The sequence below is a fragment of the Flavobacterium sp. GNP011 genome (assembly GCF_056428925.1).
Genome location: NZ_JBWJVJ010000025.1, coordinates 1 through 40,386, shown reverse-complemented (window position 1 = coordinate 40,386; position 40,386 = coordinate 1). Strand labels below are relative to the sequence as shown.

General features: G+C 33.0%; 40 protein-coding genes. 19 read left to right on the top strand and 21 right to left on the bottom strand.

Features of this window, described 5'->3' with window-relative positions; all coding sequences use genetic code 11:
* Positions 1-156 precede the first annotated feature (156 nt).
* Genes AC061E_RS15680 through AC061E_RS15670 form a run of 3 tightly spaced genes read right to left on the bottom strand, consistent with a single transcriptional unit; the run spans position 157 to position 1,379 of the window.
* Positions 157-627: a hypothetical protein gene (locus tag AC061E_RS15680; RefSeq protein WP_478287088.1), complete on the bottom strand. Its 471-nt coding sequence runs from the start codon at positions 625-627 to the stop codon at positions 157-159.
* Between the two features lie 34 nt (positions 628-661).
* On the bottom strand, positions 662-958 hold the full coding sequence (locus AC061E_RS15675; protein WP_158728109.1) for a DciA family protein: 297 nt from the start codon (positions 956-958) through the stop codon (positions 662-664).
* A complete protein-coding gene (locus tag AC061E_RS15670; protein WP_478287087.1) occupies positions 939-1,379 on the bottom strand; it encodes a lipocalin family protein in 441 nt (146 codons plus the stop codon). The genes AC061E_RS15675 and AC061E_RS15670 overlap by 20 nt, the downstream gene beginning before the upstream one ends.
* Before the next feature lie 228 nt (positions 1,380-1,607).
* On the opposite strand from AC061E_RS15670, the gene AC061E_RS15665 reads away from it, so the two are divergent.
* Positions 1,608-2,687, top strand: coding sequence for a serine hydrolase domain-containing protein (locus AC061E_RS15665; RefSeq protein WP_478287086.1), 1,080 nt, complete (start codon positions 1,608-1,610; stop codon positions 2,685-2,687).
* Between the two features lie 190 nt (positions 2,688-2,877).
* Here AC061E_RS15665 and ftsY read toward each other — a convergent pair whose 3' ends face one another.
* The 10 genes from ftsY to AC061E_RS15615 form a co-directional block, all read right to left on the bottom strand.
* A complete protein-coding gene (gene ftsY / locus AC061E_RS15660) occupies positions 2,878-3,831 on the bottom strand; it encodes a signal recognition particle-docking protein FtsY (RefSeq protein ID WP_478287085.1) in 954 nt (317 codons plus the stop codon).
* Between the two features lie 125 nt (positions 3,832-3,956).
* Positions 3,957-4,109 carry a DUF4295 domain-containing protein gene (locus tag AC061E_RS15655; RefSeq protein WP_082014152.1) on the bottom strand — a complete coding sequence of 51 codons (153 nt, stop codon included), beginning with the start codon at positions 4,107-4,109 and terminating at the stop codon, positions 3,957-3,959.
* A 71-nt stretch (positions 4,110-4,180) separates the two neighbouring features.
* A complete protein-coding gene (gene rpmG / locus AC061E_RS15650; RefSeq protein WP_007805817.1) occupies positions 4,181-4,363 on the bottom strand; it encodes a 50S ribosomal protein L33 in 183 nt (60 codons plus the stop codon).
* A 27-nt stretch (positions 4,364-4,390) separates the two neighbouring features.
* Positions 4,391-4,627 carry a 50S ribosomal protein L28 gene (rpmB, locus tag AC061E_RS15645; protein WP_024980263.1) on the bottom strand — a complete coding sequence of 79 codons (237 nt, stop codon included), beginning with the start codon at positions 4,625-4,627 and terminating at the stop codon, positions 4,391-4,393.
* Positions 4,628-4,702: 75 nt separating this feature from the next.
* Positions 4,703-5,953, bottom strand: a complete 1,251-nt coding sequence (locus AC061E_RS15640; protein WP_478287084.1) for a CinA family nicotinamide mononucleotide deamidase-related protein — start codon at positions 5,951-5,953, stop codon at positions 4,703-4,705.
* A gap of 145 nt (positions 5,954-6,098) precedes the next feature.
* On the bottom strand, positions 6,099-6,443 hold the full coding sequence (locus tag AC061E_RS15635; RefSeq protein ID WP_144892818.1) for an Hpt domain-containing protein: 345 nt from the start codon (positions 6,441-6,443) through the stop codon (positions 6,099-6,101).
* Entirely contained in the window at positions 6,443-7,054 is a 612-nt protein-coding gene (locus AC061E_RS15630; protein WP_478287083.1) for a fumarylacetoacetate hydrolase family protein, read from the bottom strand. Before AC061E_RS15630 ends, AC061E_RS15635 begins: the two co-directional genes overlap by 1 nt.
* 39 nt (positions 7,055-7,093) lie before the next feature.
* Positions 7,094-7,870 carry an exonuclease domain-containing protein gene (locus AC061E_RS15625; RefSeq protein ID WP_478287082.1) on the bottom strand — a complete coding sequence of 259 codons (777 nt, stop codon included), beginning with the start codon at positions 7,868-7,870 and terminating at the stop codon, positions 7,094-7,096.
* Positions 7,871-8,010: 140 nt separating this feature from the next.
* Positions 8,011-9,321, bottom strand: coding sequence for a dihydrolipoamide acetyltransferase family protein (locus AC061E_RS15620; RefSeq protein ID WP_478287081.1), 1,311 nt, complete (start codon positions 9,319-9,321; stop codon positions 8,011-8,013).
* Between the two features lie 84 nt (positions 9,322-9,405).
* Positions 9,406-10,617: a glycosyltransferase family 2 protein gene (locus AC061E_RS15615; protein ID WP_478287080.1), complete on the bottom strand. Its 1,212-nt coding sequence runs from the start codon at positions 10,615-10,617 to the stop codon at positions 9,406-9,408.
* 130 nt (positions 10,618-10,747) lie between these two features.
* Between AC061E_RS15615 and AC061E_RS15610 the strand changes: the two genes are divergently transcribed.
* The 6 genes from AC061E_RS15610 to rplT all read left to right on the top strand — a co-directional run bounded on the left by AC061E_RS15610 (position 10,748) and on the right by rplT (position 15,382).
* Positions 10,748-11,251: an RNA polymerase sigma factor gene (locus tag AC061E_RS15610; protein WP_144892825.1), complete on the top strand. Its 504-nt coding sequence runs from the start codon at positions 10,748-10,750 to the stop codon at positions 11,249-11,251.
* Positions 11,248-11,856: a DUF8845 family protein gene (locus AC061E_RS15605; RefSeq protein ID WP_478287079.1), complete on the top strand. Its 609-nt coding sequence runs from the start codon at positions 11,248-11,250 to the stop codon at positions 11,854-11,856. The genes AC061E_RS15610 and AC061E_RS15605 overlap by 4 nt, the downstream gene beginning before the upstream one ends.
* Positions 11,857-12,028: 172 nt before the next feature.
* Positions 12,029-13,975 carry a threonine--tRNA ligase gene (thrS, locus tag AC061E_RS15600; protein WP_478287078.1) on the top strand — a complete coding sequence of 649 codons (1,947 nt, stop codon included), beginning with the start codon at positions 12,029-12,031 and terminating at the stop codon, positions 13,973-13,975.
* Between the two features lie 16 nt (positions 13,976-13,991).
* The gene (gene infC, locus AC061E_RS15595; protein WP_370514380.1) at positions 13,992-14,549 is read left to right on the top strand and encodes a translation initiation factor IF-3; all 558 of its coding nucleotides are present in this window, start codon (positions 13,992-13,994) and stop codon (positions 14,547-14,549) included.
* A gap of 116 nt (positions 14,550-14,665) precedes the next feature.
* Complete coding sequence (rpmI, locus tag AC061E_RS15590) at positions 14,666-14,863, top strand: 50S ribosomal protein L35 (protein WP_022827375.1); 198 nt, start codon at positions 14,666-14,668, stop codon at positions 14,861-14,863.
* A 174-nt stretch (positions 14,864-15,037) separates the two neighbouring features.
* Entirely contained in the window at positions 15,038-15,382 is a 345-nt protein-coding gene (rplT, locus tag AC061E_RS15585) for a 50S ribosomal protein L20 (protein WP_086453231.1), read from the top strand.
* Positions 15,383-15,467: 85 nt separating this feature from the next.
* Here the strand turns inward: rplT and AC061E_RS15580 are convergent, their stop codons facing one another.
* Entirely contained in the window at positions 15,468-16,136 is a 669-nt protein-coding gene (locus AC061E_RS15580; protein ID WP_478287077.1) for a hypothetical protein, read from the bottom strand.
* A gap of 369 nt (positions 16,137-16,505) precedes the next feature.
* On the opposite strand from AC061E_RS15580, the gene AC061E_RS15575 reads away from it, so the two are divergent.
* Genes AC061E_RS15575 through AC061E_RS15555 form a run of 5 tightly spaced genes read left to right on the top strand, consistent with a single transcriptional unit; the run spans position 16,506 to position 21,778 of the window.
* Positions 16,506-17,783, top strand: coding sequence for a chloride channel protein (locus AC061E_RS15575; RefSeq protein WP_478287076.1), 1,278 nt, complete (start codon positions 16,506-16,508; stop codon positions 17,781-17,783).
* A 44-nt stretch (positions 17,784-17,827) separates the two neighbouring features.
* Positions 17,828-18,832, top strand: coding sequence for a DHH family phosphoesterase (locus AC061E_RS15570; protein ID WP_478287075.1), 1,005 nt, complete (start codon positions 17,828-17,830; stop codon positions 18,830-18,832).
* Positions 18,833-18,836: 4 nt separating this feature from the next.
* Positions 18,837-19,490 (top strand): gliding motility-associated peptidyl-prolyl isomerase GldI, encoded by a 654-nt coding sequence (gldI, locus tag AC061E_RS15565; RefSeq protein ID WP_478287074.1) that lies wholly within the window; start codon positions 18,837-18,839, stop codon positions 19,488-19,490.
* A 15-nt stretch (positions 19,491-19,505) separates the two neighbouring features.
* Positions 19,506-20,624 (top strand): peptidylprolyl isomerase, encoded by a 1,119-nt coding sequence (locus AC061E_RS15560; protein WP_478287073.1) that lies wholly within the window; start codon positions 19,506-19,508, stop codon positions 20,622-20,624.
* Positions 20,625-20,644: 20 nt separating this feature from the next.
* The gene (locus AC061E_RS15555; protein WP_478287072.1) at positions 20,645-21,778 is read left to right on the top strand and encodes a peptidylprolyl isomerase; all 1,134 of its coding nucleotides are present in this window, start codon (positions 20,645-20,647) and stop codon (positions 21,776-21,778) included.
* Between the two features lie 60 nt (positions 21,779-21,838).
* Here the strand turns inward: AC061E_RS15555 and AC061E_RS15550 are convergent, their stop codons facing one another.
* Positions 21,839-22,279, bottom strand: a complete 441-nt coding sequence (locus tag AC061E_RS15550) for a hypothetical protein (protein ID WP_478287071.1) — start codon at positions 22,277-22,279, stop codon at positions 21,839-21,841.
* Positions 22,280-22,551: 272 nt separating this feature from the next.
* On the opposite strand from AC061E_RS15550, the gene AC061E_RS15545 reads away from it, so the two are divergent.
* Entirely contained in the window at positions 22,552-25,377 is a 2,826-nt protein-coding gene (locus tag AC061E_RS15545; protein WP_478287070.1) for a M16 family metallopeptidase, read from the top strand.
* A 114-nt stretch (positions 25,378-25,491) separates the two neighbouring features.
* Here AC061E_RS15545 and AC061E_RS15540 read toward each other — a convergent pair whose 3' ends face one another.
* The 4 genes from AC061E_RS15540 to AC061E_RS15525 form a co-directional block, all read right to left on the bottom strand.
* Positions 25,492-25,848, bottom strand: coding sequence for a hypothetical protein (locus AC061E_RS15540; RefSeq protein WP_478287069.1), 357 nt, complete (start codon positions 25,846-25,848; stop codon positions 25,492-25,494).
* A gap of 9 nt (positions 25,849-25,857) precedes the next feature.
* On the bottom strand, positions 25,858-27,036 hold the full coding sequence (locus tag AC061E_RS15535; protein WP_478287068.1) for an AIR synthase related protein: 1,179 nt from the start codon (positions 27,034-27,036) through the stop codon (positions 25,858-25,860).
* A 98-nt stretch (positions 27,037-27,134) separates the two neighbouring features.
* Positions 27,135-27,986 carry an OmpA family protein gene (locus AC061E_RS15530; RefSeq protein ID WP_478287067.1) on the bottom strand — a complete coding sequence of 284 codons (852 nt, stop codon included), beginning with the start codon at positions 27,984-27,986 and terminating at the stop codon, positions 27,135-27,137.
* A gap of 100 nt (positions 27,987-28,086) precedes the next feature.
* On the bottom strand, positions 28,087-30,276 hold the full coding sequence (locus AC061E_RS15525; RefSeq protein ID WP_478287066.1) for a glutamine synthetase III family protein: 2,190 nt from the start codon (positions 30,274-30,276) through the stop codon (positions 28,087-28,089).
* Between the two features lie 259 nt (positions 30,277-30,535).
* Between AC061E_RS15525 and AC061E_RS15520 the strand changes: the two genes are divergently transcribed.
* Positions 30,536-31,549, top strand: a complete 1,014-nt coding sequence (locus tag AC061E_RS15520; protein ID WP_478287065.1) for a glutamine synthetase beta-grasp domain-containing protein — start codon at positions 30,536-30,538, stop codon at positions 31,547-31,549.
* Between the two features lie 157 nt (positions 31,550-31,706).
* Complete coding sequence (locus tag AC061E_RS15515) at positions 31,707-32,654, top strand: TerC family protein (protein WP_478287064.1); 948 nt, start codon at positions 31,707-31,709, stop codon at positions 32,652-32,654.
* A 66-nt stretch (positions 32,655-32,720) separates the two neighbouring features.
* Here AC061E_RS15515 and AC061E_RS15510 read toward each other — a convergent pair whose 3' ends face one another.
* On the bottom strand, positions 32,721-33,212 hold the full coding sequence (locus tag AC061E_RS15510; protein WP_478287063.1) for a hypothetical protein: 492 nt from the start codon (positions 33,210-33,212) through the stop codon (positions 32,721-32,723).
* A gap of 204 nt (positions 33,213-33,416) precedes the next feature.
* Between AC061E_RS15510 and AC061E_RS15505 the strand changes: the two genes are divergently transcribed.
* A complete protein-coding gene (locus tag AC061E_RS15505) occupies positions 33,417-33,866 on the top strand; it encodes a DUF1543 domain-containing protein (protein WP_478287062.1) in 450 nt (149 codons plus the stop codon).
* Between the two features lie 99 nt (positions 33,867-33,965).
* Here AC061E_RS15505 and AC061E_RS15500 read toward each other — a convergent pair whose 3' ends face one another.
* A complete protein-coding gene (locus tag AC061E_RS15500) occupies positions 33,966-34,832 on the bottom strand; it encodes an alpha/beta hydrolase (RefSeq protein ID WP_478287061.1) in 867 nt (288 codons plus the stop codon).
* An 818-nt stretch (positions 34,833-35,650) separates the two neighbouring features.
* Between AC061E_RS15500 and AC061E_RS15495 the strand changes: the two genes are divergently transcribed.
* From AC061E_RS15495 to AC061E_RS15485, 3 genes are all read left to right on the top strand, one after another.
* The gene (locus AC061E_RS15495; protein WP_478287060.1) at positions 35,651-37,810 is read left to right on the top strand and encodes a type I restriction-modification system subunit M; all 2,160 of its coding nucleotides are present in this window, start codon (positions 35,651-35,653) and stop codon (positions 37,808-37,810) included.
* Entirely contained in the window at positions 37,807-39,372 is a 1,566-nt protein-coding gene (locus AC061E_RS15490) for a hypothetical protein (protein WP_478287059.1), read from the top strand. The genes AC061E_RS15495 and AC061E_RS15490 overlap by 4 nt, the downstream gene beginning before the upstream one ends.
* Positions 39,359-40,386 (top strand): restriction endonuclease subunit S (locus AC061E_RS15485; protein ID WP_478287058.1); only part of this gene is annotated, 1,028 nt, incomplete at its 3' end. The genes AC061E_RS15490 and AC061E_RS15485, both read left to right, overlap by 14 nt.

Below are 40,386 nucleotides of genomic sequence, written 5' to 3'. Positions count from 1 at the left end.
CTCTCTTCCAGCAAAATGGAAAGCACCTTCAATAGCTGCATTTTGCTGGAAGAGAGCAATTCTAGTATTCTGTTTTTATATGTCACAGTTAACAGTGACATATAAAAACAGAAAATCCCGTTTCAATTATGAAACGGGATTTTTTTTATTCCATATTTATCTAAATAGTTCAGAGCTTTCTACCTTAAAATTAGGATTTCTTTCTCCAAGATCAATTAGTTTTTCTTTCAAAATCAACTTTAATTGCTCAAAATTACTGTGATAAAAACTAGAAATACTACCTACTCTTTTTCCATCTTTAAGAATAAAAATAGATTCGTAAACACCTCCCTTTGCTGATTCTACTATGGTTATAAAACCATCTAATGTTTTTAAATCATAGCCTATGGATTTCCCTAATCCAAAATAACGTTTTATAATTACAGTATTACCATCAATTTCCACTTTAAAAGCTCTAGTTCTTAAAACTGTCAACCAAAAAAAGAAAACAAATAATAAAAATAAAACAGGTAAAACCATATCCGCTACCGGAGATGTAGCCGAAAGATAAATAACCAAAGGTGGTAATATTGTAATATTAAAAACTAAAAAAATTACTAAAAATTTAAATTTAGATTGTATACGCATCAGAACAAAAATTTAATTATTAGCTTAAAAAAGTCTATCTCAAAACTACATCTTTCACCACATCGCGTCTTAATTCCTCATTGATCATTTTAACAATTTTAGACTTTCCGTGACTTAATTCCTCTCGTAATACAGATGAAGTCAACTCTACATATAACGTACTTCCTTTCAAAACTACATTATTCGTGTAGCTATTTACACCATTCCCCATAAGATTTTTCCAAGCATCTTTCACATCAATTTGATCCATGCCAGGTTGCAACTTATTCACTTGGATTATTTGTTTCAAAACATCCCCTATTGTACTTTGGTTATTTAGTCGTTTTGCCATCACCAATCAAGTTTATTTCTGTCGCTCTTTTATAGTGGTATTCCGTATTGTCTTTATTCAACAATACTAACTCTGTATCAGTAAGTGTAATAATTTCCTCACTCCATTTCATGTAAGCCGTTGTGTAATCCAAGAAAACACCGTCTGCTGTATAACGTACCGATACTTTTTCAAACACATCATTAACCAAAAAAGTACCATTAAGCTGCGGCATCACTTTTTTACGAATCCCCTTATTATTCACAATTTTGAAATAATCATAAACCTCATTCATGCGGTATTCCTTATCATCAATGGAGTCAAAAACTACATTCTCCACCTCCCAATACCCGTTTATTTTAGCTAAATCAGCCGGCACAACTTTTTGCGAACAAGAAACTAATGCTAAAAAAGCTACAATAATACAAACCGTTTTTTTCATAAAATATTTTTTTTTGGAGCTATTTCCTGCTTTTCGTTGCAATCTTTTTTCCCGCAAAAAAAGCGGTAAAAAAGGATTTCACTGCAATCAGGGCTAGTAGCGTAACAAATTATAAAGCACTAATCTCTTTACAAAGTTACTCTTAAAAAATGCAAACAAAAAAAATAGTTATCCTTCCATTAAACTAATTACTATCTTTAACATCCTATTAGTAAAAACCACCCCAAAATGACAAAGACAACAACTTTTATTGCATTTGTTCTCCTACTAATGAGTTGCAGTTCAGAACCTAGAGAAGCCACTACTCCAGTCACAACTCAGGATAAAATTTACTTTCCACCCATGAACAGCACAACTTGGGAAACAAAAACAGTAGCAAGCTTAGGATGGAAAACAGCTGCAGTGCAACCTTTACTAGATTATTTAGAACTTAAAAACACCAAATCATTTATAATTTTAGTAGACGGAAAAATAGTTTTAGAAAACTATTTTAATGGTCATACCGCAAATTCCTTATGGTATTGGGCTAGTGCTGGTAAAACACTCACAACAACAGTAACTGGAATCGCTCAAGATGAAGGCTTAATTAACATCAATAATAAAGTTTCAGATTATTTAGGAACAGGATGGACAAGCGCACCATTAGCCAAAGAAAACCTTATCACCTGCAAAAACTTACTTTGTATGGACTCCGGATTAAACGAAACCTTAGGATCTGATGTATCACCCGCAAATTTACAATATGTTGCTGATGCAGGCTCTAGATGGGCATACCACAACGTTTATGTAAAACTTCAAGATGTAATTGCTAGAACAAGCGGACAAACGTGGAGCAATTATTTCAATATAAAACTTAGAGACCGAATAGGAATGACTGGTGGCAGCTGGATTAATTCTGATGGACTCAGCGTTTACTGGAGTACAACAAGAAACATGGCCCGATTTGGACTCCTAGCATTGAACAAAGGAAAATGGGACGAAACAAGAATTGTCAGTGAAACTTTTATGAATCAAGCTGCAAACACATCACAAAACACAAATCTTTCTTATGGCTACATGTGGTGGCTAAACGGGAAAACTTCATACAAATTACCACAAGTATCGCTCACATTTCCAGGAAGTCTTATCCCTTCAGCTCCTGCAGACATGTATAGCGCACTAGGCAAAAACGATCAAAAAATATATATCGTGCCTAGTAAAAAAATGGTTGTGATACGTATGGGCGAAGTTGTAAATCCTGACAATCCGACTTTTGGACTATCCGACTTTGATGCAGTTTTATGGCAAAAAATCAGTGCTTTATTCTAATTATTTAGATTGCATCCTCCTTAAAAGACCCAATACAAAAAACACTAAACCCAATAAAAGTAATGCATAATATAATGTCACATTTATTTCTCTGGTAACATTTGCTAAAACAAAAGAAATAATACTAACTAAATAAAGATACATGGGAGAAATATTTTTCAAGAAAGAAAAATTCATAACAAACTAGCTATTATTTGAAAAAACTATCTACAAACTCCAATTTGTTAAAAACTTGAAGATCCTCAATACCTTCACCTACTCCTATATATTTTACTGGAATTTGAAACTGATCAGAAATTCCGATAACAACTCCGCCTTTTGCAGTTCCATCAAGTTTAGTAACAGCTAAACAACTCACCTCGGTAGCTGCTGTAAATTGTTTTGCTTGTTCAAAAGCATTTTGTCCAGTAGATCCATCAAGAACTAATAGAACATCATGTGGCGAATCGGCAACCACTTTTTGCATCACACGCTTCACCTTAGACAATTCATTCATCAAATTGATTTTATTGTGTAAACGTCCTGCTGTATCAATAATTACAATATCTGCTTTTTGAGCCACCGCCGATTGCAAAGTATCAAAAGCCACCGAAGCCGGATCACTTCCCATTTCTTGCCTCACAATAGGAACTCCTACACGATCAGCCCAAATTTGCAATTGATCTATCGCAGCGGCACGAAACGTATCTGCAGCACCCAAAACTACATTATATCCTTGCTTTTTGAATTGATATGCTAATTTACCAATAGTCGTAGTTTTCCCTACTCCATTTACACCTACCACCATAATTACGTATGGTTTTTTGTCTGCTGGAATAACAAACTCAGATGACTCACCGGTATTAGTTTCAGAAAGTAAGCCAGCAATTTCTTCTCTCAAAATTTGGTTCAACTCTGAGATACCTAAATACTTATCTGATGCTACTCGCTTTTCAATTCTACTAATGATTTTCAACGTAGTACTTACTCCCACATCAGAGGCAACAAGAATTTCTTCTAGATTATCCAGAACTTCATCATCAACTTTAGACTTTCCTGCGACAGCCTTCGTAAGCTTTGAAAAGAAATTTGTTTTTGACTTTTCTAAACCTTTGTCTAGTATCTCTTTTTTCTCTGATGAAAATATTTTTTTAAAAAAACTCATTGTAAGTAGGGTATAAAATGAACTATAAGTCTTAAAAAACACTTGGTTTTTTTTCGGGGTAAATATAGAAAATAAAAAAGCTACTTCCGAATGAAAGTAGCTTTTCTATAAATTATCTCTGTTAATTATTTCTTTTTCAAGAACTCATCAACAGCTTCAGGAGTCATAATAGATTCTACGAATGTATACGCACCTGTTTTAGGAGATTTTACCATTTTGATGGCTTTTGATAATCTCTTAGAAGATGTTTGTAACGATGCTACGGTTTTCTTTGCCATGATTCAAATGTTATTTAAATTTTAATTAGGTTTGAAACGTAAACATTTTAACCTTTTAAAATTTGTAATTATTACTTAATTTCTTTGTGAACAGTTACACGCTTCAAGATTGGATTAAATTTTTTAATCTCTAATCTATCCGGAGTATTTTTTTTGTTCTTAGTAGTGATGTATCTCGAAGTACCTGCAACACCAGTTGTTTTGTGTTCTGTACATTCTAAAATTACTTGGATTCTATTACCTTTCTTTGCCATCTTGCTATATATTTATTGTGGAACGGATTATTTAATAAATCCTTCTGACTGAGCTTTTTTCAAAACAGCAGCAATTCCATTTTTATTAATTGTTTTTATCGTAGATGCAGCTACTCTTAGAGTAATCCATCTATCTTCTTCTGGAAGATAAAAACGCTTTTTAACTAAGTTCACAGAAAATTTTCTCTTAGTTTTGTTCATAGCGTGAGAAACGTTATTTCCTACCATCGCTCTTTTACCTGTAAGGTCACAAACTCTTGACATTATACTTATCTTTTATCGTTAATCAAAATCAGGGTGCAAAGAAAAGAAAAATAAACCTATTAACCAACAATAATTTTACACAATTTTCAAAATTTCTTTATACACTAGCTCTAAACTTTTTATTACAGCCCTATCTATCACTTTTTCACGGGGTTGGCCAAAATTAAATTCCTCAACAATTATTTCACTTGGCGTAGCAATTGCTATAAAAACAGTTCCAATTTCGGCATTCGAATCTCCTTTTAGAGGCCCAGCGTTTCCAGTTGTAGCAATTGCATAATCTGTTTTCATTATAGCTTTTACACTTGCTGCCATAGCAGAGACTACTTCTTTACTCACCACCGAATGAGCTTCGATGTCCTGCTTAGAGACTCCAAGTACATCTATTTTAGCTTGTGTATCATAAGTAACCACGCCACCTTTAAAATATTTTGACGCTCCAGCAGCAGCAGTTAATACCTGTGCAATTTTACCACCAGTGCAACTTTCGGCTGTTGCAATTGTTTTATTATGCTTTGTAAATAGTGATCCCAGGACAACTTCCAGCGTTTCATCATCATCAAAACCCACAATAATATCCTTGATAATCTCAGTTACTGAATTTACATTTTCCTGAATAGCAGCTTCTAGAATTTCTTTATCAGTCCCGCGTGCCGTCAATCGTAAACGCACTCTTCCTGGCGCTGGCAAGTAGGCTAATTTTATAAAAGCAGGCAATCCATTTTCCCATGCTTCAATACGCTCAGCCACTACACTTTCACCTTGACCATAAGTCAAAATGGTTTTGTGGATAATGTAAGGACGTTTGTATTCTTGTACAATCTTTGGAATTATTTCATGTTCCACCAAATATTTCATTTCATAAGGAACTCCTGGAAGTGAAATGTAAACTGTGTTTTCTTTTTTAATCCACATCCCAGGTGCCGTACCTACTTGATTATGCAACACAATACATTTTGATGGAACTAGAGCTTGATCTTTGTTTACTTGTGAAGCTGACCTATTCATAACCCGCTCAATAAGCGCTACAACATGCTTTTCAACATCTTGATTGACTATTAATTCATCTTCAAAGTAATCACAAAACGTTTTCTTTGTAATGTCATCTTTTGTAGGCCCTAACCCTCCCGTAAGCAAGACAAAATCAACAGTGTTTTGCAATCTTGACAAGGTTTGTAAAATATGGTTTTTATCATCACTTATAGATAACATTTCTATTGTTTCGATTCCAATTCTATCTAGAGCCTTAGCTATAAATCCCGAATTAGTATCTGTAATTTGACCAATTAATATTTCGTCACCTATTGTAACTATGGTTGCTTTCATTAGTAAATTTTAATTATTTAATTATCGTCTTGGATTTTAAGAACTAATACCAATTTATCATCTTATTGTTCCAAAATAAAAATACAACTTTACAGATATTGTTTATAAAAAAAGTGACCCGAAAAGGTCACTTTTTTTATAATATTTACACATCAAAATCTTTTTTGATTTCTTTCACCGCATCATTGACTTGGTTTTTAACACTTTTAAAAGTCTCTTTTATATCTTTCTTTTTCCCTTCAGCTTTTGTCCAGGCTTCAATTTGTAAAATTTCTTCAAAAGCAACATTCATTCCCATTAAATCCAGAGTTGGCTTTATCTTGTGTGCATACGCGTAAGCATGCTTGTGGTCTTTCTTCTTTATTCCTTCTTTAATTTGTAGTAAATCCTCAGGAACCTCTGTAACAAACAAAGTCAATATCTCATTGACAAATTCTGGGTCATTATCTGAAAGTGCGTACACTTTTGATAGGTTGTAATGTATAGCCATTATTTTACTTGTATTCTAAATAGTTGTTGTCCTTCTAAAAACCCCTCTAAAACGTCATCTTGATTTACAGCTGCTACTCCTTCTGGAGTTCCTGTAAAAATTACATCGCCAATTTTAAGCGTAAAAAATTGTGAAACGTAAGACACCAATTCATCAATTTTCCAAAGCATCAAGCTTGAATCTCCATTTTGAACTGATTTTCCATTTTTAAGAAGTTCAAATGTAATATTTTCTAATGAAGAAAATTTACTTTTAGGTAAAAAATCTCCTAAAACAGCTGAACCATCAAACGCCTTTGCTTTTTCCCATGGCAATCCTTTCGACTTTAATTTCTCTTGTAAATCACGTGCTGTAAAATCAATCCCAACACTTATTTCATCATAGTATTTATGAGCAAACTTAGGTTCAATGTATTTACCAACCTTACTAATTTTAACAATCAACTCGATTTCATGATGCACATCATTTGAAAATTCAGGAATAACAAAAGGATGTTGTTTTAATAAAATAGCCGAATCTGGTTTTAAAAAAACAACAGGCTCCGATGGCTTTTCATTATGCAACTCTGCGATATGATTGGTATAATTTCTACCGATACAGATTATTTTCATTTCTTAATTAAAAAATTTAATGATTGAAAGATTCAAAAATTAGCTTAATTTATTGTTCAGTTTTCGAAGTTTAATCGCCGTTAAAACCTTCTTTGTATACAAAGGGAAATCAGCATTTTGAATCCAACTAAAATAGCCTGGTTCTGTTTCTAACACCTTTTCTACTTTGACACCTTTATGTTTTCCAAAGGTAAAAATCTCTTCATTATCCTTGTCAAATGCTATCATTCCTGCAAAATCGGCAATTTTCTTGCGAGTTGTAAATTCAGACAACGATTTCATGTCATTTTCCAATTCTGGATAACGATCTAATTGCGCTTTCAAAATCTCGTAAGTAGCCATGGTATCAGCTTCTGCTGAATGCGCATTTTCTAGAGCTTTACCGCAATAAAATTTTAATGCAGCACTAAGTGTGCGCTCTTCCATTTTATGAAAAACAGTTTGCACATCAACTGAAACTCTATTTTTCATGTCAAAATCTAATCCTGCACGAAGTAATTCTTCGGCTAATAAAGGAATATCAAAACGATCCGAATTAAATCCAGCCAAATCGCTGTCTTTTATCATATTATACACCTGCGTTGCCAGCTCTTTAAAAGTTGGTTCATTAGCTACTTTTTCATCAGTAATTCCGTGAACCGCTGTAGTTTGTGCCGGAATAGGAATAGTAGGATTTACGAGCCACGTTTTACTTTCCTTATTTCCGTTTGGAAAAACTTTGAATATTGAAATTTCTACAATTCGGTCTTTTCCAATATCAATACCTGTGGTTTCAAGATCGAAAAAGCAAATTGGCTTATTGAGTTTTAGTTCCATTTTTTGTTTTTGAATGTGGCAAATATAAAAATTTGGAGTTAATTCCAAAGCTAAACAAAGACTAATAAAAGCAGAATAAAAAATAAAACCCCTGATAGACTTTTATATCAATCAGGGGTTTCAATTATGATTTAAGTAATTTAAACAGCTCTATCAGCATCAAAAGCCTCTAAATATTCAGCTACACGTTTCACAAAACTACCTCCCAATGCACCATCAACTACTCTATGATCATAGCTGTGTGATAAAAACATTTTTTGACGAATACCTATAAAGTCTCCTTCCGGGGTTTCAATAACAGCCGGTACTTTACGAATAGCTCCAAGGGCAAGAATACCTACTTGTGGCTGGTTTATAATTGGCGTACCAAAAACACTTCCAAAAGTCCCAACATTAGTAACAGTATAGGTTCCTCCTTGAGTATCATCTGGTTTTAATTTACCCATTTTTGCACGGTTCCCTAAATCGTTTACCGCTTTTGCCATTCCTACTAAATTCAACTGGTCAGCATTTTTAATAACCGGAACAATCAAGTTACCATTTGGTAAGGCAGCAGCCATTCCTAAGTTTATATTCTTTTTCTTGATGATGTAATCGCCATCAACAGAAATATTCATACCTGGAAAATCTTTTAAAGCTTTGGCTACAGCCTCCATAAATATAGGAGTATAAGTAAGCTTTTCACCTTCACGCTTTTCAAATACGTTTTTATTTTTCTCTCTCCATTTTACAATATTCGTAACATCAACCTCTATAAAAGATTGTACATGCGCTGATGTTTGAACTGAAGCTACCATATAACCCGAAATTAACTTTCGCATACGATCCATTTCAATAACTTCATCACCACCGTTTACAGAAACTGGTACCGCTTTTTGAGCTACAGGCACCGCAGCAGCAAGAATAACTTTCTCTACAACTGGAGCAGGTGAAGCAACTACTGGCTGGTTGCCTCTATTTTTTACATAATCTAGAATGTCATTTTTAGTAACTCTACCCTCTTTCCCTGTACCAGCAATAGATTCAAGTTCTGCAAGAGAAACACCTTCTTCTTTTGCAATATTCTTAACAAGCGGCGACAAGAATTTTTCTGAATTAGAAAAATCTACTGGCGCAGCAATGGTATTTTTTACAGTCTCAACTTCTTTTTCAATTGAAGTAGCTGCCACAGGTATAGCAACTGCCGCTTCAGTACTTACACCATCAGGACCTTCTGTTTCAATGATTGCGATGGTTTGACCTACTTGTACCAAATCATCTTTACCAAAAAGTTGTTCTACAAGAACTCCCGAAACCTCACTTGGCACCTCACTATCTACTTTATCAGTAGCAATCTCTAGTACCGCTTCATCAGCTTCAATCTTGTCTCCAACTTCTTTTAACCAGTTGGTAATAGTTGCTTCTGCAACGCTTTCTCCCATTTTTGGAAGTTTTAATTCATATCTTGCCATATTATTAACCTAAAAGGTGATATTGATTTTCAGTTTGCGAAATTACTAAATATTTCAAATATAAATTACATTAAATATAATTTTTTACGTCATTTTAACCACTTCGCCACGTGATGTACTATTATTACTTCCTATTAAAAAATCGGTAGCTTTTGGCTTAATTTTAAAAGTTATTCGTTGGTTAAATCCCTCTTTCTTTGAAGATTCCTGAATCGCGATACAATCCTTAAAAGATATAAATTCATTATCAAGGATGATTTCAACATTAGTTTCCTCTTTCACTATTGACGAAAGTAGCATTTTTTCTGTTTTTAAATCATGAAATTTTACTTTTTTTTGTAACGAGCGTTCCATTTTTTGAAGCAAACTTTGATCATTGGAAAACAAAATATATTTAGGAGAAATTGTTTCTTTTGTTTTCTGAAATAAGGAATTACCTTGTAAAGTCTTGTATGCGGTAAAAACAGAGACGCCTATTTTCATAAAAACAGCAAGCAACCACTCTTTTATCCTAAAAATAGATTTTGCATTACTAAAATGTTTGTTGTAAAAAAAATACATCGCCTCTGAAAATCGCCTCATATACAAGCCATCTTTATGAGTACTTTCTCCTTTATAATGAATAACAGTAGTTGCACCAAAGTAATAATTATTATATCCCGCTTTTAGCGACATGTATGACAAATCAATATCATCTGAATACATGAAACAAACTTCGTCAAATCCTCCTAATTCTAAATACAACTTTCGTTTTAAAAGCATAAAAGCACCCACTAAAACATCAACTTTCCCAGTTTGCTCTTCCTGCAAATGGTTTGCATAGTACTTGCCTAAGATTTTAGATTTAGGGAAAAGTTTATACAGACCCGCAATCTTTGTAAAAGCTACAAACGGAGTTGGAACACCTCGTTTACTCTCTGGAAGAAAACCACCAGAACCATCAATTAGCTTACAACCTACAATCCCTAAATGATCTTTTTGACTAGCAAATTCTAGAATTTTTAAAAAAGTATCTTCAGCCACAACCGTGTCTGGATTTAGAATACAAACATACTCTCCTGAAGCATGATCGACACCTATATTATTCCCTTTTGGAAAACCTACATTCAATTTGTTTTGAATTAACTTCACCGATGGAAATCGTTGCAACACCATTGCACAACTATCATCGACAGAATTATTATCAATCACAATTATCTCTGCGTCAACACCTTCAATTGCTTTTTGAACACTGATTAAACAAAGCTCTAGAAAGTACCGAACATTGTAATTAAGAATAATAACAGATAGTAACATGTGACAAATGTACAGAGAAAAACAAATAATAGAAACTTGAATATTATTTATCAATATTGCTCGAATAAAATTTGACAACAAAAAACATATTTTGTGTAACAAAAAACATTAACTCTCCACTAACGTAATTATGAGTGAAAAACTAGAACAGACTTTTGTGCAACTTTTGCAAGAAAACCAGAATATAATCCACAAGATTTGTAGGTTGTATACTAATGGTGAAGATGCGCATAAAGATTTGTTCCAAGAAATTACGATTCAGTTATGGAAAGCTTTCCCTAAGTTCCGAGGAGACAGTAAATTTTCTACTTGGGCTTATCGCGTAGCCTTAAATACAGCCATCACCCTATATCGTAAAACAAAACGTTCCATAAGTACTGTGGAGTTTGAAGGCAGGCAACATTTTCTTAATGATGTAGAATATGACTATGAAGAGGAAGAACAATTAAAATTAATGTACAAAGCGGTTTATCAATTGAATGATATTGAAAAAGCATTAATCTTCATGTATCTTGAAGACAAAGACTACCAAGAAATATCCGAAACATTGGGAATTAGCGAAGTAAACGCAAGAGTAAAAATGAATAGAATAAAAGGGAAATTAAAAAAAATATTAAATCCATTAGAAGCATGAAAGAACTGGATTTACTCAAAAAAGACTGGCAAAAAGAAGGAAATACTTTTGAACAAGTCTCTACAAACGACATTTATGTGATGATTCACAAAAAATCATCTTCATTAGTGAAGTGGATACTAATTGTTAGCATTTTAGAATTTTTAATTTTAAATGGCATATCTATTTTTATCAGTAGCAAAGAATATGATGCTTTTGTAATTGCTCACCCCATAATAAAAACCCTTGAACTCATTAATTACGTTGTGATTTTTGGTTTTATAATCCTGTTCTACAAAAATTACAAATCCATTTCAACCTTAAATTCGGCAAAAGATTTAATTAAAAAGATATTAAAAACAAGAAAAGTAGTTACGTACTACATTTTTTGGAATATCATTTTTGGTGGACTAACAGGTACTTACGTTGGCTTGCAAGGTTTCAATGAAGGTATGAAAGATGCTAATACAAATGCGGATGTTTTAGACACCTCAAATATTATGGTGGTACTGGTTTTTGGATTATTTTTAATGGGCTTTATTTGGTGCTTTTATAAGTTAGTTTATGGCACTTTCTTATCCAGATTAAGCAAAAATTACAGCGAATTAAAAAAAATTGACTTGTAAAAAAAATCAAATTATAATCTAAGATTATCACCTTTAAAATAAATTAGAAATAATCCAAGCAAATTTCACTTGCTTCAACTTCAACAAAACAATTATTTATAAAACAATACATACACAACTATTGTTTGTATTTTTGTAATGGACTATATTTGCATTCTTAAAATAACAAACAATGATTAAGATTACTTTACCCGATGGGTCAGTTAGAGAGTTTGCTCCAGGAGTAACTCCAATGGATGTTGCAAAAAGCATCAGTGAAGGATTTGCTAGAAATGTAATTTCAGCCTCTTTTAATGGTACTACATTTGAAACAACAACCCCACTAACCACGGATGGTAGCCTTACATTATTTACTTGGAATGATGCCGATGGTAAAAAAGCATTCTGGCATTCTACTTCACACGTTATGGCTCAGGTTCTTGAGGAAATGTACCCAGGAATTAAGCTTACACTTGGACCCGCAATTGCAAATGGATTTTATTACGATGTAGATTTTGAGGATCATAAAATCACAGATGCTGATTTCAAAAAAATTGAAGACCGTGTTCTTGAAATTTCAAGAGGAAAACACGAATTTAAATTGCGTCCCGTTTCAAAGGCAGATGCTTTAGAATTATACAAAGACAACGTTTACAAAACCGAACTGATTACTAATCTTGAAGACGGAACGATTACGTTTTGTGATCACGATACCTTTACTGATTTGTGTCGTGGTGGTCACATACCAAATACTGGTATCATCAAAGCAATGAAAGTAATGAGTGTTGCTGGTGCCTACTGGCGTGGTGACGAGAAAAACAAACAGTTAACCCGAGTTTACGGAACATCGTTCCCAAAACAAAAAGAATTAACTGAATATCTAGAATTACTAGAAGAAGCAAAGCGTCGTGATCATAGAAAACTAGGAAAAGAACTTGAGTTATTTGCCTTTTCACAGAAAGTGGGTGCTGGATTGCCATTGTGGCTACCTAAAGGCGCGGCTTTGAGAGATCGATTGGAGCAGTTTTTGAAAAAAGCCCAGAAAAAAGCAGGTTACGAGCAAGTTGTGACTCCACATATTGGTCAAAAAGAACTCTATGTAACTTCAGGACATTATGCAAAATACGGAGCAGACAGCTTTCAACCAATTAATACACCTGCAGAAGGAGAAGAGTTTTTATTAAAACCGATGAACTGTCCTCATCACTGCGAAATATACAATGTACGTCCATGGTCTTACAAAGACTTGCCAAAACGTTATGCTGAATTTGGAACGGTTTATCGTTACGAACAAAGTGGAGAATTACACGGTTTAACTCGCGTGCGAGGATTTACACAAGATGATGCTCACATTTTTTGTACTCCAGAACAATTAGACGAAGAGTTCAAAAAAGTAATTGACTTAGTACTTTATGTATTTGGTTCATTAGGATTTGAAAACTTTACAGCCCAAATTTCGTTAAGAGATAAGGAAAACAGAGATAAATACATTGGTATTGATGAAAATTGGGAAAAAGCAGAAAACGCAATCATCAATGCTGCTGCAGACAAAGGTTTAAATACTGTAGTAGAATACGGTGAGGCTGCTTTTTATGGTCCAAAGTTAGATTTCATGGTTAAGGATGCCCTTGGAAGACAATGGCAATTAGGAACCATTCAAGTAGACTACAACCTACCAGAACGATTTGATCTGACATACAAAGGATCAGATAATGAATTACACCGTCCGGTAATGATTCACAGAGCACCTTTTGGCTCTATGGAACGTTTTATAGCAATATTACTAGAACACACAGCAGGAAATTTCCCGCTTTGGCTAATGCCAGAACAAGCTATAATATTGTCTTTGAGCGAGAAATATGAAATATATGCGAAAAAAGTTTTAGATTTGCTAGAAAATCACGAAATTCGCGCCCTCATTGATAATAGAAACGAGACCATCGGTAAGAAAATTAGAGATGCCGAAATGCAAAAAACGCCGTTTATGTTGATTGTAGGTGAGGAAGAAGAGAAAAACGGGACCATTTCTATACGCCGTCACGGCCAAGAAGGAAAAGGTAATATCACAGTTACAATAGAAGAATTTGTAGCTATTGTAAACGAAGAAATTAGCAAAACATTGAAAGTATTTACAGTTTAACTTAAATTATAAAGTCATAGCAATAAGAAGCAACAGAGGTTACCAACCTCGCGTAGAAAAAAAAGATGCCCACAGAATAAACAACCTTATTCGTGGTGTACAAGAAGTAAGGCTTGTAGGTGAAAACATCGAACCAGGTGTTTTTAAACTTGCAGAAGCCCTAAGGTTAGCAGATCAGTTTGAATTGGATTTAGTTGAAATTTCTCCAAACGCTGAACCACCGGTTTGTAAAATCATGGATTACAAGAAATTTGTTTACGAACAAAAGAAACGTGATAAGGTTTTAAAAGCGAAATCTACACAAGTTGTTGTGAAAGAAATTCGTTTTGGTCCTCAAACAGATGAGCATGATTATGAATTTAAAAGAAAAAACGCTGAAAAATTCTTGAAAGAAGGCGCAAAGCTGAAAGCTTTTGTATTCTTTAAAGGGCGTTCTATCATTTATAAAGATCAAGGTCAAATTTTATTATTGAGATTAGCAACAGATCTTGAAGAATTTGGAAAAGTAGAGGCTATGCCTGTTCTCGAAGGAAAAAGAATGATCATGTTTATTGCTCCCAAGAAGAAAAAATAAGTCTGAAAGTCAAAAGTCTTAAAGTTAAAAGTATTCAGCTTTCGACTTTAAGACTTTAAAAACTTTACGACTAAATAAAATAAGTAAGTAAGAATAAATTAAAACACTAGGAAAAAATGCCTAAAATGAAAACCAAATCTAGCGCCAAGAAACGTTTCAAAGTTACTGGTTCTGGAAAGATTAAAAGAAAGCATGCTTTTAAAAGTCACATCTTGACTAAAAAATCTAAAAAACGTAAATTAGCTTTGACTCACTCAGCGTTAGTTCACAAAACAGATATGAAAAGCATCAAACAACAATTAAGAATTATCTAATAAGTCCAAAGTTAGAAAGTCTTAAAGTCAAAAGTTCACACTTTCGACATTCGACTTTTGACATTTGACTAAAGATTTCTTTAGGTTAAAACAATTTAAAATAACCTTGGAGTATGGCTTTTAAGTTCCTTTGATTCAATTCAGGACGCCTGCTACAAAAAAACAATAAAAATTATGCCAAGATCGGTAAATTCAGTTGCTAAAAGAGCAAGAAGAAAAAAAATAATGAAGCAAGCCAAAGGTTTCTTTGGTAGACGTAAAAACGTTTGGACAGTTGCTAAGAATGCGGTAGAGAAAGCAATGTGCTACGCTTACCGTGATAGAAAAGTGAACAAAAGAAATTTCCGTTCTTTATGGATTCAACGTATCAACGCTGGAGCTAGATTAGAAGGAATGTCTTATTCACAATTCATGGGTAAAGTTAAAGCTAACGGAATCGAATTGAACCGTAAAGTTCTTGCAGATTTAGCTATGAACCACCCAGAAGCTTTCAAAGCAGTACTTAATAAAGTAAAATAAACGTTTTATAAACTCAATTTAGATTACTTACTTATAAAAAAACCTCAATCAATCGATTGAGGTTTTTTTGTGTCTTGTGATACTTTTATTCTTTAATGAGGATTATTGTAGCTTTAAAACCAGTCCCTAAATTCCATTGACTTGCTGATATCAATGCTCCTTTATCGTCATAAACCTTAAATTCTGCTGTGTTTGGCCCGGAGCTTCCTTGATTTAAAGCTACAAAGTCAATTTTATTGAACCCTTTTTCTAAAACAATTTCAAAGCCTTTAAAATTACTGTCTAAATAAACTTGGTTTTGAATTACTTTATCATTTAACATTACTCGTATTAAATCACCATCTACATAAGCAGCATCCCGATACATAACTTTTGCAGAAACAGATCCCGTAGTGTAATTTCCCAAATTTTGGTTTCTTCGGTATACAACTCCTTCTGAATTATCTTCTTTCTTGTTCAATTTATCTCTGTAAACATCACCTGGATTGATAAACTCACTAGATGGTATCATCGAAATAGGTTTTACCGGCTTCGTTTCGGGAATACTTGTAAGATTTGGGTTTGTTACAGGTTGTTTATTGATGGGCTTGGGTGAGCTAATGGGAGGAATATCAATTTTAGGTGGAATTGTTTTATTTATCTTTGGAGCATTATTTTTAGGAGGAATTGCTTTGAACTTTGAATTGAATTCAGTTTGAGCAAAACCACTGTAAAATGAACCAAGTAGTATCATTGTGAATAAAATCCTTTTCATAATTTGCGGTACATTCATTTTATAGGTTCTAACAAGTTTTAAAAATATAAAACCTAACATTCACTTTCAAAAATCAAGCCATTTTTTAACTTTCATTTATAACTACAAATGAGTTGAAATAGTATATAAACAGGGTGGAACTTTTAACTATTGAATAAAATTTGACAAATGATCATTTTTTGGTTCGCTCTTAAATATCTATTTTTAGACACGAAGGCAAAGCTGCAGTTAAAATGAATTACTAGATGCTGTTTATGTTAGTCTTTTCAATGATTTGAAAAGCATCTAATTAAAAATAAAACATATTGGTAACAAAAAATAAAAATATAGCTTTAAATGATACTTTTGTAGGCTGTAACTTTTAAATGAATGGATTTTTCTAAATATCAACAAAAAATAGCATCCCTAATATTGTGGTTCCTCATTTGTATCCTTATTGGGATATTCACAGGATCTGCCTCTGCCTTGCTTTTGTTGAGTCTTGATTGGGTTACACGAGTATTTACGGTGCACAAAATGTTGTTTTGGTTGCTTCCTGTAGGCGGACTGTTAATAGGACTATTTTACCACTACCTAGGCAACGAAAGCAACAAGGGAAACAACCTACTATTGATTGCTTATGAAAATCCTGAAACAAGAGTTCCTTTAAGAATGGGGTTTTTGGTTTTTTTGGGCACATTAATAACTCATCTTTTGGGAGGATCTGCAGGTAGAGAAGGTACCGCAGTTCAAATTGGAGGTGCCATTGCTTACCAATTCAATAAAGTAAAAAAAATCTCAAAAAAGGAATCTCAAATATTAATACTTCTAGGAATTAGTGCGGGATTTGCATCGGTTTTTGGGACACCTCTAGCAGGCGCATTTTTTGCATTAGAAATTGTTTGTTTTAAAAGAATAACTTTAAAAAGCATCTTATCTTTATTTTTAGTAGCCCTTATAGCGGATTACACGGTAGACCTTTGGGAAATAGAACATGGCACTTACTATATTTTTGAAATCCCAAATATCACATTTAAAACAGTTTTATGGGTTTTAGTTGCCGGACTTCTTTTTGGCTTGACCGCAATGCTTTATTCAAAAAGTGCCCATTACTGGAATCGATTGTTTAGCGTTACTTTTCCATTTGCTCCTTGGAGACCACTTGTGGGAGGCTCGTTTCTTGTTATCCTTTTTTATTGTTTTGATATGACACGCTATACAGGACTAGGACTACCCGTAATTGCAGAATCCTTTACAACACCTAGTTTGCCAAAAGATTTTTTATTAAAAATAATTATAACAGGAATCACATTAGGAAGTGGTTTTAAGGGCGGAGAAGTTACTCCGTTATTTTTTGTAGGTGCCACATTAGGTAGCGCGTTATCCCTTTTTATACCCTTACCCATAAGCTTGCTTGCTGGAATGGGATTTGTTGCCTTATTATCTGGTGCTACGCATACACCTATAGCTTGTACCTTAATGGGGATAGAACTTTTTGGGATTGAGGCTGGTTTATTATTATGTATTGCTTGTAGTATGGCCTATTTTTGTTCAGGTTCTACGGGGATTTACACATCTCAATTAAGAATAGGACTAAAATATACGTTATATGCGTTTTGCTTGAAAAAAATACGGTTATTAAGAGGTGTAAAATTTGGTAATTTGTAGAAATGATTTCAACATTAGATTAAAAAAATGTAATTTCGCATTCTATGAAAATACAAGACATTCAAGCCGTACAAGAGTTGTTATCAACGCCTAAAAAAATTGCAATAATCCCGCACCGAGGTCCAGATGGTGATGCGATGGGTTCTACATTAGGACTTTATCATTTTTTACTAAAAAACCACCACTACCCTACTGTAATTTCTCCTAATGAGTTCCCTGATTTTCTAGCTTGGATGCCGGGAGCTGACAAAATTAAAATTTACGAGAAGGATAGAGAAAACTGCACAGCACTATTACAAGAAGCTGAACTAATTTTTACATTAGATTTTAATGCTTTGCACAGAACTGGAGAAATGGAAAATGTGTTAGCACAGCTTCAATCTCCATTTATCATGATTGATCATCATCAAAATCCAGATGACTACGCTGCTGTTACCTACTCTGACACCGCATTTGGATCTACTTGTGAAATGCTTTATAATTTTATTACCGCATTAGGCAAAAAAGATGACATCGATTTCACAATAGGCACTTGTATTTATACGGGAATACTTACTGATTCAGGTTCATTTAAATTTCCTAAAACCACTGGAACAACACATAGAATTGTTGCAGAACTAATTGATTTAGGCGTTCAAAACACAGAAATCCCGAGTTTACTATTTGACAATAGTTCTTATGGAAGACTCCAAATATTAGGTAGAGCGCTTCAGAACATGATTATCTATCCAGAATTTAAGACTGCTTATACAACACTTACTCAAGAAGAGCTGAACTCCTTTAATTATGTAAAAGGAGACACTGAGGGAATTGTAAATTATGGTCTAAGCATACAAGGAATACATTTTGCAGCTATCTTTATAGAAAATAAAGAAGAAAAAATTATTAAAATTTCGTTTCGTTCACAAGGTGATTTTGATGTTAATCAATTTGCAAGAGAACACTTTAACGGCGGTGGACATCGCAATGCAGCTGGAGGAAAATCAGAACTTACGATGGAAGAAACCCAAAAGAAATTTGAAGATTTACTAACAAAAATAAGCATCTAAACCCATGAAAAACAGCAACCTACTTGTAGTTGTATTCTTTTTATTCCTTGTGCTTTCGGGGTGCAAACAGCATCAGGATGCTAGAAGACCTATCTCCCAATCGTCTGGGAGTTTTATGAAAAAATCGATTCTGCGCAATAAAAAATTGGTTGCAACAGAGGAAAGTCAGATACAAAACGTTATCAAAAACAATCCAAGTTCAGTATACTTGGCATCAAAAAAAGGTTACTGGTACTCGTATGAAGCAAGAAATACAATTGACACCCTAACTCCTAAAAAAGGAGACGTTGCTTTGTTTGACTATGAAATTAAGGATTTAAAAGGCACCTTGATTTACTCTCAAGAAGAACTAAAACCACAAGTGTATTATGTTGATAAACAAAATATAATGATGGGATTACGTGATGGTATCAAATTGATGCATCGTAATGAGAAAGTAAATTTTTTATTCCCTTCAAATATGGCTTACGGCTATCATGGTGACGATAAAAAAATAGATACAAACCAACCGATTATATGTACCGTTACATTACGAGATTTTAAATCCGAAGTGGCGTATAAAAAAGAAGTTCTACAAACTGTTGGACCTACAACTGACGTTATTGCAAAAAAAGCCCCTACCCCTGTAACAAAAGAAAAAGATACTATAACTCCATAAACAATTAATTTAGAAATGAAAAAAAAAATCGTAATTGCGCTCCTAGCGATAGCCTCATTGTATTCCTGTAAAAATGATCATTCCAATTTACCTGATGGATTGTATGCTCAAATTGAAACTAACAAAGGGGAGATTATTGTACAACTGGATTTTGACAAAGCGCCAATAACCGTTGCAAACTATGTGGCACTTGCCGAAGGAAAAAATGAGTTTGTAACGAATGAAAATTTAAAAAAGAAGCCTTTTTTTGATGGTTTAAAATTTCATAGAGTCATTGCTGATTTTATGATACAAACTGGCGACCCACTAGGAACTGGATCAGGAGATACAGGATATAAATTTAAGGATGAATTCAATGACTTACGATTTGATAAAGGTGGAGTTCTAGCTATGGCCAATAATGGACCTATGACCAATAGCAGCCAATTCTTTATCACACATCTTGCAACCCCTTGGTTAGACGGGAAGCATACCATTTTTGGTCATGTGGTAGAAAAAGGCATGGAAGTTGTCAATAAAATTCAACAAGATGATTACATAAAATCTGTAACGATCATTAGAAATGGTGAAGCAGCTAAGAAATTTAATGCCGTAAAAGTTTTTACCGACTATTTTACAGTAGAGTCTGAAAATCAAAAGAAAAAAGCCGCTATTGAAGCTGAAAACAAGCGCGTTTATAATGAAAAATACAAAGTGGTAAGAGAGCAAAAAGTAGCAAGTTTTGCTGCATTGAAAGCAAAAGCTACAACAACCCCTTCCGGTTTACAATATGTAATTACTAAAAAAAGCGGAGGTAAAAAACCATCTAATGGCACTCCTGTTTTTATACATTATGCTGGATTTCTTGAAGATGGAGAGCTTTTTGATGCAAGTATAGAGAGTGTTTCAAAAGCTTTTGGAAAATACGATGAAAACAGAGCAGCTCAAAATGGGTATCAACCTATTCCTTTTCAAGCAGGAAGAAAAGATGGCATGATTCCAGGTTTCATTGAAGGAATAGAACAATTATCTTTTGGAGACAAGGCTGTAATTTTTATTCCGTCTCGTTTGGGATATGGTCCTGCTGGTGCAGGAGGAGTTATACCGCCAAACGCCAATATCATTTTTGAAATTGAACTTTTAGAAAAAAATTAATATCCATAAAATTATAGAAGATGAAATTTAAATATCTGTTTTTACTACTTCTGGGATGTATTACTATCCAAGCTCAAACTGGAAAAAAAATAACACCAGTAAAAAAACCAAGTACTACAGCAAAGGCAGTTGTAAAAAAACCAACTGAAGCAGAAGGTATCTTTGTAACTATTGCAACTAATAAAGGAAACATAGAATTAGAACTTGCGTACCAAAAAACACCAGTGACAGTTGCAAATTTTATTGCACTTGCCGAAGGAAAAAACACATTTGTAAAACCCGAAAACCTAAAAGGCAAACCTTTTTTTGATGGGTTAAAATTTCACCGCGTTATCAAAGATTTCATGATTCAAGGTGGTGATCCCTCTGGAAATGGATCAGGTGGTCCTGGCTACGCTTTTAAAGATGAAATTACTGATTTAAAGCATAATAAACCTGGAATCTTATCCATGGCAAATGCTGGACCTGCAACAAATGGAAGCCAATTTTTTATCACACATAAAGAAACGCCTTGGTTAGATGGCAAGCATACTGTTTTTGGTCATGTAATCTCTGGTATGGCTATTGTCAACGCTATCGAGCAAGATGATGTAATCACAAAAGTAACCGTGGTTAGAAAAGGGGCTTTGGCAAAGAAATTTGATGCTGTAAAAGTAATTTCAGACTACTTTAATTTTAAAACTGAAGATCAAAAAAAGATTGAGGCTGTTAAAGAAGCAAAGAAAACTTACCTATCTACAATAAAAGCTACAGCTACTACTACTCCATCTGGATTAGCTTACAAGATAGTTGAAAATGGAACAGGTGTAAAACCAGCTAATGGAGCTACATTTTATTTTAATTACGCAGGCTATTTTGAAGATGGTTCTTTATTTGACAGCAGTTATGAGAATGTGAATAAAGCCTACGGTAAGTATGATGAAAGAAGAGCGGCTCAAAACGGATACAAAGCATTTCCTTTCGTAGCAGGAAAAAAAGACGGTATGATTCCGGGCTTTATTGAAGGTCTTGAAAATATGTCATTTGGTGATAAAGCAGTAGTTTTTATACCTTCAAATCTGGCTTATGGTGAGCGAGGCGCTAATGGTGTGATACCGCCAAATACCATGCTTATTTTTGAATTAGAAATGCTTGAAAAGGAACCCGTAAAATAAATTAAAATCAAAAAAAAACACCGATGATATCTTAAATTTCATCGGTGTTTTTTTATAAATCTATTTTTTTCCAAATTTCCAATCAAACTCATCTTTTTGATTGATAATTGCTCCCAATTCAAATTTTACAACCTCATCAAACTCGGTTTGAAAAATCATCCAGTTTTCTTCGTTAAAATAATTCTCAAAAGTGTCAAATTCCTCTTGAGTAAATTTAGTTATCGACTTGCTAACTAAATCTTTTTTCACATCACTTATTTTTCTATTGATGATTTTGTTACCAAAAAGCTCAAGTTCTGGGCTTGATGCAACGATGTATCCTAATTTAAAATCTTCTTCAACATAAAAAGTCAAACGCATTTTTAAAGAGTTGTATGCATAAATAATGTTGTCATCCTCGTCTTTATAATTTCGGTTTGGTTTTCCGTAAATAGCGGTAACATCATTTTGTTTCATTCCAAAAATGAGTTTATCAATTCCGTTTTTTGTATTTATTTTCATTATGTTTTACTTTAAAATTATAATAGTGATACAAAGATACTTCATTATTAGAAAATCAATCAGGACTATTGAGGTTTTAATCTCTATTTATTCCCATAAAAAGAAGTTTAGCCATCAAGTAATACAGATTTAAACTTTTAAAATATCAGGAATACTACTCCACAGAATTGTTTAAAGAAAGATAGTAATAAAACAGAGTTGCGTATCATTATACTCATTTATTTCTTATTTTTAAGCTCCAAAAAAAAATATCTTAAAATTAAATTTTCTCTATGAAAACAAACAAGTTGCTCCTGTATTGCTTAGTAGTTCTTAGTGCAATAAATTCCTACTCTCAAAAAAACGGTTCAAAAGAATTTAAAGTTGATTTTGAAAAATTCACTTTAGACAATGGCTTACAAGTCATTTTACATATTGATAGATCAGATCCTGTTGTTGCTGTTGCATTAACTAGTCACGTAGGTTCTGCAAGAGAAATACAAGGAAGAACTGGGTTTGCACATTTATTTGAGCATTTACTTTTCCTTGAATCTGAAAATTTAGGAAAAGGAGGGCTTGATAAAATGAGTGCTCGCATAGGCGGAGAGGGTGCAAATGGATCTACTAGCCGAGATAGAACCAATTATTTTCAAACTGTACCAAAAGATGCACTTGAAAAAATGATTTGGGCTGAAGCAGATAAGCTTGGTTTTTTTATCAACACCGTAACAGAACCCGTTCTTGCTAAAGAAAAACAAGTTGTAAAAAATGAAAAAAGACAAAGTTATGACAACAGGCCTTATGGTCATAATTTCTCTGTGATTTCAAAAAATTTATATCCACCTACACATCCTTACAACTGGGATGTAATAGGATCTCTTGAAGATTTACAGAACGCAACATTAGATGATGTTAAGAATTTTTACAAGCGATGGTATGTCCCTAACAATGTCACACTAACAATTGCAGGAGATATTGATGTAAACCAAACCAAAATTTGGGTAGAAAAATATTTTGGCGAAATAAAACGTGGTGACGCTATCCCAAAAATGGAAAAACAAGCTGTTGTGTTACCTGCTACCAAAAAACTGTACTACGAAGACAATTTTGCAAAACTTCCACAACTTACTCTTACATGGCCATCAGTTTATGAATACCATCCAGACAGCTATGCCCTAGAAGTTCTTGCCAATTATCTTTCAAAAGGTAAAAAAGCACCTTTGTACAAAACCTTGGTAGAAGATAAAAAGGTTACTGACGCAGCAGATGTTTTTCAGTACAACTCTGAAATAGCAGGACAATACATGCTTAGCGTTACCGCTTTTGATAAAATAAATTTAAATCAGGTCATGAATGGTGTCAACGAAGCTTTTGCAAAATTTGAAACTGAAGGTATTTCGCAACAAGATTTAGACAGAATTAAAGCAGGACAAGAAACTGCTTTTTATAATAATTTATCAAGTGTTTTAGGAAAAGGATTTCAACTTGCACAATACGAGATATTTGCTGGAACACCAGAATATATTAATCAAGATGTCAAAAATATATTAGCTGTTACCCGTGAAGATGTAATGCGCGTGTATAAAAAATACATTCAAAACAAACCATTTGTAGCAACTAGTTTTGTTCCAAAAGGAGAAAAAAATTTAATTTTAGATGGGTCGATACTGGCCGATGTAGTTGAAGAAAAAATCATTGAAGGCAAAGAAGACTCCTTTGATGCAAGTATAGCAGCTACTTATGAAAAAACTCCTTCAAAATTTGACCGAAGCATTGAACCAGCATACGGCGCTAGTCCAGATGTAATTTTACCAGTTGTTTGGAAAGATAAAATGCCATCAGAAATGTCTATATTAGGAATCGAAAATTACGAAGTGCCTCTAGTACAATTTCAATTACAAGTAAAAGGAGGTTTATTGCTAGAAAATTCAGAAAAAATTGGAGTTTCAAACATGCTTGCCGAGCTTATGACCAAAGGAACCGCAAATAAAACACCTGAACAATTAGAAAATGCTATTGAGAGTCTTGGTGCTTCTATAAAAGCAACAGCAAGTGATGAAGCTATTTCTATTTACGGTACCACACTAGCAAAAAACTATACCGCTACTATGGCATTAGTACAAGAAATTTTATTACAACCACGATGGGATACCAAAGAATTTGAACTTATAAAACAAAGTACACTGAGTCAAATAATGCAGCAAAAAGCAGATCCTAATTATATTGCTCGAATTGAGTTTAAAAAATTACTTTTTGGCACATCTATTTTATCTAATAATCGTATTGGATCTGAAAAAACTGTTAGTTCAATCACCATTGATGATTTGAAAAACTATTTCACTACGAATATGTCTCCTTCAAATGTTAATTTTCATGTAGTTGGAGCCGTGAATAAAAACAGTGTTTCAAACTCCTTAAAAATTATAAGTAAAAATTGGAGTACTAAAAATATTGTTATTCCAACAAATGCAAATACAACAGCTATTTCAAGCTCACAAGTCTATTTTTATGATGTTCCAGGAGCTAAACAATCTGTAATAAGAATTGGTTATCCCGCTCTTGCTGCTACTGATACGGACTATTATCCCGCTCAAATTTTAAATTACCGTTTGGGAGGAGGCAGTTTTGCATCACAATTAACACAAGAATTACGTGAAGGAAAAGGATACACATACGGTATTAGCTCCATGTTTATGGGATCTGTAAATAAAGGATTTTTTGCAGTATCAAGTGGTGTTCGTTCTAATGTTACTTTTGAATCTGTTGCATTAGTTAAAGATATATTACAAAAATATGGTACTAATTTCAATGCAAATGATCTCGATATTACAAAAAGTTATTTGATCAAAAGTAATGCTAGAGCTTTTGAAACATTATCATCAAAACTTGAAATGCTCTATGACATTAGTAATTACAATTACACGGATGATTACGCAAAAAAACAAGAAAATATTGTGAAAAATATTACAATAGATGATATAAAAACGCTTGCGAAAAAATATTTAGATCCAAATAAAATGATTTATCTCATTGTAGGTGATGCTGAAACGCAATTGAAAAAATTAGAACAATTAGGTTTTGGCGCACCAAAATTAATTAACAGCCCAAAACCAAATTAATAAATCAGCAGTATTACAAAACAAAAAATAATTTTTCTGATTCACCAGCTACGTAAAAGTAGCATTTCGAATCAGAAAAATTATTTTTATATAAGGTGAGATTAAGAGGTTTCTCTACTCATTCATTTCATCATAACGTACAGGAACTTGTGGGTCATACAAAGAACATTTAAATTCCTCCAATGTGTCTGAGAGTAAGTTCATAGTTTTTCCATCATTACCATAGCAATCAATTAAAATACTTTGAGAAGTTGATTTTACTTGAAACGCACCTGTTCCATTTGGATTCTTCCAGCTGTTTTCGTCTACTTTTTCCCAACCTGAAAAAACGGATGACAATCTATTCCAAATTACAGGCACAGGCAATTCCTCTAGTCCTTCAACAAATTGCTCCTCAAGCAATGCCTCATAAACTAAATGATGGTTTAAATAAATTCCTTCTTGATATTTCCAAAAGATTAATTCGTACATAAATTATTTTTAATATTCAAAAGTTCCATATTCACTTTTTATGGTAAGCTTTTTTGTTCCAGAATCTTCTACTCTACCTACAATTTGTGCATCAACATGGAATGATTTTGAAATCTCAATGATATCTTGTGCAACTGCCTCGGGAACATAAAGCTCCATACGATGGCCGCAGTTGAATACCTGATACATCTCTTTCCAATCTGTTTTTGATTGTTCCTGAATTAACTGGAACAATGGTGGTACAGGAAATAAATCATCCTTTATAATGTGTAAATTTTCTACAAAATGTAAAATTTTGGTTTGGGCACCACCGCTGCAGTGTACCATACCGTGAATTTCACTTGATGTGTATGTATCTAAAATTTTCTTGATGATAGGCGCATACGTTCGCGTAGGCGAAAGCACTAACTGTCCTGCATCTATAGGCGAATTTGCAACTGCATCTGTTAATTTAACTTGGCCCGAATAAATTAGCTCTTCTGGAACTGCAGCATCAAAACTCTCAGGATATTTTGTCGCTAAGTATTTTTCGAAAACATCATGACGGGCTGATGTAAGTCCGTTACTTCCCATTCCTCCATTGTAACTTTTTTCATAAGTTGCTTGACCAAAAGAAGCTAAACCTACAATAACATCGCCTGCTTTAATATTCGCATTATCAATTACTTTTGAACGCTTCATGCGCGCTGTAACCGTTGAATCTACAATTATAGTGCGCACAATATCACCCACATCAGCCGTTTCACCACCTGTAGAATGAATAGTTACACCATAAGAATCAAGCTCTTTTATCAACTCCTCTGTACCATTAATAATTGCTGAAATTACTTCGGCTGGAATTAAATTCTTATTTCTTCCAATGGTTGATGAAAGTAAAATATTATCGGTTGCCCCTACACACAATAAGTCATCAATATTCATTATTAATGCATCTTGAGCAATTCCTTTCCATACAGAAAGATCACCGGTTTCCTTCCAATACATGTAGGCCAATGAAGATTTAGTACCTGCTCCATCAGCATGCATAATCAGGCAATAGTCCTTGTCTTGTGTTAAATAATCGGGTACAATTTTGCAGAAAGCTTTTGGAAATAAGCCTTTATCAATGTTTTTAATGGCGTTGTGCACATCTTCTTTGGATGCCGAAACACCGCGAAGTGCATACCTTTTTGAAGTATCTGAACTCATGTAATTTAGTTGTGAAGCCTGCTTTTAGGCAGTTAGTTGTGGGGCAAAGATACTAATTTGATTTAGGAATATGGAACATGGTTTTAGGATTTATTGCACTATTTTTGAAGGATTAAAATCTCCACTCTTCTATTTGCCGCCCGTTGTATTTCGTTTTTTTCTGGTAACGTAAAGATGGGTTTATTACTACCAAATCCTTTGTAAGCTAATCTACTTTGTTGAATGCCGTTTTTAATTAAATAATCATGAACCGATTTTGCGCGACGATTGGATAACTTCACATCATTTGGATCGGGATTACAGCAAATGTGACCGTGAATTTCAATTTTTAAATTAAATTGAGAACGCATAATTTCTCCTAATTCAGTTAATATGGCCGCTGAATTTTCAACTACTATTTCAGAATTGAATTTGAAATTTAAATTTTGAATCGGAATGAGATCACCTACTTTGGAAGCCTTAATTTTGGCTGCAAGCGGGATTTCAACCAGCGTAATAGTTCTGTGTTCTTTATCAACAACCACTTCTTTTTCTTTAAAAATGGTATCCATTTGTTTTTGACTTTTAAAAATACTGGAAGTTCTATTTTGGTAATAAACCACTACTTTTCTATTTCTGGCGTGTATTTGGGATCTTTTAAAATCTTCCCCAAAACTAAATGCAGCACAAGTAGACAATATGGGAATTTTATTTTGAACTAAAATATCCTCCACTCTTTTCGCTCTTTTAAATCCTAGAATTTTATTGTAAGCGCTACTTGCCGTACGATCACAATACCCTTCTATTTTAATAATTTCTTTAGTATTTGCACTCAATAACCAATTGTGAAATTCATTTTTCGATTTACTATTTAAAGTATATTCATTAGAATCAAAATATAGAATCACTTTATTTTGTGCAGATAAACCCGAAAACAAAAAAATAAAAAAGAAGAAAAATACCTGTTGCATAAAATTAATTTGAAAGGAATAACGTAACTTTTAACAAAAACGTACAAAAAAACCAGTACAAATAAAAAATGTACTGGTTTTAAAAAAATTTAATAATCGTTTACTTCGTGAATAACAATTCTCGATATTTAGTTAAGGTCCAAATTTCATTGTCTACTAGTAATTCTAATTTATCACAATGATTTCTTATAATTTCAAAATAAGGTTTTACTTTATTGCAGTAAGCCTCTGCCATTTCCTGAGCATCAGTCAATGTATTTGCTGCTCGTCTCTCATTTGTCATTTCCTCCACTTTAGAATTGATTCCTTCTATATGGCCTGAAATTTCCTTGATCAAGATAATTTGCTCTTTGGCGATGGTTTCAAAATCAGCACCAAAAATATCTTTCAATCCTTTCACATTAGTAATCAATGTATTTTGATATCGAATTGCCGTTGGTATCACATGGTTTTTAGAAATATCGCCTAAAACCCTGCCTTCTATTTGTATTTTTTTGGTATACTCTTCTAATTCAATCTCGTAGCGCGCTTCCACTTCAACATGATTCATGATGTTTAACTCTGAGAACAAATCTAAAGACTGCTTTGAAATTCTGGCTTTTAAAGCTTCGGGCGTAGTTTTAAAATTACTTAAACCTCGTTTTTTTGCTTCAACTTCCCATTCTTCGCTGTATCCGTCTCCTTCAAAAAGAATTTTTTTAGATTGCTTGATATATTCTCTCAAGACATTAAAAATAGCATCATCTTTTTTCATGTCTTTCGAGTCAATTAAGGCATCTACCTCTACTTTAAAGTCTCTCAATTGTTTAGCAACAATAGCGTTTAATGTTGTCATGGCATTAGAGCAATTGGCTGTTGAACCTACAGCTCTAAATTCAAATTTATTTCCAGTAAAAGCAAAAGGCGAAGTTCTATTTCGATCCGTATTATCAAGAAGTACATCTGGAATTTTCCCTACTACGTTCAATTTCAAATCTGTTTTTTCCTCCGGTGATAACTTTCCTGCTGTTACCCCTTCAAGTTCTGCCAATACTTTTGTAAGTTGCTCTCCAATAAAAACGGATATAATGGCTGGAGGAGCTTCATTGGCGCCGAGCCTATGATCATTACTAGCTGATGCAATGGCTGCTCTTAGTAAAGATTCATTATCATTAACGGCTTTAATAGTATTGATAAAAAAGGTTAAAAACTGTAAATTACTCATAGGAGTTTTACTTGGACTCAACAAGTTAACACCAGTATCTGTTGCCAAAGACCAGTTGTTGTGCTTACCGGAGCCGTTCACGCCTTTAAAAGGTTTTTCATGAAACAAGACTTTTAAGTCATGGCGTTCGGCTACTTTTTGCATCACATCCATCAACAAACAATTGTGATCAACTGCTAAGTTGGTTTCTTCAAAAATGGGAGCCAATTCAAATTGATTGGGTGCTACTTCATTATGACGCGTTTTTACTGGAATTCCAAGCAGCATACACTCTTGCTCCAAGTCTCTCATATAGGTAAGGGCACGTGTAGGAATGGATCCAAAATAGTGATCATCAAGCTGTTGTCCTTTTGCGGAAGTATGTCCAAGAAGTGTTCTTCCAGTCATGATTAAATCAGGACGAGAATTGGCTAAAGCGCTATCTACCAAAAAATATTCTTGTTCCCAACCCAAGGTAGCGGTTACTTTTTTGACATTTTTATCAAAATATTTACAGACTTCGGTTGCAGCTTCATCCATTACCATAAGCGCACGCAACAGTGGTGTTTTATAATCTAAAGCTTCGCCGGTGTACGAAATAAAAACCGTGGGAATACAAAGAGTAGTTCCAAAGATAAACGCAGGAGATGTAGGATCCCAGGCAGTATAGCCTCTGGCTTCAAATGTATTTCGAATTCCACCATTTGGAAAACTCGAGGCATCAGGCTCTTGTTGCACTAATTGTGCACCACCAAATTTTTCGACAGGATCGCTCCCATCATAGGATGTTTCAAAAAAAGCATCATGTTTTTCAGCAGTTGTTCCTGTAAGCGGCTGAAACCAATGTGTATAATGAGTGACTCCTTTTGAAAGAGCCCATTCCTTCATACCCATTGCAATATAATCCGCTAATTTACGGTCAATTTTGGTTCCGTGTTGTACGGCACTTTGGATTCCTTTTAAAGCGTCCGAAGTTAGGTATTGCTTCATAGCCTTTTCATTAAAGACATTTGAACCAAAAATAATAGATTTTCTACCTGTTTCATCAAATTGAACGGGCTTTCGAGTCGATGCTTCTCTTAAAGCTTGAAAACGTAATGTTGGCATGTTGTTATTATTTAAATTAGTAGTAATCCTTTTCAATAAAGATCAAATATACACAATATCGATAAAAAATAATATCTCTATTTTATAGAATTATATTTTTAACCCCTCCAAAATTATCAATAAACAATATTACCCCCATAAAAAAATGCATATTTAAAAAATAGAATATAAATTTACAAAAAGTACCCCCTAAATTTTATGGTTTAGAAAAAAATTATACTTTTGTACCATTAATAATCACGAAGTAATTTATAATGTTATGGCAAAAATAAAATTAGAGTACATTTGGTTAGATGGTTATGAACCAACACAAAATCTTAGAAGTAAAACAAAAGTTGAAGAGCACGAAAACTTTCAAGGTACACTAGCAGAACTTGGAAATTGGTCCTTTGATGGTTCATCTACTAGACAAGCCGAAGGCGGTTCGTCTGATTGTTTATTGGTACCAGTAGCAATCTATCCTGATCCTACTCGTATTAATGGATATTTAGTCATGACTGAAGTTATGAATGCTGATGGTACTCCTCATGCTTCAAACGGAAGAGCAACCATTGATGATGATGGTGATTTTTGGTTCGGATTTGAACAAGAGTACTTTATTATGGATACCAAAACTTTATTGCCTTTAGGTTTCCCAATTGGAGGTTATCCAGCACCACAAGGAATGTACTATTGCTCAGTAGGTGGAAAAAACACCCACGGAAGAGCACTTGTTGAAGAACATGCAGACCTTTGTATAGCAGCTGGAATCAACTTTGAAGGAATCAATCAAGAAGTGGCTTGTGGCCAATGGGAATTTCAATTGTTTGCTCAAGGTGCAAAAAAAGCAGGAGACGAAATTTGGGTAGCACGTTACTTATTGGATCGTTTGACTGAAAAATACGGCTACTATATTGAATACCACCCAAAACCGCTGGGAGATACAGATTGGAATGGATCTGGAATGCATGCTAACTTTTCTAACGAAGTTTTAAGAACATGTGGTTCTCAAGAAGTTTATGAAAAAATATGTGAAGCTTTTAGACCTGTAACAGCTGAACACATTGCAGTTTATGGCGCTTACAACGACTTGCGATTAACAGGTAAACACGAAACAGCTTCAATTCACGATTTCTCTTATGGTGTGTCTGATAGAGGTTGTTCTATTCGTATTCCTTTAATGACTGTTCAAAAGGGATGGAAAGGATGGCTTGAAGATCGTAGACCAGCTTCAAACGGTGACCCATACAAAATTGCTGCTAGAATTATACAAACAGTAAATTCTGCTTTGTAATTTTTAATACTATATTTTTTGAAAAAAAAATGCCTTCCTTTCGGAGGCATTTTTTTTTCAATTAATCTTTCAAGAAACCAATATTAAGTTTATCTTAAAATATTACTGATAACCGTTTCTAAGAGTATCTTTACTTAATATTTTAAAATTAAGTATTATGATTGTTTGGATCTGTTTTTTAGCTTCGGTTCTAGTTTTTTTAGCTTTGGATTTGGGTGTATTTAACAAAAACCCACACATCATTAGCTCTAAAGAAGCAGGAAAATGGACCGCCATATGGGTTACATTATCGTTTTTATTTTCTGGCGTAATCTACTGGCTTTACTCCACAAATTACATCGCTAACCCAGACACACTAAAACCTAGCGAAGCTGCCATTAAGTTCATAACAGGATACTTGATTGAATTATCATTAAGTATTGATAACATTTTTGTAATTGCTATTATTTTTACAGCTTTCAAAATCCCACAAAAATACCAGCACCGCGTTTTGTTTTGGGGTATCTTAGGCGCCATCATTTTTAGAGGATTGATGATCTTTTTTGGTGTAATGCTTATTAATAAATTTTCATGGATGACCTATATATTTGGTGTATTCCTTATTTATACCGCAATGAAGATGTTGTTTAGCAGTGAGGACGATCAATTTCAACCCAAAAAATCTTTTGTCTACAAGGCATTAAAAAAAGTTATTCCAATTTCTAATCACACAGACGAAGAGCATTTTTTTGTAAAAAGAAGACATCTTATTGCAGCAACACCACTTTTTGTGGCTCTAGTGGTAATAGAAGTGATGGATGTAGTTTTTGCAATAGATAGTGTACCTGCTATTCTTGCCATTACCAATGATCCTTTTCTTGTTTTTAGTTCTAATATTTTTGCCATTTTAGGTTTGCGTTCTATGTACTTTTTCTTAGCTAATATGTTGGCTAAATTCAGTTACCTAGAATACAGCTTGATTGCAATATTAAGTTTTGTGGGCGTAAAAATGATTGCGCATGATTTTATAAAATTACCTGAATGGGTTTCATTAGCTTTTATAGCGGTAGCACTTTTAATAGGCATTGGTGTTTCCTTATTTAAAAGTAAAGATTCCGAAGAGTAAATATTGATTTACTATCATAAAAAAAGGAAATCGAGAGATTTCCTTTTTTTATGGCTAGAATTTAAATTATAAATTAATTTTTTTAATATCGGATTGACTCACCTTTAAAGCTGACATCACTGCGTTAATATCATTTTTATTCACAGTTTTTGCAAATCCATCTGGAATGATTACTATTTTAAAAGTTTGATTTTGAGTCCAATCAGATGATAAAGTATTCAAATTAAAATTTGAAGTTAAGAACACATTAACATTAAACCTAGTGTAATCAAAGTTATAATCTAGCTCTCTGCCGTTATCTAAGTAATACGTTTGAGGCATCAACCTCCACACATCATCACCATTAACTACATCAAATAAGTGATATACTAAAACCGAGTCAAATGAACCTATTGGTCTATCAAAATCTATGATTCTACTATAATTATTTACAAACCCAAACGAGGTTGTTACTTCAAAAACTTCAGTTCTTGAACCGTCTTCGTACACTTCTGTAACTTCGCAACTTTGTAGTGTCATCATCCCGATGAATGCTAAAAATAGAGTAATATTTTTCATGGTTATATAAATTTTAGTTGTTATTTTTAATTCTATTCACGAACTGTGCCAAAATTTATTTTTAAAAGAAATGAATATTAAAAATATGGATACAAAACTCAAATTATACATGATCATGCTAGGCTGCAAGCCGGATGGACGATTTACAGAACAGCACGATATTTTTTTGGAATAGGAAGTTCCTTAAAGGAATTAGTCCCTCAAATGAAAGCTTTTTGGCCCGAAGCAAAAGGCAAAATTTATTTTGATACTTGGTGCGAAGTGACCGTTGTCAATAATTTTAATATTAAAGTTGTTCCTAGAGCATCTATTAGCGAAGCGACTCCCGAAAAACTTTTTTTCCTAAATCTAGGAGGATACAAAGAAAACGAGTTCGAAGAATACCACTATAAAATGCTTGCCGTCACGAAAACGTTAGGATTAGCAACAAAAAAATCTAAAGCAACAGCTTTTTACAAACATTGTGGTTTTAAAGGAGCCGAATCTCATTTGGATGAAAAATACGGCGTAGATGTCGACGATTTATATCGAGTGGACGATATGCTCCCAGCAGCATCCAAATTGCTTTATGGCTTAGAGATCACGAAAGCTGAAAGTACTTTGGAAGAAGATATTTTACACATTGGTTATGTAAAAATAGGGAGTTTGAAATAACACTTAGAACAATTCGATTCCTTTTTTATTTCATCCTCCAAACAAAAAGGCCTTTCAGAAACTACTGAAAGGCCTTTTTCAATTCAAAACCAAAAGTATTTATGGAACCAAAACTCCATTATTTTTTAAAACGGTATGAAAAAACAACAAATGCGATGGTAAGGCATTTTCCCAATACTCCCACGTATGCGCACCGGGACGCTCTGTGTATTCATGAGCTACTTTAGAATAAACCAATCTGCGGTGCAATTCTCTGTTTGACTCAATAAAAAAATCATCCACTCCGCAATCAATAATTGCAGCTAGTTTATTAGTTTTCATTTTATCAACCATATTCAAGACAGCATTGGCTGCATAAACTTCTTGCGAAGCTCCTTCAGGACCAAACACTGGCTCCATTAATTTGGTAATTCTTTCTTTGCTTTCAGGAGTAATCATGCTGCCCATATCCACAGCTCCACTCATACTGCCAACTGCACTGTACAATTCAGGATGTTTGGTCGATAAATACAACGCACCGTGACCACCCATGGAGAGACCAGAGATGACACGACCTTTTTTATCAGCGACTGTTCTATACGTTTGATCTATTTTTTGGACAACTTCTTTCGTAAGGTACGTTTCGAACTGACTGCCTTTATTTACGGGACTATCCAAGTAAAAACTAAAGGTTTCACCTTCTGGCATCACAATAATAATGTTGTACTGATCAGCCAAATTGCGCACTAAATTCTTATCAGGAGTTTTAGACAACCAATCGTTAAAATGCCCATAAGCACCGTGCAATAAATACAAAACCGGATAATTGAGTTTGCTTTTTGCATAGGAATTGGGCACAACAACTGCTGCTTTGTATGTTTTATTCATGGCGATACTTGGAATTTGTAGCGTATCCACCTTTGCTGCATAAGTAACTATAGTACCTACCAACAAACAGAAAATTAATAACAATAGATTTTTTTTCATAGTTTTTAGTTTAATGCCTAAATATAACACATTCCTTTCATTTGAAGTAGTTTAATTTTCCCCAAAAAAACAAAGGCCTTTCAGTGATGAAAGGCCTTTTAAGTATTTACATTCTCTTTGCAGGCAATATTTCAATCAGTGACTATCTGATTTAACTTGGTACAAAAATAATTTTTTTGACTACAAAAATTAATATTATTAAAAAGAGTGATGCAAATACCAGTATTAAAGTTTTCTTTGCTTAAGTTTTTTTTTGCATTTGGATTATATGGATTTGTTTTGTCGAATTTCCCTATCTTACTCTTAATTGGTTATTCTCAAAGATCCCTAAACAGATGTTAGTAAAAAAATCGTGTGGCTTTTCAAACCTGCTAGAAACGTCGGGCCAATAATGCATACACATATAAAGAAAGCCCAAGGCTTACACGTCCAATTCTTATACTCTTTGAATATTTTTAAACTTGATCGGTTTTGCTAACTAGAATAAGGACGCCGATATGTTAAATTCAATTTTTATTTCATATCACAAATATAAGGGTATTTTCTATTATTGTCATTTTAACCAAAGGAAAAACAATTAAGTTACTTTGCTCGATTCTTTTTAAACGTGCAATATGTTACGCACTGCCTTTTGTAGTCATTTTACACGGATTTGAGTACTGTTATGTTTTTTGTTATATTTTCACTGTCTTTGTTATATTTAAGCATTGTTCCTACAAGAACAATAAGTACTATTGAAAAGAAACAACCAAATTGTTTGTCAAACTTAAGCAATTACCGTAATTTTCGCATTTAAACTTTTTAATAATAATTCTTAAATGAATCTCATAGATAAAGCAATCCTAAAAGGAGTAATTAAGTTTGATGAAGATAAAAAATTCGTCACTTATATTCATCAAAATAAAAAACGTAACTACTCAAACCCTGAGGAGCAAGTTCAACTAGAAACCTTCTGTAATTTAGTTTTGCAATACAATTACCCTGTTGAAAGAGTGATTAATTTTGTCTCAGTAAAAATGGGCAGTGAAACTAAAGAAGCTGACATTGTAGTTTATAACGATGATAGTTTAAAAGAACCCCATATTCTTGTAGAATGTAAAAAAGGAGATATTAGCGAACAGGAATTTAGCCAAGCTATTGAACAGGCTTATAGTTATGCTTATGCTTTACCAAATGATGTGAAATATGTTTGGGTAACAAAAGGTAATAGAAATGAATATTTTAAAGTAAATAAAAAGAAACAAACAAGAGAACAAGAATCTGACATACCTCAATTTGGAGTAAAAGAATTAGCTAAATATAAATATGTTTTTGAAGCTGATTTAGTTGAAGAAAAAGTAGGAAAGCAAAAGTTTTTTGACATAACTGTTATTTCGCAAGAAGAACTTACAAGAAGATTTAAACAAGCTCACGATGCACTTTGGGCTGGCGGACAATTAAATCCGTCAGAAGCATTTGATGAATTAGATAAACTAATTTTTTGTAAAATTTGGGACGAAAGAAAAAACAGACAAACTGGAGAACCGTATGATTTTCAAATAATTCAAGTTGATGGAAAAGATGAAAAAGATGCTTTAAAAAAGACAAATGAAGAACTGTTTGAAAGAGTTAATGCTTTATACGAAGAAGGCAGATTAAAAGACAAAGAAGTTTTCAAAGATAATATTAGATTATCTCCCGAAAAAGTCAGAACAATAGTTGGCTATTTGCAAGATATAAATCTAGGGGAAACAGATTTAGATAGTAAAGGACGTGCTTTTGAAACATTTATGGATTCCTTTTTTAGAGGGAATTTTGGTCAATATTTTACACCTAGACCAATTGTTGATTTTACAGTAAAAGTTCTACCAATTAAAAATGATTCTTATGTTTTAGATACTTCTTGTGGTAGTGGTGGATTCTTATTATATGCCTTAAATAAAGTAAGAAATCAAGCAAATAAAATTTACCCTAGGTTTAAATCAGATATAAACCATAGCAAAAGACATTTTAGATATTGGCACGATTTTGCAGAAAACAACCTTTATGGTATAGAAATAAATGAGCAAATTAGTAGAGCCGCAAAAATGAATATGATAATTCACGATGATGGGCATACAAACGTAATAACATCGGACGGATTATTAAATGAAAGTGAAATATTAAAAATCACTGAAAACAAAGGATTCAAATACAATCATTTTAATTTTATTATTACCAATCCTCCGTTTGGAAGTAATATAAAAAAAACAGAAAAAAATTATTTAAAAAATTATTTTTTAGGAAATAAAATACCCGATTGGTTAGATAATAAAGGCAACAAAACTGCTACTCTACGAGATAACCAAAGTACAGAAGTTTTGTTTATAGAGCAATGCTATAATTTTCTTGCTCCAAACGGATATATGGCAATGGTTGTTCCTGATGGTATTTTAACGAATAGCAGTATGCAATATGTTCGTGATGCAGTTGAGGAATGGTATAGAATAGTAGCAGTTGTAAGTATGCCACAAACTGCATTTAGTGCAACGGGTGCAGGTGTGAAAAGTTCAGTTTTGTTTTTAAAAAAATATCCAATTTCTAAAACAGAAAAAATACAATCAATAAAAGCAAAAATTCAAAACAATCTTAAAACCAAATTTAAGTTTTACGAAAAAATTGAAAACTGGGAAGTTGAGAAAAAAATTGAATTAAAGGAAATGAAAGGTTTGAGCTTTTCAATGCCTTTTTTAGAATTTAAAAAAACCGAAGAATATATTGAATGGAGAAATAGTATTAATTCTAAATATACAGATAAAATTAATTTATTAAAAGAAGAATTAAACGATGCTTATATTGAAAAGTCAAGAACTGAATTACCTGATTATTCGATATTTATGGCAATTGCAAATGACATTGGTTACGATGCAACTGGAAAACCTACTGAAAATAACGAATTGGAATGGATTAGTGAGGAATTAACAAATTTTATTAATCATATTGAAAATAGTCCGTTATGATAATTAGAGGTATTTTAGATAGGTCATTAAGTAATCAAATTTGTATTAGGGGTTTTGCTCGAATTAAAGAACTTGCAAGAGTTTCAAAAGCAAATCCCGAATATCAAAGAGAATTATTAGAAAGACAAAAAGGGGTAGTTTCAAACTTTCTAACTGAAGAATCATATCTTTTTTTTCCTGAAGTTATTTTAAGCTTAAAATTGAGGCAAGATTTAAGCATACCTGGGACGAATAAAGATGTTACACCTATTCAATTAATTGAAAAAGGAAATAATTTTAATTCTAATATTGATAAAATTAAAGTTCGTTCATCAATTGTATCACAAAAGAATTTTGATGTAAATGAAACAAACGAAATAAATATTGTTGAAATTGAATTTGATGATACAGAACTTGCAGAATTAATTGAAGCAAATAGACACCCATTGCACAGAATTGATGGTAATCATAGATTAACGGCTGCCGAAGAAATAAAATCGGATAGAATAACAACTATGAATATTCCGTTTTGTATTGTTCTTTTTGAGGAAACGTTTGAAGAAAAATTCAATCCTGCAACTGGTAAAATGGATAAAGTTTCAGATACAAGTTTTGAAAAGTTTGAAAAAGTAGTTTTTTATAACATAAATTCAAAAACTGAACCATTAACATTAGAACAAAATCTTCGTGTAATTATAAATGACGAAAAGCATTTTGAAGACGAAGAATTAGAGAAAATATTTGGTAGAAGTGGCGTTTTGGTTAGAAAACTATATAACCAAATTGAAGACCCAAGTTTATTAAAAGGAGTTAATCATTTGCTTCATAATAATTTTAGAAGTCTTTCTAAAAGTATTTTTGAGAGTTTGTTAGGCACTATTTCTGATGAAGAACTTGTAACCGAAGTTAGGGAAGCTCTATTGTCAGTAAATGAATTATACAAAACTCAAGATAAATTAAAAGGAAATAATAGTGAAGGATTATTTACTGCTTTACTTTATTACAACGTTAAGGACAAACCAAAATTTAATTTTTTCAAAGAGTGGGTTTTAAAACATCACATTTTTGAAATTCAAGAAGCAACCTATCAAACATTAATAGATATTTTTGACAAAGTTTCTGACCAAACTATAAAGGTTTTTGTAGCAATGCCATATTATAGTGTGGCAGAAGTTGAATCTTATAACCAAGCATATAAAAGAGTAATAGACAAAATATTAGCAGAAAACAATCAAATTAAAATTTCACTTTTTCCTATTATGCAACATCAAGGAGATAGTTATAATATTAACAATAAAATGATTGAGCAAATAAATGAATCAAATATTTTTATTGCAGATATTAGTAATCGAAATGTAAATGTTGCTTTTGAATTAGGTTATGCAAAAAATGATTCAAATAAAATTGTTGTAATGGTAAAAAGAGAAAGCGACACTACTCGCTCTCCTTTTGATTATGAGCAAAATACTTGTCATAAATATAATCAAGATGCAATTCATTCGTTGGAAGTTATTATTTACGACAACATTAAAGATATTCTTTTAGACCGAGGTTTTACATTTAAAAAAAATGAAAATGTATAAATTGGATACTAAAATTAATACCGATAGTGCATTTTTAATAAATCGCTCTTTAATAGAGAGCAGATTAGAACCAAAATTTTACACTAAAAAATATATTGACAATGTAATAAAAATTAATGCTTCAAAACTTCCTGTTTTGCATTTATCAGAAGTTACAGACTTGATAAGCGATGGCACACATTTTACACCTATTTATATAAACAAAGGAATCAAGTTTATTAGTGTTAAAGATGTAAGAAAGTCAAAAATTGATTTAAACAAAACAAAATATATTTCAGAAGAAGAAGCTAATAAACTTGACAAAAGATGTAAACCAAAGAAAGGCGATGTTTTATTAACCAAAATAGGTGCTACTTTTGGTTATGCCTCTACTGTTGAAACCGAGGAGAGATTTCAAATTTTTGTTAGTTTGGCATTACTTCGACCAAACGAAAAAATCTTATCAAAATATTTAGAAATCTTTTTAAATTCTGAACTTGCATATACACAATACGAAAGAGTAATTAAAGGAGCAGGAGTTCCCGATTTGCATCTTGAAGATATTAGAAAAATAAAAATTCCGCTTCCGTCAATTGAACAACAAAAATTAATAGTTTCAATTTACAACGAAGCATTTAATGAAAAACAACTTAAAGAAAAAGAAGCTAAAAAATTACTAAAAAGTATAGATACTTATCTTTTGAATGAATTAGAAATTGAATTACCCATAAAAGATAATTCATTAATCAATAGAGTATTTAATGTAAAATTTAGCGAACTTTCAAGTGATAGATTTGATAGCGAATATTCACAAGCATATTTTAGGCAAATAGGAAATTCTTTGCTTAATGGTAAATTTGAAACATTAAAATTAAAAAATTTAACTTTGTTTATAGAAAGCGGTAGCAGACCAAAAGGTGGAGTTGGACAAATTGAAAAAGGAATTTTTAGCATTGGTGGAGAACACGTTAACAATAAATGTGAAATCGATTCGTGCTTGTCCGTGGTACTCGGCAGAGACTCGCTGAGTCGGAG

Bases quoted from the DNA above. Each gene is read 5' to 3' on its own strand.
- AC061E_RS15535 (WP_478287068.1), bottom strand. From the start codon at position 27,036: ATGAGTTCAGATACTTCAAAAAGGTATGCACTTCGCGGTGTTTCGGCA.
- AC061E_RS15630 (WP_478287083.1), bottom strand. From the start codon at position 7,054: ATGAAAATAATCTGTATCGGTAGAAATTATACCAATCATATCGCAGAG.
- AC061E_RS15490 (WP_478287059.1), top strand. From the start codon at position 37,807: ATGATAATTAGAGGTATTTTAGATAGGTCATTAAGTAATCAAATTTGT.
- AC061E_RS15670 (WP_478287087.1), bottom strand. From the start codon at position 1,379: ATGAAAAAAACGGTTTGTATTATTGTAGCTTTTTTAGCATTAGTTTCT.
- AC061E_RS15495 (WP_478287060.1), top strand. From the start codon at position 35,651: ATGAATCTCATAGATAAAGCAATCCTAAAAGGAGTAATTAAGTTTGAT.
- AC061E_RS15560 (WP_478287073.1), top strand. From the start codon at position 19,506: ATGAAAAAAAAAATCGTAATTGCGCTCCTAGCGATAGCCTCATTGTAT.
- AC061E_RS15605 (WP_478287079.1), top strand. From the start codon at position 11,248: ATGAAAGAACTGGATTTACTCAAAAAAGACTGGCAAAAAGAAGGAAAT.
- AC061E_RS15540 (WP_478287069.1), bottom strand. From the start codon at position 25,848: ATGTACGAATTAATCTTTTGGAAATATCAAGAAGGAATTTATTTAAAC.
- AC061E_RS15620 (WP_478287081.1), bottom strand. From the start codon at position 9,321: ATGGCAAGATATGAATTAAAACTTCCAAAAATGGGAGAAAGCGTTGCA.
- gldI (WP_478287074.1), top strand. From the start codon at position 18,837: ATGAAAAACAGCAACCTACTTGTAGTTGTATTCTTTTTATTCCTTGTG.
- AC061E_RS15625 (WP_478287082.1), bottom strand. From the start codon at position 7,870: ATGGAACTAAAACTCAATAAGCCAATTTGCTTTTTCGATCTTGAAACC.
- AC061E_RS15580 (WP_478287077.1), bottom strand. From the start codon at position 16,136: ATGAAAAGGATTTTATTCACAATGATACTACTTGGTTCATTTTACAGT.
- thrS (WP_478287078.1), top strand. From the start codon at position 12,029: ATGATTAAGATTACTTTACCCGATGGGTCAGTTAGAGAGTTTGCTCCA.
- AC061E_RS15575 (WP_478287076.1), top strand. From the start codon at position 16,506: ATGGATTTTTCTAAATATCAACAAAAAATAGCATCCCTAATATTGTGG.
- rpmI (WP_022827375.1), top strand. From the start codon at position 14,666: ATGCCTAAAATGAAAACCAAATCTAGCGCCAAGAAACGTTTCAAAGTT.
- ftsY (WP_478287085.1), bottom strand. From the start codon at position 3,831: ATGAGTTTTTTTAAAAAAATATTTTCATCAGAGAAAAAAGAGATACTA.
- AC061E_RS15510 (WP_478287063.1), bottom strand. From the start codon at position 33,212: ATGAAAAATATTACTCTATTTTTAGCATTCATCGGGATGATGACACTA.
- AC061E_RS15515 (WP_478287064.1), top strand. From the start codon at position 31,707: ATGATTGTTTGGATCTGTTTTTTAGCTTCGGTTCTAGTTTTTTTAGCT.
- AC061E_RS15500 (WP_478287061.1), bottom strand. From the start codon at position 34,832: ATGAAAAAAAATCTATTGTTATTAATTTTCTGTTTGTTGGTAGGTACT.
- AC061E_RS15525 (WP_478287066.1), bottom strand. From the start codon at position 30,276: ATGCCAACATTACGTTTTCAAGCTTTAAGAGAAGCATCGACTCGAAAG.
- AC061E_RS15555 (WP_478287072.1), top strand. From the start codon at position 20,645: ATGAAATTTAAATATCTGTTTTTACTACTTCTGGGATGTATTACTATC.
- AC061E_RS15505 (WP_478287062.1), top strand. From the start codon at position 33,417: ATGAAAGCTTTTTGGCCCGAAGCAAAAGGCAAAATTTATTTTGATACT.
- AC061E_RS15615 (WP_478287080.1), bottom strand. From the start codon at position 10,617: ATGTTACTATCTGTTATTATTCTTAATTACAATGTTCGGTACTTTCTA.
- AC061E_RS15635 (WP_144892818.1), bottom strand. From the start codon at position 6,443: ATGGCTATACATTACAACCTATCAAAAGTGTACGCACTTTCAGATAAT.
- AC061E_RS15655 (WP_082014152.1), bottom strand. From the start codon at position 4,109: ATGGCAAAGAAAACCGTAGCATCGTTACAAACATCTTCTAAGAGATTA.
- AC061E_RS15530 (WP_478287067.1), bottom strand. From the start codon at position 27,986: ATGCAACAGGTATTTTTCTTCTTTTTTATTTTTTTGTTTTCGGGTTTA.
- rplT (WP_086453231.1), top strand. From the start codon at position 15,038: ATGCCAAGATCGGTAAATTCAGTTGCTAAAAGAGCAAGAAGAAAAAAA.
- AC061E_RS15665 (WP_478287086.1), top strand. From the start codon at position 1,608: ATGACAAAGACAACAACTTTTATTGCATTTGTTCTCCTACTAATGAGT.
- rpmB (WP_024980263.1), bottom strand. From the start codon at position 4,627: ATGTCAAGAGTTTGTGACCTTACAGGTAAAAGAGCGATGGTAGGAAAT.
- AC061E_RS15550 (WP_478287071.1), bottom strand. From the start codon at position 22,279: ATGAAAATAAATACAAAAAACGGAATTGATAAACTCATTTTTGGAATG.
- AC061E_RS15640 (WP_478287084.1), bottom strand. From the start codon at position 5,953: ATGAAAGCAACCATAGTTACAATAGGTGACGAAATATTAATTGGTCAA.
- AC061E_RS15545 (WP_478287070.1), top strand. From the start codon at position 22,552: ATGAAAACAAACAAGTTGCTCCTGTATTGCTTAGTAGTTCTTAGTGCA.
- AC061E_RS15675 (WP_158728109.1), bottom strand. From the start codon at position 958: ATGGCAAAACGACTAAATAACCAAAGTACAATAGGGGATGTTTTGAAA.
- rpmG (WP_007805817.1), bottom strand. From the start codon at position 4,363: ATGGCAAAGAAAGGTAATAGAATCCAAGTAATTTTAGAATGTACAGAA.
- AC061E_RS15610 (WP_144892825.1), top strand. From the start codon at position 10,748: ATGAGTGAAAAACTAGAACAGACTTTTGTGCAACTTTTGCAAGAAAAC.
- AC061E_RS15680 (WP_478287088.1), bottom strand. From the start codon at position 627: ATGCGTATACAATCTAAATTTAAATTTTTAGTAATTTTTTTAGTTTTT.
- AC061E_RS15520 (WP_478287065.1), top strand. From the start codon at position 30,536: ATGGCAAAAATAAAATTAGAGTACATTTGGTTAGATGGTTATGAACCA.
- AC061E_RS15570 (WP_478287075.1), top strand. From the start codon at position 17,828: ATGAAAATACAAGACATTCAAGCCGTACAAGAGTTGTTATCAACGCCT.